Below are 57671 nucleotides of genomic sequence, written 5' to 3' on the forward strand. Positions count from 1 at the left end.
TCACTGTGGTTGCCGAGGACCACCTCCGCCTTGCCGAGCCAACGTTTCATGGCGTGCGCATTCGCGGCGATCTTAGTCTGCAAAGTGATCCCATCCAACGGTGTCAGCAGCTTGCCCGGCGATCCGGACGCCGCTGCCTGGCGGCTCGACAACGGCTTGAACTGAGCCTATCGCAGTGAACCCCCGCGGCAGCTGAATTCCTGCTGGGAAGGTGGCAAGCAATCCGTGGTCCTCTCCCCCGCCCAGAACCCAGGGCATCGGGTCGCGGCCCAGGAGTACTGCAGCCGGTTCCAGCGGCAGCGCCTGGGTCTTCAAGGCCACGGGATCAAAATCCAGGGCAACATTGCTGGCTGCAGCGAGCCTGCTCCCGTCCCGTAGCAGGCCGTCCGAAATATCCATCATGGCGGTTGCACCGGCGCGTGCCGCCAAGGGTCCTGCTGCCAAAGGAGGCTGGGGACGGCATTGGCTCTCCACCAAACCCCGTTGTTCTGTGTCCAGGCTGCCTATGGGAAAATTGCTTTCCAGCAGTGCCCAACCGGCTGCGGCCCTGCCCAAGGTCCCTGCAACAGCCACGACGTCCCCGGGTTTGGCTCCGGACCGCAGCACAGGCGCCACGCCACCGAGGGTTCCGACGACGGCCACCGTCACCGCCAGCTCGCGGCCCCTTCCGAGGTCTCCGCCGGCAACAGAACAATCAGGGGCGCCCAGGCCAATGATTGCGGCAGTGAGGCCATCGGCGAATGACTCGACCCATTCGACGGGAGTGTCCGGCGGCATGGTCAGGCTCACGACAAGGGAGGTGGCGCTGCCGCCCATGGCATTGATGTCGCTCAGGTTTTGCGCCGCAGCCTTCCAGCCGACGTCATATCCGGTGGTCCGGTATCCGTTGTTCCACTCCAACCTGAAGTCCTGGTCCTGGGTCTGGGTGTCTATGGAAATCAGGGCACGGCCATCCGGTGCAGCGATCAGGGCAGCATCATCTCCCGGTCCCAGCAGGATGCCGGGGCTGTGGTTCAGGCGCGGAAAGATCCTGGCAAGGAGCTCGGATTCCGAAAGGTCTTGGACGGTTATTTGTTCTGCGGGCACGGCTCTACGCTATCGCGATCCACTGACACAATAGTGCCGTGCACGTGTTGCCAAGCACGTGGGTGAATGTGACCGGGGTTACGTGGATCTGCCCGGCAGCCCTCGCGGGATAGGCTGGATGGATGCACCGAAAGACCCTCCGCCGGACATCCCTGGCCGTATCCACAGCCGCTGTGGCCGTCCTCGCTTTGTCGGCTTGTTCCCCTGCCGTTGACGTCACGGCCGCCACCGACGCCGCCAATCCTGCCTGCGCCCCGATGATGGTTGCCCTACCCGACCGGATCGGCGACGCCGCACTCCGCAAGACCAACAGCCAGGCCACGGCAGCGTGGGGCGATCCGTCCCAGGTCATCCTCCGGTGCGGTGTAAATGTTCCCGGACCCACCACAGACCGCTGCGTGAGCGTCAATGACATCGATTGGGTCATCAAAGAAGGCGATCCCGTATACACCCTGACCACGTTTGGCCGCGAACCGGCCACCGAGATCCTGATTGATCCGGTCAAATTGGAAGCAGCGAACATCAGCTCCGCAACCGTGCTCACTGAACTCGCGGCCGCGGTGGGCAAGATCAAGGCAACCGGCAAGTGCGTGGGCCAGGAAGACCTGCAGAACCTGCCGGCCGGCAAGTAGTACCGGCCGGACACGGTCAGCAGGCCACGGGTCAGCGCAGGCCGGTCTTACGGGTCAGCGCCAGATGAATCAGTTCGTCGATCAACTCGCCATAGGCCAGACCTGACGCCGCCCACATTTGCGGGTACATGCTCTTGGGCGTGAAACCCGGCATAGTGTTGATCTCATTGATGATCAGCTCCCCGCCAGGGGTATAGAAAAAGTCCACGCGGCTGAGGCCTTCGGCTCCCACAGCATCAAAAGCCACAGCGGCCAGTTCGCGCACGCGGCTGATGGCTTCGTCCGGCATGTCGGCCGGGCAGCTCAGAGCGGCCGCACCGTCTTCGACGTACTTGGCAGCGAAGTCATAGAACTGGTGCTCCCCCGCTGCCACCGCAATTTCACCGGGCATGGACGTTCGGGGCGCGTCGGTGCCCCGCCCCTGGAGGACGGCACATTCAATCTCGCGTCCCACGATCCCGGCCTCGATCACCAGCTTCAGGTCATGCCGGCGGGCTTCTTCGATGGCGGCGTCCAGGCCCTCCAGGGAATCCACTTTCGAGATTCCCATGGACGAACCGGCGCGGGCAGGCTTGACGAATACGGGGAACCCGAGCTTGTCGACGCGCTTCCGGACAGCCTCGGCGTCGGTCAGCCACTGGCGGTCCGTCACTGCAATGTACGGTCCAACGCTCAACCCCGCGGACTCGAACACCACTTTCATGTAGTGCTTGTCCATCCCCACGGCGGAGGCCAGAACTCCGGCGCCAACGTAACGTGTGTCGGAGAGTTCCAGGAGGCCCTGGATGGTTCCGTCCTCGCCCCACGGCCCGTGAAGCAGCGGGAACACTACGTCCACGGAGCCCAGCTCCTGTGGCACGGCATTGGGCTGGGTCACGATCAGCTGGTGCTCACCGCCCACTTCGGCCAACGTCACTGTCTTTCCCGACGGCGCCACCTCAGGAAGCGCTGCGGAACTCAAGGACCACTGACTGGTGTCGCCCGAGGCCAGGACCCACTGTCCTGATTTGGCGATGCCGATGGGAATGACCTCGTACTTGCTCTTATCGATGGCCCCCATGACGCCCGCCGCGGTGACGCAGCTGACGGCATGTTCGCTGGAGCGCCCGCCAAAGAGAACCGCTACGCGGGGGCGGCCGGTCGCAGGGGTGGAGTGATCTGTCACCATCAGTAGTCGCCTTCGGACTTCAGTGCCCGGGCCAGCAAACGTGGTCCCAGGTCATCAACGGACATTCTGCCTTCAAGCACCGCTACCACGGCTGCCGTAATGGGCATTTCAACGTTCAACTTGCCGGCAAGCTCGTGCACGGCAGGGCCGGACTTGATGCCTTCGGCGGTCTGCGTCATCTGTTCTGCGACCTGTTCCAGGCTGAGTCCTTCTCCGAGCAACCGGCCGGCAGTGTGATTGCGCGACAACGCCGATGAACAGGTAGCCACAAGGTCGCCCAAGCCGGCCAGGCCGGCCATAGTGTGGGCTTCACCGCCGAGCGCCAGGGCGAGGCGGGAGGTCTCTGCGAGTCCCCGGGTGATCACCGACGCCTTGGTGTTGTCGCCCATCTGCCGGCCTTCGCAGATGCCCACGGCAAGGGCAATGACGTTCTTGACGATTCCGCCGATCTCAACACCAACAACGTCCGTACTGGTGTACGGCCGGAAGTACGGCGCGGTGCAGGACAACGCGATCGCTGCGGCGGTATCAGCGTCGCTGCAGGCAACCACGGACGCAGTCGGTTGCTCCCTGGCGATTTCCATCGCCAGGTTGGGACCGGAAACCACTGCTACACGGGACGCGGTAAGCCCCAGTTCCTGCGCAATGACCTCGCTCATCCGCGCATCAGTCCCCAACTCCAGGCCCTTCATCAGGGATACCACCACGGCATCGGGGGCCAGCAATGGCTTCCACTCGCCCAGTTGCGGACGCAAGGATTGGGCCGGAACGGCGAGGATCACCAGCGTGGCGTCCTTCAGCACCTCCGCCACGTCCGTGGACGCAGTGATGGTCGCGGGAAGCTCAATGTCTTTCAGGTACTGGGCATTGCGATGCAGCGAATTGATCTGCTCCACCACTTCGGGACGGCGGCCCCAGATCCGGATGCTGCGTTCAGCGCCGGCAGCCTCAGCGGCGTCTGCGAGGATTTTGGCAAACGTGGTGCCCCACGATCCGGCACCCAAAACCGCCACGATGTCCGGTGCGTGGACGTGGCTCTGGAGAATGGTCACTTACCGTCCTCCGGTTCCGGCGCCTCGGAGGATCCGCGCTCAACGAAACGTCCGTGCTTTGACTGTTTGTGAACAGCCGGATCCCAGCGTTCGGCGGGAGCGGGCTCGTTGCGCAGTGTGGCCAGCAGGGCGGTGATGGCGTCCATGATGACCTCGGTTGCCTCAGTCAGCGTGGCGCGGTCCATGGGCCGGTCCGCGAAGGCACTGAGGTCCACCGGTTTCCCGACAAGGACCCGAACCGTTTTGCGCGGGAAAAGGTGGAACCGCTTGGCATAGCGCGGGAAGACATCCTGCGCACCCCAGTGCGCCATGGGCACGACGGGCGCACCGGTCTGCAGGGCAAGCCGGGCGGCCCCTGTATGCCCTTTCATGGGCCAAAGGTCGGGATCGCGGGTCAGGGTGCCTTCGGGATAGATAATGATGGCACCGCCGGCATCCACCACCTCTTTGGCGACCTGCAGCGAGTGGTTCGCTCCCGCCGTCGAGCGTTCAACGGGTATCTGTTTGGTGGCGTTCAGCAAGGCCCCGAGCACGGGCACCTTGAAGAGGCCCTTCTTCGCCAGGAAGTGCGGCGGACGCTGCTGGTTGTAGACCAGGTGCCCGATCACGATGGGGTCGATCTCGGTGCAGTGGTTTGGCGCCGCAATGAAACCGCCGGACGGAAGGTTCTCAACACCTTCCCACTTTTTGGCCATCAGGAGGTTCATCAATGGGCGTGCGATGCCCGCCAGCAGCACGAACGTGGCACGGCTCTTGGCCGATTCCTTCAAGGGATCCCCCGCTACTTGGTGGTGGTGATATCGAAGTCTGCGCCCAGGCCGGCCAACTTCTCGGTAAAGCGCTCGTAACCGCGGTTGATGATGTCGATGCCCGTCACCCTGGAGGTACCAGTGGCTGCCAGCGCCGCGATGAGGTGGCTGAAGCCGCCTCGAAGGTCCGGGATGTCGATGTCGGTACCCCGGAGCGGGGTTGGTCCTGAGATGACGGCGGAGTGAAGGAAGTTCCGCTGTCCGAACCGGCACGGGACACTGCCCAGACACTCGCGATGCACCTGGATGTTCGCGCCCATCCGGGCCAACGCATCGGTGAACCCGAACCGGTTTTCGTAGACGGTCTCGTGGACGATCGACACGCCTTCTGCCTGTGTCAGGGCCACGACCAGGGGCTGCTGCCAGTCCGTCATGAAACCGGGGTGGACGTCCGTTTCCAGGACCAACGGGGACAGCTTTCCGCCCTGGTGGTAGAAGCGGATGCCGTCGTCGCCGATGTCCATACCGCCACCCACTTTGCGGTAGGTGTTCAGGAAGGTCATCATGTCCCGCTGCGACGCGCCTTCAACGAAGATGTCGCCCCTGGTCACCAACGCAGCGGACGCCCAGGACGCGGACTCGTTGCGGTCCGGGAGAGCACGGTGGTTGTACCCGCGGAGATCCTTGACGCCTTCAATCCTGATGGTGCGGTCAGTCTGGACGCTGATGATGGCGCCCATCTTCTGCAGGACAGCAATGAGGTCGATGATCTCGGGCTCAGTTGCGGCACCGATGAGTTCAGTGATGCCTTCAGCTCGCGTTGCGCTCAGCAGCACCTGCTCCGTGGCACCAACCGATGGATACGGAAGGGAGATTTTGGCGCCATGGAGGCCGTGCGGTGCGGAGATGTGGATACCGCCCGGGCGCTTTTCCACTACTGCACCAAACTGGCGAAGCACGTTCAGGTGGTAATCGATGGGCCTGTCGCCAATTTTGCAGCCACCCAGGTCAGGGATGAAGGCCTCGCCAATGGCATGGATCAGGGGCCCGCACAGCAGGATGGGAATACGGGAATCCCCGGCGTGGGCGTCAATGGCGGTACTGGACGCAGTCTTTGCATCCTTGGGGTCAAGGGTGAGGTCACCCGTGACCGGATCCTTCACTACTGTCACGCCGTGCAACTGCAGCAGGCTGGTAACAACCTCTACGTCCTTGATTTCCGGCACGTTCCTCAGCACCGATGGTTCGCTGCCCAGCAACGCCGCCACCATGGCCTTGGGCACCAGGTTCTTGGCACCGCGAACGGTCACTCGTCCTGTTAAGGGGACGCCACCGCGGATTGTCAGAACACTACTCATCTATACCGGTTTCCTCACGACTACTCGCCCCCCAAACTTACAAAGGCTCCAGCTAAGCATAGAAGCTCGCGTTACCGAACCGAAATGGACGCACCCGGCGCCGCGAGCTTCAGCCATCAGTTGAACGTTGACGAAAAAGGACCGGCAGGCACTCCCACAGGGTGCCCACCGGTCCTTAATCTGCAGCTTGCGGCCTCAAACGGCGGCGCTATCCAGCTTGAACCTTCGCAGGAAGCGTCTTGGGCTTGAAGGAAGGACGCGTGGCCTCGTAGGCGGTGATGTCTTCTTCATGCTGAAGTGTCAGGCCGATGTCATCGAGGCCTTCCAGGAGGCGCCAGCGGGTGTAGTCGTCAATGTCGAACGGAGCCACGATGTTGCCGCACTCCACGGTCTTGCTGACAAGGTCAACCTTGACTTCGGTGCCCGGAGCGTTCTCCAGCACTTTCCAGATGAGCTCAATGTCATCCTGCGCGACCTGCGCGGCGAGCAGGCCCTGTTTGCCGGAGTTTCCCCGGAAGATATCGGCAAAGCGGGAAGACAGTACGGCTTTGAAACCGTAATCCTTCAGCGCCCAGACGGCGTGCTCGCGGGATGAACCCGTGCCGAAGTCCGGCCCGGCCACCAGGACCGAACCGGCATTGAACGGGGCTTGGTTGAGGATAAAGGAATCATCCTTGCGCCAGGCGGCGAAGAGTGCGTCTTCGAAGCCTGTCCGCGTGATGCGCTTGAGGTAGACAGCAGGGATGATCTGGTCGGTGTCCACGTTGCTTTGGCGCAGCGGCACGCCGATGCCGGTGTGGGTAGTGAATGCTTCCATGGTGATCCTCCTAGACTGCGGTTCCGGTCAGGCTGCCTGCCGGGACGGACTCCAGGTCCGACGGCGAGCTCAGCGTGCCGCGCACAGCCGTGGCTGCGGCAACGACGGGTGAGACCAAGTGCGTGCGGCCTCCCTTGCCCTGGCGGCCTTCAAAGTTGCGGTTTGACGTCGACGCGCAGCGCTCCCCCGGCTCCAACTGGTCCGGGTTCATGCCCAGGCACATGGAGCAGCCGGCGAAGCGCCATTCAGCCCCGAATTCCTTGAAGACCTTGTCCAGTCCCTCGGCTTCGGCCTCCAGCCGGACACGGGCCGATCCGGGGACCACCAGCATACGGACGTTGGGATCCTTCTCACGGCCGCGGATGATGTCGGCGGCAACGCGGAGGTCCTCAATCCGGGAGTTCGTGCAGGATCCCAGGAAGACCGTGTCCACACGGATGTCCTTCATGGGCGTGCCGGCTTCCAGGCCCATGTACTGGAGCGCCCGCTCGGCTGCGGCCTTGGCGTTCTCATCACCGAAGTCCTCCGGAGAGGGCACTTTCGCCGAGAGGGAAACGCCCTGGCCGGGATTGGTACCCCACGTCACGAACGGCTCCAGGGTGTCCGCGTCCAGGTCCACCTCAACGTCAAAGACGGCGTCGGCGTCGGTGTGGAGCGTGTTCCAATACTCGACCGCGGCGTCCCAGTCAGCACCTTCTGGTGCGTGCGGGCGGCCCTGCATGTAGTCGTAGGTGGTCTGGTCCGGGGCCACCATGCCTGCGCGTGCGCCTGCCTCGATGGACATGTTGCAGATGGTCATGCGGGCGTCCATGGACAGGGCGCGAATGGCCGAGCCGCGGTATTCCAGGACGTATCCCTGCCCGCCGCCTGTGCCGATCTTGGCAATGACCGCGAGGATGATGTCCTTGGCCGTCACGCCGGGACGCAAGGTGCCTTCGACGTTGATGGCCATGGTCTTGAACGGCTTCAGGGACAGCGTCTGCGTTGCCATGACGTGCTCAACCTCGGACGTACCAATACCCATGGCCAACGCGCCGAAGGCCCCGTGGGTTGAGGTGTGGGAATCGCCGCAGACCACTGTCATGCCCGGCTGGGTCAGGCCCAGTTGCGGGCCGACCACGTGCACGATCCCCTGTTCCTTGTCTCCCAGGGAGTGCAGGCGGACCCCGAATTCCTTGCAGTTGGCACGCAGGGTTTCAATCTGGGTGCGGCTGGTGAGGTCGGCTATAGGCTTGTCGATGTCCAGCGTGGGGGTGTTGTGGTCCTCCGTGGCAATGGTGAGGTCAACGCGGCGCAGCTGCCGGCCGGCCAAACGCAGGCCTTCAAAGGCCTGCGGTGAGGTCACTTCATGTACCAGGTGAAGGTCGATGAAGAGAAGATCGGGCTGGGCGTTGGCTCCTTCGCCTTCACCTTTGCGCACTACGTGCGCGTCCCAGACTTTCTCGGCCAGTGTCTTTCCCACGGCCTTGCTCCCTTCACTGCGTTGGCTTGTTGCGTTGTTCTTGATCCACTGAAGCAGCATCGCTGCGAAATAGGCCAGCGAAAGAACTTGCATCTCAGATATTGAGACGGCAATATCATTACATGGACAATTCTAGTGGAGTCGGTGTCATTGATAAAGCGGCCCAGGTACTCGATGCCCTCGAGGCCGGGCCCACGACACTCGCCCAACTTGTAGCGGCTACGGGCCTGGCCCGGCCTACGGTTCACCGCCTCGCGCTGGCGCTGGTCCACCACCGGCTGGTGAGCCGCGACATCCAGGGACGCTTTGTCCTGGGCAGCAGGCTCGTGGAGTTGGCCTCCGCTGCAGGCGAAGACCGGCTGATCGCTTCTGCGGGACCGGTCCTGATCCAGTTGCGCGACGCGACCGGTGAAAGTGCCCAGATTTTCCGCAGGCAGGGCGATTGGCGCGTCTGCGTCGCATCAGCCGAACGCCCCATCGGCCTGCGCGACACCATCCCGGTCGGCACCCAGCTGTCCATGAAGGCCGGCTCCGCCGCCCAGGTCCTGCTGGCGTGGGAGGACCACGACCGCCTTCTTGAAGGGCTGCAAAACGCCCGCTTTACGCCCACCGTGCTGGCAGGAGTACGACGCCGGGGCTGGGGTCAGAGCCTCGGCGAACGCGAGCCCGGGGTCGCGTCGGTCTCTGCCCCCGTTCGTGGACCGTCCGGCCGGGTCATTGCGGCCGTGTCGATTTCGGGTCCCATTGAGCGGCTTACCCGCCAGCCGGGCCGCCTGCATGCCGAAGTAGTCTGCAACGCCGCCCGGGTGCTGACGGAAGCCTTGCGAAAGAACAACGATTAGGCCCGCCATGGACAACTACGCCGTCTTCCTCCGCGGCATCAATGTTGGTGGCATCAACATCAAGATGGCCGACCTCAAGGCTGCACTCCAGGACTACCCGTTCGCCAAGGTCAAAACCCTCTTGGCCAGTGGAAACGTCGTGCTGCAAAGCGAGCTCAAGGCTCATGAGGTCAAGACGCAGTTCGAGCAGTGCCTGCGGAAGACCTTCGGCTACGACGCCTGGGTAGTGGTCCTCACAGCAGCAAGGGTGGCCGACCTCGTGGAGGCCTGCCCCTACCCGGCTGATGACAAAACCACCCACAGCTACATCACCCTGGCCTCCGATACTGCGATGCTTGATGAACTCTTTGAAGCAGGTGCTGCCCTGGACGGCGTGGAGCAGGTACGGCTGGGCCCTGAAGCGTCAGCGTGGCTGGCACCCGCCGGCGGCACCCTGGACAGCCCGTTCAGCAAACTCTCCGCCAAAGCCCGCTACAAAGCCGGCACCACCACCAGGAACCTGCGCACCCTCATCAAAGTCCGGGATGCGGCCGCGGCCCTCTAAGCTGCACTCCTTCACTTGGAGCGGGCCGCCTTCAGCGCGGCGTTGAACGCTTTCAAGCGCGTAATTTCCACCTCAACAGGCTCCACGATCCTCTGTTCGGCAACTGATGCCACCGCGGACTTCAAGCGTTTCGCTGCCCCCGACGCTCTGATGCGCGCAGCCCAGCCTCCAAGAATCCTTCCAGTTATGGCGAGGACGATCCCCAGCCCAACTCCCCCGGCGACCATGAGGGTAGGCCACGGCCACCCTTCCGTTCGGGGAACCTCGGGCACCGGCATTTGGAAGTAACCGAGAGCGGCCAACACCCCCAGCCACCCCAGGCCCCCAACGGCCAGCACAAGCGCCAGCCATTGGAGGGTGTTGAACAACGCCCACCACAGTGGCCGCTGCGTGGCCTTCAGGTCAGTACCGGCGATGGCTTGATCCAAGGCATCGGGCAACTGCTCCCGGCCGTCCCTAGCCACGGCGCGGATTGCTGCCCGCCATGGTCCCGGTGCCCCGGCGGATGCGTCGTCCGCAAAATCCCGGACCGCAGCATCGGTGCGCGCCCGCTCCGGAGCACCGGCGGGCGGCAACGATGTCCGGCTGAGTTCGGGCCTGGTGTCCTCCCGCCGCAGGTTCAGCCTCCGCAAGGGATCCGGACGGAAGCGCAGCAGCCAGCGCGTCACGGGCCATCCGGTCCTGCGGGCCGACTCCCTCTTGAAGGACCGCTGGACTGCGTCCACCACCACCGGCACGTTGGCCGCCGTCGCCAGTTCAGACGCAAGCCGCGCCTTGGCGCCTGCAGTGATGCCGCGGGCTTCACCGTCGCCGGACGCCTCGGCGAGTTCCGCGCCGGCTTTGACGACGTCGGCCGCCAGCCTCCGCGTTGTTGCCTCGCGTTGGACCACGACGTTCCTGATGGCAGCACGGACGGCAGGGACGCCGTCGCCGGTTAAAGCTGAGGCACCCACCACGCGGACTGTCCCCAGCCCGTCACGCTCCAGGATGCCCTCCAGCGATTGCATCACAGCAGAAGCATCCGCTGCGTTGAGCCTGTCCACCTGGTTCAGCACCACCAGGGTGACGGCGCCGTGGGAGGCCATGGGCCGAAGGAAGTCATTATGCACGGCGGCATCAGCGTACTTTTGCGGGTCCAGGACCCAGACGAGGACATCCACCATGCCAACCATGCGCTGGGCGATCTCGCGGTTTTCCACCCTGGTGGAGTCGAAGTCCGGCAGGTCAAGGAGGACCAGGCCCGTGTCTGCGTCGGCCAGCCCCGGGACAGGTGGCAACGTATGCCGTTCCTTGACGTCCAGCCAGTCGAGCAACGGGCCGCTGCCGTCCTCACCCCAAATTCCCGCCAGGGGCGCTGAAGTCGTGGGGCGTCGTGCTGTCGCGGTGGCGAGCCCGCTGCCGGACACTGCGTTGAACAATGAAGACTTACCGCTGCCCGTGGCCCCGAAAAAACCCACCACGGTGTGGCCGGCCGACAATGAACGCCTGGAGGTGGCACGCTCCAGGACGTCGTAGACAGATTGCAGGTTGTCGTCCGGAAGCACGCCTTCAGCGAGTTCACGGGCCGTATTCAGCGCCTCGAGCCGCCGCTGCAGTTGGGATGCCTCGCGCACCTGGCCGTGGCGGCTCATGCGGCCCCCGCCAGGCGGCGGAGGATCTTGGCGTGCTGGGCCAGCTGGTTCCCTGAGCTTGGATGTGCCGCTTCAAGGCGGTCGAGGAAACGCAGCCGTTCATCGTCCAGCAGCCGTTGGCACTGCGTATGCAGGTCATCCCGCGCCTGCTGCGCCAGGCGACGCACGGCGTCCTCGCCGAATACGGCTTCCAACAGCTTCTGGCCGACTACCGCCGTGCCGCCGGCGATGCCAATCTCCAGCCCGCTCAAGCCTGCGGTCATGGAGAACACCACCACCATGAGCGCAGCGCCCAGGCCGTTGACGCCAAAGGACAACCAACGGGCCTGGGTCCGTTTTCCCTGCCCCTGGGTGCGGATCATCTCCATCAGGCCTTCCTGCCAGGTCCGAATGGCAGCGGCAGATTTCGCGTCGAAACCCTCGCTGGTCCCTGAAAGATCATCGGAGCCAAGGAGGTGGCGGCCCGCAGCGTCAGCACGCCAGCGCCGGTCCACGTTTTCTGCTGCAGTGGCGGCCTCGTCCAGGATTACTGCCTGCAGCCCGGTCTCGATGGCGGTCTCCACCTTCACCGCGGGAGCCGGCTCTCCGCGGAAGAAAGCGCCCACACGGTCCCGCATACGCCCGATGTTTTGCTCCAATGCCCGGAAGAATTCTCCAGTGCCCACAAAGTCCTGCCATCGCGCCAGTACCTCTCCGCGGAGCAGTGCACCGTCCTTGGTGGCCGCAAGAATGCGGGAAAGGGCCAGCTCATACTCCTGGACGCAGGTGGTGTGGAGTTCGTGCGCAGCAGCATCCTGGGCTGATGCGGCTGCGGCGATGCCCTCCAAGCGGACGCTGACGGCTTTGACAGCTCCATTAAGAGTCCGCCGTGCGACGTCCGCCCTTCCAGCTGCGTTCGCTGCCAAGGCACCCAGCCATTGGCGCAGAGCTGACACCGATTCCTCCGGCAGCATTCCCAGCCCGTCCAAGGCACTTTCAGGAACGACGAAAAGCTCCGCCCCACTGAGCCCCTGCCGGTCCAGCATGGCTTTAAGGTCAGTCCTGACTTCTTCTTCCGCGGCCGGGGGCACGCGGTCCAACACCACGGCTACGGTGATGTCACGAGAGGCCGCATCCAGGAGCAGCCGCCAGGGGACGGCGTCGGCGTAGCGGATGGCCGTGGTGACGAATACCCAGAGGTCCGCGGCCGCAAGCAACTGTCCAGCGAGCCTGCGGTTGTCATCTGAGATCGAGTCGACGTCCGGCGCGTCCAGGAGGGCTATGCCCTGCGGCACGGCGTCATGGCCCACCAACACCAATGATGTGATCGCGTGGGCGTCCGGCGCGGGACCTGCCTGGTTGGCAGGCCTCGGATTTGTTGACACGGTCCCTCGGATGCGGTCCAAACTGGGAAGTATCCTGTGGCCTTCAAACCATCCGGCGTCGTTGGGGTGGTGCAGGAGGATGGGTTGGCGTGTGGTGGGCCTGATGGCGCCTGCCCTGGTTACCGGATAACCCACCAGCGCGTTGACCAGCGTGGACTTCCCCGCGCCTGTGGAACCACCAACGACGGCCAACAGCGGCGCATCCAGGCTGCGGTAACGGGGAATGATGTAGTCGTCGAGTTGTGCGAGGGAATCGCGGATCCATTGACGGGCTTCCGGGGCCTCCGGCACGGCCAGGGGAAGGGTGGTGGCCGCAAGCTCCGCGCGGGCAGCTTCCAAGGCCTCGACGGCGGCTGCCGCACCTTGAGGTACGGGGGTTCGCCGGATAGCTGCCGGGTCTTCGTTTGCGGTCACAGCATCATCATGCCAGCCCGACCCACGTCCCGGGCGCCCGGCAGGCGTTATGGGCACAACGAAGGCAAAAAGAAATCCCCCGGAACCGTAGTTCCGGGGGATTCAGTGGTGACCCCAGCGGGATTCGAACCCGCGTTACCGCCGTGAGAGGGCGGCGTACTAGGCCGCTATACGATGGGGCCTTGCACTTTTGTCGCCGTTTCCGGCGATCAAGCTGAATGAGTATTTCATACTTTCAGCTCCGTTCCAAATCGCTTCAGCGACTTGGAGGTTCCAAATTTCCGGCGTATTCACGCGGATTTTCAGAGCTGGGATACCAGGACTCGAACCTAGAATGACGGTACCAGAAACCGTAGTGTTGCCAATTACACCATATCCCAAAGTGACTTTCGGACCGGAGTTCATCGCTTCGGTTTCCCTCAGCTTTTCCCTCCGTGCCCCTCAGCACGAGTAATGACTCTACCGGAGTCTTGCCACCTGCACAAATCGGGAAGGCGTTACCTGCATCACATGATTCGCGCCGCTGGATGCGTACCCTCAACGGCGCTTGGGACGGTGGCAAGCAAGCGTGTCAGGGAGTCCACTTGGCGTCCGGTGAATTCCTCCACAACTTCTCCGGTCCTGTTGAGCCACACGCCGATCAACCCTGCCGCCGTGGCGCCATCAGCGTCGAGCAGCCTGTTATCCCCCACGTAGAGCGTCTCGCCCGCCGCCGTGCCCAGGAGGCGCACGCCCTCGAGGTAAATGGCAGGATCCGGTTTGGGCACGCCAACAGTATCTGTGCCCACCAAAACCTTGATCCTGGAAAGACCTGCACCGTCCAACTTGGCGCGCTGGTAATCGTGCACGTTATTGCTCACCGCTCCATAGGGAATGCCCGCGGCGTCGAGTGCATCCAGTACCTCTCCGACGTCGTCGAAGGCCCTCACGTATGCCGTCTGGCGCTGGTGGTACTCCGAGACCCAGGCCTGGGACTCGTCGCCCTCACCAAGTTCCACACCGAAGTGACCCAACGCAGCCCTGCCGCGAAGCAGCCGCTGTTCATTGAACGTCAGCTCGCCGGCCAGGTAACGGTCATAGAAGTGCGTGGTCTCGTGCGTAAAAATGCGGCCGAACTTCACCCACCCGGCCTGGTCCAGGCCGGGCAGGAGATGTTCGCTGACGTCACGCAAGGCTGTGGTCATGGCGTACTCAAGGTCCACCAGGGTGTCATCGATGTCGAAGAGGACACCGCGGATAGTGCCGAAGGAGCTTGCGATTGCCATGACTGAAGCCGTCCTTAGCCGCGGAAAGCGCGAACGCGGGCCAGGGATGAATCCTTACCAAGGATCACCATGGATTCGAACAGCGGCGGAGAGATGCGGCGGCCGGAGATGGCCGTGCGCACAGGCCCGAAGGCGGCCCGGGGCTTGATGCCCAAGTCCTCCACAAGAGCCTGCTTCAGCGCCGTCTGGATGTTCTCAGCCGTCCACTCCTCGATGGGCTCCAGCGCTGCCAGAGCGGCGTCGAGGACCTCGTCCAGGTTGGCAGGGAGTCCCTTCCGGGCGTCATCTGCTACGTCAATGGCGTCGTCGGCCTTGAACAGGAACGCCAGCATCTCAGGAGCCTCACCGAGAAGGGTGATGCGTTCCTGCACCAGCGGGGCGGCCTCGGCAAGAATCTCTTCCTGCCGCGGTGTGAGGATCTCCCCTACCAACCCGGCAGCACGGAGGTAAGGGGCCAAACGCTCTTTGAAGTCTTCCGGCGCCAGCAGACGGACGTGCGTTCCGTTGATGGCCTCGGCCTTCTTGATATCGAAGCGGGCCGGGTTGCCCAGGACATCGTGGATGTCGAAGTTGGCCACGAGCTGTTCCACGGTGAAGATGTCCTCATCTGCGCTCAGCGACCAGCCAAGCAGGGACAGGTAGTTGAGCAGGCCCTCGGGGATGAAGCCACGCTCGCGGTGCAGGAACAAGCTGGACTCGGGGTCACGCTTCGAGAGCTTCTTGTTGCCCTGGCCCATGACGTAGGGCAGGTGGCCGAACTCCGGCATGTACTCGGCAACACCGATGGCGTAGAGCGCACGGTACAGTGCGATCTGGCGCGGGGTGGAGCTCAGCAGGTCCTCGCCGCGCAGGACGTGGGTGATCCCCATCAGCGCGTCATCCACCGGGTTCACCAGGGTGTACAGCGGGGCGCCATTGGCACGGACAACTGCAAAGTCGGGAACGGAACCGGCCCTGAACGTGATCTCGCCGCGGACGAGGTCGTTGAAGGTCAGGTCCTCGTCCGGCATGCGGAGACGCAGGACAGCCTCGCGGCCTTCGGCCTTGAACTGTGCCAGCTGTTCCTCGGTCAAGTGACGGTCAAATCCGTCATAGCCGAGCTTCGGGTCGCGGCCTGCGGCTTTGTGGCGGGCCTCGATCTCATCCGGCGTGGAGTAGGACTCATAGACGTGTCCCCCGGCCTTAAGCTTGGCGATGACGTCCTGGTAGATGTCGCCGCGCTGGGACTGGCGGTACGGCTCGTGCGGGCCGCCGACCTCTACGCCCTCGTCCCAGTTGATCCCGAGCCACTTGAGGGCATCCAGCAACTGGTGGTAGCTCTCCTCGCTGTCACGGGCAGAGTCGGTATCCTCGATGCGGAAGATCAGTTTGCCGCCAGTGTGGCGCGCATACGCCCAGTTGAACAGGGCGGTGCGGATCAGGCCAACGTGCGGCGTTCCCGTCGGCGACGGGCAGAAACGGACGCGGACCGGAGTCTCGGCGTTGACGGCAGGGATGGCGCTGGAGGCAGCGTTCGACGCAGAAGCAGTAGTCATAGTGGTTCCAACTTTACCGCTTGGCGCCGCCCCGGTTTCCCGGCTGGAAGCGCCCGACGGCGGCACTGACCATTCGTGCGAAAGGTCAGTGCCGCCGTCGAACCCTGGCTTTTTGAGGTTTCGCTGGGAGCCTAGCGGCGAACAACCGGGTTGGACAGGCGTCCGATGCCTTCGATCTCCACCTCAAAACGGTCGCCCTCACTGACCAGGCCGACGCCTGCCGGGGTACCGGTCATGATGACGTCGCCCGGAAGGAGCGTGAATGCGTGGGAAACGATCGAGACGAGTTCGCGGACGCCGCGGATCATCTGGCTGGTGCTGCCGTCCTGGCGGAGCTCACCATTCAGCCGTCCCTGGATGGACAGGTCTTCGTGGTCGAGCTCGGTTTCGATCCACGGGCCCAGCGGCGCGGAGGTGTCGAAACCCTTGGCACGGGCCCACTGGAGGTCCGTCTTCTGGACATCGCGGGCGGTGAGGTCGTTGCCGCAGGTGTAGCCGAAAATGACGTCGTCCGCGCGATCCTCCGGGACGTCCTTGCAGATGCGGCCGATGACCACGCACAGCTCGGCTTCGAAGGAGACCTCCTCCGAGAACTCAGGGAGGATGATGGGGTCGTTCGGGCCGATCACCGAGGTGTTGGGCTTCAGGAACAACAAGGGCTGCTGGGGAACTTCGTTGCCGAGTTCCGCTGCGTGCTCGGCGAAGTTCCGGCCGACGCCAATCACCTTGCTGCGGGGAATGATGGGCGCCAGGAGCCGCACGTCCTCGAGCTTGTGCTTCACATGGGTACGTTCGACGCCGTTGAAGAACGGGTCGCCGTTAATGACAGTGATTTCCTCACTGCCGGGCTCGCCTTCAACAACGCCGTAAAGGGGATCAGAATCAACTACAAACCGGGCGATACGCATGGGCTCAAGCCTACAGTCCGGGCTTAGCTCCGGAGGTAATCAAGTTGCGCTGCCACGGAAGTCTCCGCCGCCCACCTGACGGAAGGGTCGACGTCGGGATAGACGGCGTCGGTGACGGCGGATATCGAGGCGTCCGGCCCCAGGTTTTTCAGGGCCGCCCTGATCTGGTCAAGGCGCTGTTCCCGGTGGTCCCGGTACTCCCGGCATTTCTCGTCCAAAGCAGGGAGTACCGGGCCATGGGCAGGCAGGAGGATTGCGGGACCGAGGGCTTCCAACCTGTCCAGGCTTGCGAGATAGTCCCCCAACCGGCCATCCGGGTAGTCCAAAACGGTGGTGCCGCGCCCCAGGAGGGTGTCACCTGTGAGGACGGAGCCGACCGGCCCGTCGCCCGGGAGATGGAAGCAGACCGAGTCGGAAGTGTGGCCCGGCGTTGCAACGACGCGGATTTCAACGCCGCCTGCCGTGAGGACCTCGCCGTCCGTGAGTGGCTCGCCTCCGTGACAATGCTCCGCAGAGGCAGCCCGGACCGGAGCCCCTGTCAGCTGATGGAAGCGGGCCGAGGCCTCAGTGTGGTCCGCATGGCGGTGGGTGATCAGCACCACATCTACGGTGCCCGCCGCTGCGAGTACGGCCAGATGCCGTTCGTCGGCCGGTCCCGGGTCCACCACAGCCACATGGCCGGAGCCCGGCGCGCCAATGATGTACGAGTTGGTGCCGTCCAGACTCATGGGGCCGGGGTTGGGGGCCAACCGGAAGCGGGTTAGGTCGCTGCTGCGCTGCAGGGAAGAGCTGCCGTCGCTTTGAGAATTATCTGCAGCCGCCATTGATTCTGAAGTCACTCTCCCATCTTGGCACCTCCGCCGATCCTCTCTCACATCCCACGCCCTTCCCGCCGATCCTCTCTCACATCCCACGCCCTTCGCGCCGATCCTCTCTCACAGAGTCTCAAGAGTGGATCGATTCGAAGAGACAACACAGCAGCAGGCCTCAACCCGTGAGCGAGCGCCACCCCAAACCCTTGGAACCTGATAGAGCGTCCACCCCAAACCCCAGGAACCTGATAGAGCTTCCACCCCAAACCCCAGGAACCTGATAGAGCTTCCACCCCAAACCCCAGGGAAGTGAGCGGGCGTCCGGGAAGCAGAACGGCGGCCCTTCCGCTTGATAACCAAGTGAAGGGCCGCCGTCGTGCGGTGGCGTTTCGGGACGTCCGGAGGCTACACCAGGCGGGTCAGCCAGCCGTGGGTGTCCTCGACGGTTCCGGTCTGGATGCCCAGAAGCTGCTGGCGGATAGCCATGGTGGTGTCGCCGGCCTTTGCGTCCTCGGAGCCGATGAACTCCGTGGCGTCCTTGAGCACACCGATTGGTGTGATCACGGCTGCCGTACCGCAAGCGAAGACCTCGGTGATCTCGCCGGAGGCCACGCCGTCGCGCCATTCGTCCAGGGTGATCTTGCGTTCGGTGACTTCGCGCCCCATGTCCTTGGCCACCTGGATGACGGACATCCGCGTGACGCCTTCAAGGATGGTGCCGCTGAGGGCAGGAGTGACGAGCGAACCGTCCTTCATGACGAAGAAGACATTCATGCCGCCGAGTTCTTCCACGGCGTCGTCGTTGAAGTGGTCCAGGAACAGTACCTGCTTGCACCCGTTCGCTTCGGCTTCCTGCTGCGCGATCAGGGAGGCTGCGTAGTTGCCGCCGCACTTCGCAGCACCGGTACCGCCACGGCCGGCACGGGCATATTCACGGGAGATCCAGATGGAGACGGGCTTGAGCTCGCCGCCGAAGTAGTTGCCGGCAGGGGAAGCAATGACCCGGAAGGACACTTCGCGGGCAGCCCGGACACCGAGGAACGCCTCCGTCGCGATCATGAACGGACGCAGGTACAGCGCTTCACCGTCGCCGGACGGAACCCATTCCTTGTCGGCCTGCACGAGTTCGCGGATAGCTCCCAGGAAGTACTCCTCGGGCAGCTCCGGGAGGGCGAGGCGACGCGCGGACTTGTTCAAGCGCGCAGCGTTGGCTTCGGGCCGGAAGGTCCAGACGGAACCGTCAGCGTGACGGTAGGCCTTCAGGCCCTCAAAGATTTCCTGGCCGTAGTGCAGGACCGCGGCCGAAGGGTCCAGGGAGATGGGTCCGTAGGGCTCAATCCGGGCATTCTGCCAACCGCCATTGCCATCGGCGTCGACTTTGTAGTCGACGACGGCGGTGTGGTCGGTGAAGTAGTCGCCGAAGCCTGGGTTCGCCAGGACGGCTGCACGCTCCTCAGCAGACTTCGGGGTTTCCGAAAGCTGCTGGCTGAATTCGACGCCATGGACAGTCTGAGTCATGTTTCCTCCACAGTCAGCTACCTGGCAGGGCGAACCGGGTCCCCAAAAAGGGTGTGGTTCAGCGATGGACCAGGGAAGCAGGTAAATAATTCAAGACAAGCTTACGCCTGCGTAATGGGCCTAAAGTGCGGCCGCGATGGCATCGCCGATGGCAGCTGTGCTGCGCGGCGCGCCGGTGCGGCTTTCGACGTCGGCGACGACTGCCGCCTCAATCTTTCGGGCCGCCGTGGTGTAGCCAAGGTGGTCCAGGAGGAGCACTGCGGAGAGGATGGCCGCGGTGGGATCAGCTTTTTGTTGTCCGGCGATATCCGGGGCGGAGCCGTGGACGGGCTCGAACATGGACGGCGAGGTGCGGTCCATGTTGATGTTGCCCGATGCCGCCAGGCCGATGCCGCCGGTCACGGCAGCAGCGAGGTCGGTGAGGATGTCGCCGAAGAGGTTGTCGGTGACGATGACATCGAAGCGGGAAGGGTCGGTCACCATGAAGATGGTGGCAGCATCGATGTGCAGGTAATCGTGGGTGACGTCAGGGAATTCCTGGGCCACTGCTTCGACGGTGCGCTTCCACAAGTGCCCGGCGAAAACCAGCACGTTGTGCTTGTGGACGAGCGTGACGTGTTTGCGCGGACGATCGTTGGCACGACGGAAGGCATCGCGGACAACGCGCTCCACGCCGTGGGCGGTGTTGAGGGAAACCTCGGTGGCTACCTCGTGGGGCGTACCGCCGCGCAGGGTGCCGCCGTTGCCAACGTAAGGGCCCTCGGTCCCCTCGCGCACCACGATGAAGTCGATGGCGCCGGGGTTGGCCAGGGGGCTGCCGACGGTTCCGTACAGTCGCGAGGGCCGCAGGTTCACGTAGTGGTCCAGGCTGAAGCGGAGCTTGAGCAGCATTTCGCGCTCGATGATGCCGGACGGGATGCGGGTATCGCCCGGGGCCGCACCGACTGCCCCGAAGAGGATGGCATCGCGGGTGCGGAGGTCGGCCAGGACCTCGTCCGGGAGGGTCTCGCCGGTCTCAAGCCAGTGCTGGGCACCGAGCTTGTAGTTGGTCAGTTCGAGGGCAACGCCTTCGGCGGCGACAGCCTTTTCGAGGACCTTGACGGCTTCGGCGATGACCTCAGGGCCAATGCCGTCGCCAGGGATGACAGCGAGATTGATGGACGTTGCACTCATAGCTCTATCTAGCCAAGCAATCCACATGCTGGTCAAAATCGTCTCATTCTGCGAACACTGATGTCCGGAAGGAGTCAGACCACGGCATGACGCCTCCGCGTTAACAAGCGCATAGAGTCTAAGCGTGGATAGAAGGCACGCAGTATATGAATGGTTCCGGATCAACCGCTTCATTGTGGACCTCACGGCAACGTGCCTGCTGATCCTCCTCTTTGGCCCGGTGTACCTGATCGCTGACCGTCCATGGCTCTCACTCTTATCCTGCAGCCTCCTGCTCCCCCTGGCTTGGCGGCGCACCCGACCTGCCATGGCTGCCGGCGCGGTGGTCATCGTATGCCTGATCCAATGGGCGGTGGGCGCCGAACCCGTGGCGGGGCAAATCGCCGTTCCCTTGATCATCTACGCGACGGCGGCTTATGGGCCTGCGTGGGCCAGCCGCAGTGTCCTGATTGCAGGCCTCGCCGGCGGCGTCATGCTGACCACCCGGCTGTTCTCGACCACTGTGGAATCGGGAATCATGGGTCTTACCATCGGCACGCTGTACACCGTCCTGATCTGGATGCTGGTGCTGGTGAGCTGGACCCTTGGCGACCTCACACGCGTACGCAGGCTCCAACTTCAGGCCCTGGAAGACCGAACGCGGCGCCTCGAGGTGGAACATGTGCAGGAACGTAAGCTGGCCGCCGCGGACGAGCGCTCCCACATTGCCCGGGAAATGCACGACATCGTGGCGCACTCCTTGTCCGTGATCATCACCCAAGCCGATGGAGCCCGATACGCCGCTGCCGCGAAACCTGAACTCGCTACCGAAGCGCTGGCTACCATTGCCGCCACGGGCAGGGACTCCTTGGGCGAGATGCGCAGGCTGCTGGGTGTCCTTCGCTCCGACGACGACTCCCCTACCCGCCCGCAACCGCGGCTCTCGGACCTGGATGAACTCCTCCTCGGGTTCCGTGCCGCCACCCTCCAGGTGGCTTTTGAACAGAGCGGCGTCCCCCGCCGCGCACTTCCGGCCGGAGCGGAGCTCACGGCGTATCGCATCATCCAGGAAGCCCTCACCAATGTCATGAAGCACGCGGGACCGAAGGCGGCCGCGGGCGTCACCCTGACGTGGCAGGCCCGGGGCCTGCAGCTGGACATCGTCGACGACGGCCGGGGCGCCGCCGCTGATCCGCCGGCACCCGGCGGCGGCAACGGCTTGCTGGGCATGGGTGAGAGGGTCTCCCTCTACGATGGTTCTTTGACCGCAGGCCCTAAGCAGGGCGGCGGTTTCCGTGTGTCCGCTTTCATCCCGTATTCGGAGGCCTAAGCCATGCCAGAACTTCCTGCGCCCATCAGGGTGGCACTCGTCGACGACCAACAGTTGGTCCGTTCGGGTTTTGGCATGCTGATCAATTCGCAGCCGGACCTCGAAGTCGTGGCTGAGGCAGGCAATGGGATCGAGGCTGTCCAGGCCCTGTCCGCTACCGCCGCCGACGTGGTCCTGATGGATGTCCGCATGCCCGGGATGGACGGCATAGAAGCGACCCGACGCATCCTGGAACAGGCGGCGGCACAACCCTCCGGTTCGCAGCGTGCGGAGATCAAGATCGTGGTGCTGACCACCTTCGACTTGGATGAGTATGCACTGGCCGCCATCCAGGCCGGGGCAAGCGGGTTCCTCCTGAAGGACGCTCCACCCGAAGAGCTCCTCGAGGCCATCCGCACCGTGTACCGTGGGGACGCGGTGATAGCTCCCTCCACTACCCGGCGTTTGCTGGACCATGTGGCACCGTTGCTGAGGACACAGACGCCTGAGCAGACCGAGCATGCTGCCGCCGTCGAACGCCTGACAGCCCGCGAGCGCGAAGTGTTCCAACTGATCGCCCAAGGACAGTCGAATCCCGAGATCGCAGCAGGGCTGTTTCTCTCCGAGGCCACGGTGAAAACCCATGTGGGGCACATCCTTGCCAAGTTGGGTGCCCGTGACCGGGTGCAGGTGGTGGTCATCGCCTATGAGACCGGCGTTGTAGCCCCCGGCTCCTAGCACCTCAGACCACGGTATGAGGGCACCCGCCGGACAATGGGCCCATGGCCCGATCCTGACGGGGTGCAGCAAAACATAGCGTGAACCCATGACAACTTTCACGCCTCTCTCCCACCCGTCAGGAACCGATCGACCCACGGGGTCGGATGTGGCCCAGGCCCGACCCGCCGTCGAGGCCCACGAGCTGACCAAGAGCTACGGCCGCGCCGATACCACCGTGACCGCGTTGAACAAGGTGTCGGTGAGTTTTGACGCCGGAAAGTTCACGGCCATCATGGGTCCCTCAGGTTCAGGGAAGTCCACCTTGATGCATTGCCTGGCCGGCCTCGATACAGCGGACTCCGGCCGCATCGTCCTGGGGGGCACCGAGCTGACCGGCCTCAACGACCGTCAGCTCACCGCGCTCCGCCGGGAGAGGATCGGATTCGTTTTTCAGGCGTTCAACCTGGTGCCTACGTTGACGGCCGAGCAGAACATCACGCTTCCGCTCGCTTTGGCGGGGACCACCGCCGACGCCGGGTGGCTGGATACCGTTGTCAGCACCCTTGGTTTGAAGGATCGCCTGAAGCACCGCCCCCATGAGCTTTCCGGCGGCCAGCAGCAGCGCGTAGCAGTAGCCCGCGCCCTGTTGACCCGTCCCGACGTCGTTTTTGGCGATGAGCCTACAGGCAACCTGGACTCCAAAGCCGGCGGCGAAGTGCTGGCGTTACTCCGCCGGAGCAGCCAGGAGATGGGCCAGACCATCATCATGGTCACCCATGATCCCGTGGCCGCCAGTTATGCCGACCGCGTTGTCCTGATGAGCGACGGCGGCTTGGTGGGCGAGATCCACGATCCCACCGCGGACTCCGTCCTGGCAGCCCTCGGCAAGCTGGGAGCCTGAGCATGCTGCGTGTTGCCGTTTCCCAACTGACGACGCACTTCCGGCGGTTTATCGCCATCGGCCTCGCCGTCATGTTGTCCGTGATGTTCCTCTCCGCCACGCTGATGGTGGGTGCGAGCACGAATGCTTCCTTGGGGGCCAGCATCGGTGAGGCGTACCGAAACGCTGACCTTGTTGCCACATCCAAGAACGGTGAAGCATTCACCCCGGCCGCTGTGGAGGCTGCCGTCTCCTCCCCGGCAGTGGAGGAAAGCTACGCGGAGCGTTCCACGTACGTCACGTTCGAGGCCGGCGGCGGAGAGCAGTATGGCCGCCTGCGGAATGCGGCGCCCGCAGCCTTGGAAGGTGCCGTGCTTTCTTCCGGGTCCATGCCTTCGAAGGCCTCTGAGGCTGTGATCGACGTCAAGACAGCCGGGCATCTGGGCCTCAGTGTTGGCAGCACGCTTGAGCTGCACGGGGCGGGACCTGTCAAGAATGCCAAGGTGACCATCACCGGCCTGATCCAAGCCACCAATGATCCTTTCTCATCATCGGCAGCGCAGTTGGTGGCGTCCGAATCGGTCCTGAACGCGGTCCAGGACGCGGGTTCCGGTTTTACCGGAGTGCAGTTCTCGCTCAAGGCCGGCGAGGACGTGGCCGCCGCAAAGGAGTACATCACCCATCGCATGGAAGCTGCGGGAGCTACCGGGCCTGTGCTGGAAACGGCCCAGGAGAAGGTGACCTCCACTGTTGCCATGCTGAGCGCTGGGCAGGACCAGCTGACCATCGTACTGCTCGCGTTCGCCGGCGTGGCCATCCTTGTCTCCACTTTGGTGGTGGCCAACACCTTCTCTGTACTTGTGGCACAACGGACCAGGGAGTTGGCGCTCCTGCGCTGCCTCGGTGCCGGGCGGGCACAAATCCGTGGGTCCGTCATGCTCGAAGCCCTGGTGGTCGGTTTCCTTTCCTCTGTGGTGGGCGTCCTGGCGGCCACGGGCTTGATGACCGGGCTGATTGCCTGGGCCAAGTCCCAGCCTGAGCAGGCCTTCGCGACGCTGGCTGTACCGCCGTCGGCCATTATCGCCGGCCTGGTGGCAGGAACTTTGTTGACCGTGGTCGCGGCGTTGGTTCCCGCCAAGGCGGCTACCGCCGTCGCGCCCCTGGCCGCCTTGCGGCCCAGCGATGACGCATCCGTCCGGAACAAGCGCGGCAAGGTACGCCTTGTGCTGGGCTTGTTGGCCCTGCTGGGCGGAGCAGCAGCGCTGGTGTACGGCAGCGTCAACGTATCGCTGGGCGTTGCGCTGCTGGGCGGAGCCGCCTCCTTCGTGGGTATTCTCCTGTGCTCCACGCTGTTCATCCCCACGGTGGTTGCCCTGGCCGGCAGGCTCGCCGCACCCGCGGGAGTGCCGGGCAAGCTCGCGGCCGTGAACGCCACGCGCAACCCTGCCCGCACCTCTGCGACCGCGGCCGCGCTGCTCATCGGCGTCACGTTGGTATCGCTCATGATGACGGGAGCGGCCACATCCCGGCAGGCATTCAACGACACCCTGGCCGAGAACTACCCTGTGGACCTTTCAGCACAGACTGCCGTGGATGGTTCAGTCGACCACCGGCAGGCCCTGGCGAGGATCAAGGCGCTCGACGGCGTCAGCGCTGCGGTCATGCTGCAGCCGTTAGGAACATTCGGCGATTCCGCTGCACCGGACAGCGGCATGACGATCTACGGCCTTTCCGCCGCAGATGCAGCGTCTGTGCTGCGCGATAACAACCTGAAGCCGGGCCCGGGCCTGGTTTACCTTCCAGAAGACTCTCCAGAGGGTGCTGCGACCATCTCGACGGCGGAGGGCACGGTTTCGCTCGACGCCAAGGTGCTGCGGACCCGCCACGTCCCGGCGTTTGTGGAAAGCTCCAGCATCGCTGCGTCCCCGCTGCCGGAAACGGCATCCATGGTATGGGTGAAGCTGGATGATTCCGTCTCAACGGACCGGGTGCAGGCTCTCCAGAAAGACATCGCGGCAGCATTGGGGGTGCAGGAGCGAACCGTCAGTGGGGCCGCGATCGAGCGGGTGACGTTCAACAGCATCATCGATGTGCTCTTGTTGGTTGTCACCGGTCTGCTTGGTATCGCCGTGGTGATTGCGCTGATCGGCGTGGCGAACACCTTGTCCCTCTCGGTCCTTGAGCGGACCAGGGAGAACTCCCTCCTCAGGGCCCTTGGCCTCACTCGGGGCCAACTGCGCGGAATGCTGGCCATCGAAGCCGTGCTCGTCGCCGGCGTGGCCGCCATCATGGGCGCAGGCATGGGGATCGTCTACGGATGGCTGGGGGCGCAGGCAACACTGGGAGGCGTAGCCAGCGTTGTTCCTGCCGTGCCGTGGATGCAACTGGCCGCAGTCTTCGGGGTGGCCGTGGTGGCCGGACTGCTGGCCTCGGTGATCCCTGCCCGGCGCGCCGCACGCCTCTCCCCCGTCGAGGGTCTAGCCACCGCCTAAGGCAGCAACGCTCTCTCACATCATCACGCCAAACGAGAATCGCTCTCTCACTTCCCGCGGTCATACTGTCGGAAAGTGAGAGAGCGATTGCTCTTCATGGATGGTATGTGAGAGAGGGTCCTAAGCTTCGGCGGGCTCTTCGAAGCGGGGGAAGATCGGGGCTGGAGCCGGCAACTGCGTGCCTGCAACGATCGGCGTGGCGAGCGCGGCGAACTGCCTCGCCTCGCCTTCGGCCTGGCCCAGCACTTCAAGCAGCTTGGCGGACGACGACGGCATGACCGGCTGGGCGAGGATCGCTACGATCCTTACTACCTCCAAAGTGACATACAAAACCGTGTTCATACGCGCGATGTCGGTCTTCCGCAGCACCCAAGGGGCCTGGTCGGCAAAGTAGGCGTTGGTATCGCCCAATACGGTCCAGATGGCTTCCAGCGCGCGGCTGAATTCCTGCTTGTCGAAGGCTGAGCGGGCTGTTTCCAGCAACTCCCCTGCCTGCGTCAGCAAGGCAGTGTCCTCCGACGTGAACTCTCCGGGCACCGGGACCTTGCCTTCACAGTTCTTCGCCACCATGGACAACGAACGCTGGGCAAGGTTTCCGAAGTTGTTGGCGAGGTCCGAGTTCATGCGGCCCACGATCGCTTCGTGGTTGTAGTTGCCGTCCGCACCGAACGGAACTTCGCGGAGGAAGAAGTACCGGCACTGGTCCAAACCGTACTGCGCCACAAAGTCCTGCGGCGCGACGACGTTGCCCAGGGACTTGGACATCTTCACGCCATTGTTGGTGAGGAAGCCGTGGATCATGACGCGCTGTGGCAGCTCAAGCCCGGCGCTCATGAGGAACGCAGGCCAGTAGATCGCGTGGAAACGCGAAATATCCTTGCCGATGACGTGGACGTCGGCAGGCCAGAACTTCTTGAAGGATTCCGACTCGACGTCGGGGTAGCCAACGCCGGTGAGGTAGTTGGTCAGGGCATCAACCCAGACGTACATGACGTGCTTCTCATCGCCGGGAACAGGAACACCCCAGTCAAAGGTGGTGCGGCTGATGGACAGATCCTCGAGACCACGCTTGACGAAGCTGATGACCTCGTTGAAGCGGGACTGCGGAGCGCCGAACTCAGGCTGCGCCTCATAAAGGGCAAGGAGCTTCTCCTGGTAGCTGGAAAGCCGGAAGAAGTAGCTTTCCTCCGCGGTCCAGGTGACCAGCGTGTCCGTCTCCTTGGAGTAACGGAGACCGTCCTCTTTCACCACGGTGTCGTCTTCGACGTAGTATGCCTCGTCACGGACGGAGTACCAGCCCTCGTATTTGGACAGGTAGATGTCGCCGTTGGCTTCCATCTTCTTCCAGATGGCCTGCGAGGCGGCGTAGTGGTCCTGGTCGGTGGTGCGGATGAAGCGGTCATGGGAGATGCCCAGGTCCTGGCTCATCTGCTTGAACGCAGCCGAGTTGCGGTCGGCGAGTTGCTTGGCAGTGATGCCTTCCTTCTCGGCAGACTGCTGCATCTTGAGTCCGTGCTCGTCCGTTCCGGTCATGAAGAACACTTCATGACCGTCAAGGCGCTTGAAGCGCGCCATGGCATCAGTTGCAATGACCTCGTAGGCGTGGCCGATGTGCGGCACGCCGTTGGGGTAGCTGATTGCGGTGGTGATGTAGAACGGGGATTTCTCTGGAGACGTCACTCTAAGAAGTTACCTTTTTTTGGGATGAAATAGCTTAGTTAAGTTCGGTCAGCGTATCGCTGAGCCGCACCAGCTCGTGGTCATGGGAGGCCACCAGGACAGCGATGCCATCGCTCGTGGTGTCCTTCAGGATCCCGATAATGCGGTTGGCTGCTGCCCGGTCCAGGCTGGCCGTGGGTTCATCCACTACCAGCACACGGGTGCCCAGGATCAGCGCGCGGGCGATGGCGACGCGCTGGCGCTCACCGCCGGAGAGCTGTGCGGGACGGTGCCGCATGCGGCGACCCAGGCCCACCAGGTCCAGGAGGTCCTTGGCCATTTCCGTCCGCTGTTCCACTTCGCCATCGGGCACCGCGGGAAGCAGGACGTTCTCCAGGGCGCTCATGCCGTCGATCAGGGCGCCGCCCTGGTCCACATAGCCGATGAGCGCGCGGCGGCGGTCAGCAATTTCGTCATCGCCCATGGTGTCCAGCGGCACGCCCTCCCAAAAGACCTTGCCCGACGTCGGGAGCGTCAGTCCGGCGCTCACGGTCAAGATGCTGGTCTTGCCGGAGCCGCTTCGGCCGGCGATGCAGTGCATCTCACCGGCGTGCAGGGTGAGGTTGAAGTCGTCAACGACGTCCACTTCCTCGGCGCCGCCCTTGTCGCCGCCGTAGTGGATGGTCACGCGGCTCAATTCCAAGGGAGTTGCGTGGTCGGAGGCCTTCACGATCGTGTTGGCGCGGGTCTGCAGCGACTCTTCCGTGGATTCCGGGGTGGCCGCCAGCTCGGGGTTGAGTTTGTCAGTCATTTGACTACTTTCGTTGCAATCGGAATCCAGCAAATTACGGCCAGCAGTCCGGCCAGACCGGCCCACAGGGCCGCGTAGGGAGCCAGCAGCAGTCCCAGCCCCAAGGCGCCAAGGACGCCCAAGGGAAGAGCCACTGTGCCTACAAGTGCGTTCTCGAAGAAGCGGACCTGGCCCAGCATGTCCGGGTTCCAGCCCATGGCCTTCAAGGTACCGAGGTACTCCCGCTTGGCATGGAGTTCAAAGCGCCCGGTCACAAGGGTCAGCAGCAAGCCCACCACGACTCCGAAGACCGCCAGAATGACGCTCGGCAAGGCGATGCTTGCAGCTGCCAGGCCACTCAAAGCACTGGCACCGGCTGCGCGGGGGATGTCAATCAGCAGGGCGATCAGGGCACCCACTGCAGCGCCGAACACGCCTACTGCCACGGCAAGGGAGATGGAGTTGAACCGGTTGGTGGTGAGCTGCCGGTTGGCGAACGTCAACGGGGAATCCACCGTTACCAGGCGATCATCGTGCTGCGGTTCCTGGTCGATCACTACACGGTGACGCAGCTGCTGGGCTGCCAGCAGCGCGGCTCCGCTGTAGATGATGAGCATGGTCACGGAAACAATGACGGTGGCAATATTCCAGCTGAGCAGGCTCAGGATGAGACCGGCCGCAGCAAGGGCCGCAGCTCCCACCGCAAACTCTTCAAGGACCCAGGACCGGATGCGTTTCTGCGTCCAGCCCATCGCCCTGAGAATGCCTGCTTCGCTCCGGCGTTGGCGGATGTAGCTGACCGTCGAGGCGCCTGTCAGGAGAGTTGCGCCCAAGAGCGTCAGGAAGAGCAAGGTGATGTTGGTACCGGTCAGCGAACCGGAGACGGCATCGGCCGCATCCTGGCGGACCCAGGACTGCTGGACGGTGCCCAACGGTGATTCCTTGCCGGCGTCGTCCTTGCTGTAGCCGGAAACAAAGATATTGGCATCTTCGCGCGCGGAACCTGCAACGACTGTGGCTTCAAGGCCGAGCCCGCGAATCTGCGTGGCCAGCTTCTCCACCTCGGGCTGGGCCGTTTTCCAGTTGCCGGCGGCCGAGGCCTTGACCCGGACGGCGTCAATAACGTCGGCGTTGGTGTCGTAGCCACGGGCTGCGGCTAGACCGTAGTAATCGGTGATGGCACCGGCGGACTGGCTGACCAGGCCCGTAGCGCTCAACGAAGGCTTCAGTTCCGTGCCTTCGACATCCTTGCCCTCAGCGTCCTTGGTGAGCGTCATCGGCGTGGGATCGTAGCCGCCCAGAGGCAGCTTGTTGACGTCCCCGGCTGCTGACTGGACGTCGGCGGGGTCAAACGTGCCGTACACCATGGGCAGCGGCGCGGCCGGCTTCTTGCCTGTTTCCAGGTCCTCGCGGTAGGAGCGCTCATCGACTGGTTTGCGCTGCGTCTGGTCCACGGCGGCACCGAAGGAGGACTTCTCAGGCAGGCGGTTGACCGTCACCCAGTCCCCCGGCGTCGCGCTCTTGTCCGAAGCGCCGTTGGAAGCTTCGTCGCCGTCCTTGTACTTGGGGGCTGCTGCAAACGCCGCGCTCCAGGTGGCGGGGTTGTACAGGCCTTGGCTGAAGGAAGCCGTGCTTCCGAGCAGCTTGCTGTGATCTGTTGAACCCGGCCATTCGAGGGCGAACGGCGACTTGGACACGAAGGGGAGGTAATCCTTGTCCAGGCTCCGCGTCACCGTGCCGACCTCATTGACTACCTTGCCACTGGCATCCAGTTCCTCGATCTTCACCGAGTACTGCAGGTCAAGGGAGGTGCCGGAGCGGACAATCAGCGGGATGGCCTGGGAATCGTCAGTCAGCAAACCGTCACGCTTGGCCTGCTGGTACTGGGTCATCAGCGGCGCCCAGTACTTGAGCTTGACGCCCAGAAAGTCAGGACCTTCTTCCAACTGGTCCATGCTGAGGCCTGTGGTGAAAAGGCTTTCGAAGTGGCGTCCGATTGCTCCTGCGTCACGCGCATCGGCCGGCGGAGCCTTCTCAAGGGGTGCCAGGAAGTCGCCTGCGGATCCCAACAGCGCCCTTTCGGCGGCGGGGTCCACCGCGACGACGGACTCGGTCACCTCAGGGGCCAGGGGCAGCGCCACCGAGAGGTTGAAAAGATTGTGCTCGGAGCCAAGTGCGGGAGCCGGGAATTTGATGCCGGTCTCGCCTTCGGGTCCGGCGATCCTGACGTTGGAGCCGCCCGCAGCCTGCTCCTGGATCAAGCGGCCCTTGCCCAAGGTGCCCTCTGCGCTGGTCTTGAAGAGCGTCTGCTGGTTCACACCGTCAGAACTCGTGGCAGAGGCCGTCAGGCGGTACTTCTTGGGGGTATCGGACAACACCGATTCCGCAGCGGGCCATTTGCTGGAATCCATGGCCGAAGGATCCCCCGCGGTCACGGCTCCGGCCAGGCCGGCGTTGTACCCGAGGTAGTCCATGGCATTGAGGCGGGGAGCCTCCAGGTTCTGCGAAACGCGCGAAACCAGGCTGATGGGGGCGGCCACAGCCGTTTGGCCCATGGTGCGGATCTTCTCCAGCTGCTCAAAGCTGATGCCGCCTTGGCCGTTGGCGATTTCCGGCTGGATCAAAGCACCGCCGTCGCCATCTTGGGCCTGGTCCGGCTTGGCCTGGACCAGGATGTCGTAGAGTCCCCGCGAGTTCTCATCCACTGTCCGGTTCAAAGCAGCCTGTGACTGGCTTTGGACGAGGACGGACAAGCACATTGCGACGATCAAAATGGCCGCGGTCAGCAGCAGCACACGGCTTCTGATGAACCTTTGGACGGCGTTCATTGGGCTCCCTGAGACCTTGATTGCGGGCGCGCACACAGAGACCGGAATTCCTCAAAAGACACAAGGGAATACCGGGCTTTAGGTGCAAAAGTTGTGGCCGGCCTGCTGCCGGGTCCGAATCCCGGACCCAGCCATTGTAAGCAGACCGGCCACGCCTGCGTGCCAAAGGTGTGTCGCCGGCACGCGAACTCAGCTGATGGAAATCAGTTGCAGCCCTAGTCCTCCAGATCCACTTCCCGGACCATGTCGGCTCCGATGCCGGCCTTGATGGCCTCCAGGACCTGCTGCGGAACAGAGCTGTCGATGGTCAGGAGCGCAAGAACCTGGCCGCCTTCAGTCTGGCGGGCCACCTGCATTCCGCCGATGTTGATGTTGTTCATGCCCAGAATGTGTCCGATGGTGCCAATGACGCCGGGACGGTCTGCATAGGCCACCACAACCAAGTGCTCGCTGATGGGGATTTCGACGTCGTACCCGTTGACACCCACGAGCTTCTCCACCTGCTTGGGCCCCGTGAGGGTACCGGCTACGGAGATCTGGGAACCATCGCTGAGGGCACCGCGGATGGTCAGGACGTTGCGGTAGTCCTCAGCATCCGGGGTGGTGATGAGGCGGGTGTTGATTCCGCGCTGTTCGGCGATCACAGGAGCATTCACGTAGGAGACCTGCTCGGTCACCACATCGGCGAAAACGCCCTTCAGTGCGGCAAGTTCGAGCACCTTGACGTCCAGGGCGGCAATTTCGCCCGCCACTTCCACATCGATCTGGGTGAGGGAAGCGTGGGTCAGCGCAGTGAAGATCCGGCCCAGCTTTTCGATCAGCGGGATGCCTGGGCGGACATCCGGAGCGATGACGCCGCCGGCGACGTTGACAGCGTCAGGCACCAGCTCGCCGGCAAGTGCCAGGCGAACAGACTTGGCCACCGAGACGCCGGCTTTCTCCTGTGCTTCGTCAGTGGAAGCACCCAGGTGCGGGGTCACAATGACGTTGTCGAACTCGAAGAACGGCAGGTCCGTGCTGGGCTCCTTGACGAAGACGTCCACACCGGCGCCGGCGATCTGGCCTTCCTTCAGGGCAACATGGAGTGCTTCCTCGTCCACCAGGCCGCCACGGGCTACGTTGACCACGTAGGCCGTTTCCTTCATCTTGCGGAAGGCGTCGGCTCCGAGCATGCCCACCGTTTCCGGCGTCTTGGGCATGTGGATGGTGATGAAGTCGGAATTCTCCAAAAGTTCATCCAAGGTGACCAGCTTGACGCCCAGCTGGGCAGCGCGGGCTGAAGTGATATAGGGGTCGTACGCAAGGATCTGGGTATCGAAACCCTGGAGGCGCGCTGCAACCAAAGCACCGATTCGGCCCAGGCCGATGATGCCGATCTTCTTCTCGAAGAGTTCAATTCCCGTGTACTTGGAGCGCTTCCACTCACCGTTCTTCAGCGCAGAGCTGGCCTGCGGAATGTGGCGGGCCAAGCTGAGGATGTGCCCTACCGTGAGCTCGGCGGCGGAGACGATGTTGGACGTCGGGGCGTTGACCACCATGACGCCTGCCTGTGTGGCGGCCTTGATGTCCACGTTGTCCAGCCCAACACCCGCGCGGGCGATGACTTTCAAGTTCTTCGCGGCGGCAATGGCTTCGGCATCCACCTGGGTAGCCGAGCGAACCAAAATGGCGTCAACGTCAACGATTGCGGACAGCAGCTGGGAACGGTCTGCGCCGTCGGTCTGGCGGATTTCGAAGTCCGGGCCCAGAGCCTCGACTGTGGCGGGCGAAAGTTCCTCGGCGAGGAGGACGACGGGTTTGCTGGCTGACACGGGGAGGCACCTTACTTTGGACAACTTTGGGACAGGACTGGACAAGGAGCGGATGCGTGGCCCGGGGCACGGCGCCGGGACCAGCCCAGAATATCGAATACGGGCAGCGATTCCGGTGCCGGAGGGGGATGTTACGGCCGGGCCGGTAGCCGTTGTGAACAAGTTCACAGCCAAGGAGGCTGATGAAAACGGGAGCGAAATGCCGGTGATACGGCAACGCCCGCCCGGCTTTGTCCACCGGGCGGGCGCGTCGTTATGGCGGAGGCCGTCAGGCCGGCGCCGAAGGATCAGCGGGCTGCAGAACCTTCAACGTAGTCAGCGTCCTGCTGCTGCCAGGAGAAGAGGGAGCGCAGTTCGCGGCCGACCTCTTCGATGGGGTGCTGCTCAGCCTTGGCACGCAGTTCCTTGAACTCGGTGCCACCGTTGTCCTGGTCATCGATGAAGCGCTTGGCGAAAGCACCGCTCTGGATGTCGGCGAGGACAGCCTTCATGTTTTCCTTCACCTCGGGGGTGATGACGCGCGGGCCGGAGACGTAGTCGCCGTACTCTGCGGTATCGGAAACGCTCCAGCGCTGCTTGGCGATGCCGCCTTCCCACATGAGGTCGACAATGAGCTTGAGCTCGTGGAGAACCTCGAAGTAGGCGATCTGCGGCTGGTAGCCGGCTTCGGTGAGGGTTTCGAAGCCGTACTGGACCAGCTGCGAGACACCGCCGCAAAGGACGGACTGCTCGCCGAAGAGATCGGTTTCGGTCTCTTCGGTGAAGGTGGTCTTGATAACGCCGGCGCGGGTTCCGCCGATGGCCTTGGCGTAGGACTTCGCCAGGTCCCATGCAGAACCGGAGGCGTCCTGTTCGACGGCGATGATGTCCGGGATACCGCGCCCGGCTTCGAATTCGCGGCGAACCGTGTGGCCCGGAGCCTTCGGGGCGATCAGGATGACGTCAACGCCGGCCGGAGCTTCGATGTAACCAAAACGGATGTTGAAGCCGTGGGCGAAGGCCAGGGCCTTGCCTTCGGTCAGCTTGTCCTTGATGGAGTCGTTGTAGATGGCGCGCTGGTGCTGGTCCGGAGCCAGGATCATGATGACGTCTGCCCATTCGGCGGCGTCGGCAACGTTCTTGACCGTGAAGCCTGCGTCTTCAGCCTTGGCGGCCGACTTGGAGCCGTCCTTCAGCGCGATAACAACCTCGACGCCGGAATCGCGGAGGTTCAGGGCGTGGGCGTGGCCCTGCGAGCCGTAGCCAACGATGGCTACCTTACGGCCCTGGATGATCGACAGGTCTGCGTCGTCGTCGTAGAACATTTCAGTCACTTGCGTAACTCCTCTTGAGTGGTTTCTTAGATAGTGATTGTGGTGCTGCGGTACTGGACGTTCTGCTCACGCGGAGCGGAGCGCCCTGTCACTCATGGAGCGGGATCCCCGTCCAACGGCCAAGGTGCCGGACTGCACGATTTCACGGATGCCGAACGGCTCGAGCACTGAAAGCAGTGCAGCGAGCTTCTCGGGGGTACCGGTTGCCTCGATCACCAACGAGTCTGTGGACACGTCGACGACGGCGGCACGGAACAAGTCTGCAGCTTGGGTAACCTGCAGGCGTGTCGCGGCATCCGCACGTACCTTGACCAGGATGTGGTCGCGTTGTACGGAAGATTCGGAAGTCAGCTCCACAATCTTGATCACGTTGACCAATTTGTTGAGCTGCTTGGTGACCTGCTCAATGAGGTCGCCGTCGGCGTCGACGACAACCGTCATGCGGGACATGCCGGGAACCTCGGTGGGTCCCACAGCCAGGGAATTGATGTTGAATGCACGCCGGGCAAAGAGGCTGGCCACGCGGGTCAGCACGCCGGGCTTGTCTTCTACCAGAACGGACAGTGTGTGGCGGGTCATGCCTAGTCCTCCTCTTCCCATTCCGGGGTCATGTTGCGGGCAACCTGGATCTGGTCATTGCTGACGCCCGAAGGCACCATGGGCCACACCATCGAGTTGGGGCTGACGACGAAGTCGATAACCACTGGACGGTCATTGATCTCGAGTGCCTTCTGGATGGTGGCGTCGATGTCTTCGTCACGCTCACACCGCAGTGCTGCACAACCGTAGGCATCAGCCAGTTTCACGAAGTCCGGGATCCGGACGGTGTCGTGGCCTGTGTTCAGGTCCGTGTTGGAGTAGCGGCCCTCGTAGAACAGCGTCTGCCATTGGCGGACCATGCCCAGCGAGGAGTTGTTGATGATGGCCACCTTGATGGGGATGTTGTTGATGGCGCAGGTAGCCAGTTCCTGATTGGTCATCTGGAAGCAGCCGTCACCGTCGATGGCCCAGACCACGCGGTCCGGCTCACCAACCTTGGCACCCATTGCTGCCGGAACCGAGTATCCCATGGTTCCTGCTCCACCGGAGTTCAGCCAGGCGTGGGGCCGTTCGTACTTGATGAACTGGGCGGCCCACATCTGGTGCTGGCCGACGCCGGCAACATAGATGCCTTCGGGACCGGTGAGCTCGCCGATGCGCTTGATCACGCGCTGGGGTGCGGTGAGCCCGTCTTCCGGCTCGGTCCAGCCCAGCGGGTACGTGTCGCGCAGGTTTCCAAGGAAAGCCCACCATGAATCCAGGTCCGGGGTGCCGCTTAGTTCAAACTGCGTCTTCACGGCTTCGGTGAGTTCGGGGATGATCTCCTTGACCGAGCCAACGATCGGGACGTCCGCGGTGCGGTTCTTGGAGATTTCCGCGGGGTCGATATCAGCGTGGATGACCTTGGCAAACGGGGCGAAGGTCTTCAGCACGCCGGTAACGCGGTCATCGAACCGGGCTCCCAGGGTGATCAGGAGGTCGGCCTGCTGGAGGGCAGTCACGGCGGAGACTGAACCGTGCATGCCGGGCATGCCAACATGCTGGGGATGCGAATCAGGGAAGGCGCCGCGCGCCATCAGTGTGGTGACCACGGGAGCGCCGGTAGCCAGCGCCAGTTCCATGAGCTCAGCCGAGGCGTGGCCCTTGACTACGCCGCCGCCCACGTACAGGACCGGCTTGCTGGCAGCAGCGATCAGCTTGGCAGCTTCGCGGACCTGCTTATTGTGACCCCGCACCACGGGGCGGTATCCCGGCAGATCCACCTTGGGCGGCCAGGAGAAGGTCATCTGGCCCACCTGGGCGTCCTTGGCGATGTCCACCAGGACGGGTCCCGGGCGGCCCGTGGACGCGAGGTGGAATGCCTCTGCCATGACGTGCGGGATGTCATTGGGGTCGGTCACCAGGAACGAGTGCTTGGTGATGGGCATCGTGATACCCACGATGTCCGCTTCCTGGAAGGCATCGGTGCCGATGACTCCGCTGGACACCTGGCCGGTGATGGCCACCATCGGCACGGAGTCCATGTGGGCGTCCATGATGGCGGTAACGAGGTTGGTGGCACCGGGGCCGGAGGTGGCGATGCAAACGCCAACCCGTCCGGTAACCATGGCGTAGCCTTGCGCGGCGTGGCCGGCTCCCTGTTCGTGACGGACCAGGATGTGATTCATGCTGGAGGCCATCAAGGGGTCGTAGGTGGGCAGGATCGCGCCACCGGGCAAACCGAAAATATCGTCCACGCCGAGTTCTTCGAGCGAACGGACAATTGCTTGCGAGCCGGACATCACCGTTGGGGGTACAACGGTGTTCGGCCCAAGTACAGGAGAGAGAGGTGCAGCAGCGTCGACGACGACGGACTCAGCCGTACGGTCGACCTTTTCCGGAGCTTTGTAGGCTCCAGCGGACTTTGCAGCCATCAGCGAGGGGCTGATCGGCGATCCTTTGCTCATCGGACTCTTCCTTAGTGGATCTTCAATAGATGGGTCTTGCTCGGGGAATAAAAAAACCCCTCAGCCTTCCGGCTCTTCGAGGGGTTTGCGCGTGACGGTTCGTTACCAGTCGGGCTAAGCCACGCGCTTGGTAAGGACGACGACGCCGACGGTAACGAATGTGATCATGCGTTCAGTGTTCCCTCAAAGTGAGATACGTGTCAATTGACCACAATCGTATCTCACTATTTGGACAGCCATGTCCGCCTGCCGGACTCCGCCCTTAGGGCGGGCGGAGTCCGGAGCAGGAATTACCCGCAGTACGCCCCCGTGGAGGCACTGTGGACAAGCTTGGCGTATTTGGCCAGCACACCCTTGGTGAACTTGGCCGGCAGGGGCTCCCAGCCCTCCTTGCGGGCCTCGAGCTCGGCCTCGTCCACCAAGAGGTCGAACGAGCGCGCGGCGATGTCCACACGGATGCGGTCCCCGTCCTTCACGAAGGCGATGGGACCGCCGTCGACCGCTTCTGGCGCAACGTGGCCAATGCACAATCCGGTGGTGCCGCCCGAGAAACGGCCATCGGTAAGCAGGAGCACATCCTTGCCCAGCCCTGCGCCCTTGATGGCTCCGGTGATCGCCAGCATCTCGCGCATGCCCGGGCCGCCCTTGGGGCCTTCGTAGCGGATCACCACGACGTCGCCCTTATTGATTTCGCCGTTGTCCAACGCGCTGAGGGCCCCCTGTTCACGCTCGAAGACACGCGCAGTGCCTTCAAAGACGTCCGCATCGAAGCCGGCGCTCTTCACAACGGCGCCTTCGGGCGCCATGGAACCGTGGAGGATGGTGATGCCACCGGTCTTGTGGATTGGATTGTCCAAGGCGCGGAGGATCTTGCCATCAAGGTCCGGCGGGTTGATCGAGGCGAGGTTTTCGGCGAGTGTCTTGCCGGTCACGGTGAGGCAGTCACCGTGCAGCAGTCCGGCGTCGAGCAGTGCCTTCATGATGACGGGCACGCCGCCGATCTTGTCCACGTCAGTCATGACGTAGCGGCCAAAGGGCTTCAGGTCGCCGAGGTGCGGAATCTTGTCACCGATTCGGTTGAAGTCATCGAGCGTCAGCTCAACTTCTGCCTCGCGGGCAATGGCCAGCAAGTGCAGGACGGCATTGGTGGAACCACCGAAAGCCATAGTGACGGCAATGGCGTTTTCGAAGGCCTTCTTGGTCATGATGTCGCGGGCCGTGATTCCCAGGCGCAGCAGGTTGACCACCGCTTCGCCGGACTTGCGGGCGAAGTCATCACGACGGCGGTCTGCCGACGGCGGGGCGGCTGAGCCCGGCAGCGACATTCCCAGGGCTTCGCCGATGCAGGCCATGGTGTTGGCCGTGTACATGCCGCCACAGGCGCCTTCGCCGGGGCAGATGGCTTTTTCGATGCGGGTGAGGTCTTCCATGCTCATCTTGCCTGCGGCGCACGCACCCACGGCTTCGAAGGCGTCAATGAGGGTGACTTCCTTTTCCGAGCCGTCCTCGAGCTTGACCCATCCGGGCATGATGGAGCCGGCGTAAAGGAAGACGGAGGCGAGGTCCAGGCGGGCAGCAGCCATGAGCATCCCGGGAAGGGATTTGTCGCAACCAGCCAGCAGGACCGAACCGTCAATACGCTCGGCCTGCATCACGGTCTCCACAGAGTCGGCAATGACCTCGCGGGAAACGAGCGAGAAGTGCATGCCTTCGTGTCCCATGGAGATGCCGTCCGAAACGGAAATCGTGCCGAACTGCATGGGAAAGCCACCGCCGGCGTGGACGCCTTCTTTGGCGCCTTGTGCAAGGCGGTTGAGGGAGAGGTTGCAGGGCGTGATTTCGTTCCATGAACTGGCGACACCAATTTGCGGCTTGGCGAAGTCGTCGTCTCCCATGCCAACCGCACGGAACATCCCACGGGCGGGTGCAGCGTGGATGCCATCGGTGACCACCCGGCTGCGGGGCTTGATGTCCGGCGTGATGTCTGTCGCAATCTCGGTGTCACTCATGAGCAAAGTCTATGGGTACCTCGCTGCCGCCGCCGCTGTTCCATGCCGGGTTAAGCACGATCGACCAAATATTGCAGGGCAAACAAGGTTTCCCGGCAGGCCGGTACTGCGGTCCCGGGGTTACGTACCCGGAGGGGAGTCCCGAAGCTCCGTGGCGATTTCCGCGGCTTCACTCCTGAGCATGTCAAGGACGATCGCGATGGTTCCCCGGGCGGCTACCTCCTGGCGGGAAAGTGCCACGATGCTCCTGCTGGCCTTCACCTCCGTGAGTGGCCGCAGCACCAGGCCCCGTCTGGCACTGGCCCGGGCCGTGTACCGCGGGAGGAGGCAGATCCCATGGCCCGCACCCACCAGTGCCTCCAGCACCCGCAGGTCCGGATACCGCTGGCCACGGTTGGCCTGTCGGCCCGCATGGAGCTCGATTTGGCGAAGGACAGTGTCAAAGGGAAATCCCTCCGGTACACCGATCCAGGGGTAGTCAACAACATCGCTGGGACTTAACCTCGCCTTGGCTGCCAGCGGGTGGCCCGCAGGCACAGCGACGTCGAGGGCTTCTTCGAGCAGCGGAACCACCGTCAGGCCCTGCCGGGCAAATACTTCCGGGCCGTCCACGCTGTGGGCAAGGACAATGTCGTAGTCGGCCACCAAGGGCGCGAAGTGCGCGGTTCCCGGATCCTCGAAATGCGCGTCGAAAGTCAGCCCCTCTACAGAGGACACCCGATGCAGCATCCCGGGCAGCAGCATTTCTGCCGCGCTGGGGAAGAACGCTGCGGACACGCGGGTCTGCCATCCCTTCCTGTAGGTGTCGATCGTGGACTCAGCCCGCGCCATGGCTGTGGCGATGTCGGCAGCCGCGGCCGCCATGGCGTATCCCGCTTCGGTGAGCTGCACACCCCTGCCGACCTTTTCCACCAGCACAACACCAATTTCCGCCTGCAACGTCTTCAGTTGCTGCGAGACTGCCGACGCCGTGACATTCATCGCCTCAGCCGTGGCACCCACACTTTGACGGTCTGCCAACTCGCGCAGAATCTGCAGTCTTTTCACGTCCATTCAGCCAGACTAGGCGACCCGAAGGAATTCCATTCCCCATGATTTTGCAGCACCCGCGATTTTCCTCAGCAGACTGATCACATTCCATGGAACAGCAGGTCAAAGGCTGGACAGCCCATTAGCAGGCACGTAACGTCAGGAACACCACGAACTGCACCCCTGTGAGCAGAAGGGCATCCACATGGACTGGATAATTTGGGTCATTGTCATTGTGTTGGCCATTGCCATTGTTTGGTGGCTTATGAACCGCAACAAAGCACGTAATTCGTCCTCAACCCAGGCTCCCGCCGCAATGGAGCCAGCCAACACCACAACCCTGCCGGATGCGGCCGCAGCAACAGCCGGGGTGGCGGGCCTGGCCGGCGTCACCAACCTGGGTAAGGCGGCCGCCGAGGGCAGCGGCCCCTCCGGCGACGAATCCCCCCGGGATCCGGCAAGGGAACCAGCAGGGCAACCCGCCCGGGAATCAGTGGACGAGTCCATCGCTGATGAACCAGCTGACCTCAAAGCCCGCAGGGACCAGGAGGCTGACGACGAGTCGTTGGCCGGGGACATAAAGGCTGGGCCAGCCGCACTTACGGGTGACGAATCACTCGTGCAACCCGCCCGGGAACCAGTGGCAGCCCCATCTCCCGACCCCGCGCCGTCTCCCACCCCCGGCCTCACAGTGGAGGAGCCCGTCGTTGCCGCTCCCGTGGTGGAGGAACCGGTGGTTGAGGAACCCGTGGTGGCCCGGCCGACAGTCGACACCGACGCCGCTGTGTACTCGGCTGACACGGGGCACACAGCTGACACGGCAGACACAGCCGATCCTGGCGACGTTGACGACTGGGATGCGGGTGCTTCGGAGCCCGCAGGCAAGGATGCTGCAGACAAGGCCGAGTGGGAATCGACATGGACCGACTCATCAGGGGCTCCAGTCCACCACCACGAGTACACGGACGCGCACTCCCCCACCCTCCCGGGCGCCGAGTCTGCAGCGGCAGAGGACCCCACAACCTCCGGGCACCTTGCCGCCGAGCACCCCTACGGAACCGGCTCCTCCAGCATTGCGGGAGACGCCTATCCCGTCAAAGCCAACGCGGCGGCCATGACGTACCACGACGAAGACACTGCGGACTATGACGACGTTGCCGCTGACGTGTGGTTTGAATCGGCCGCGCATGCAGAGGCCGCGGGGTTCAGGCCACCAAGGCGCAACAGGCACTGACCCGGCAAGCCACCACTTGACCGGTAACTACGGACCTCGGTAACGGACGCTGGCATGGGCACGCACTCACCGGAACGGCGAAGACTGCTGATGTTTGCCGCCGCGTTCGCGACAATCCTGGTGATGACAGGCTGCACGGGCAGCCCGTCATCCCCGGGAACCGCGGTAACGCCGAACCCCACCACCACGGCCCCAGTGCCTTCCAGCCCCGGCAGCAGCGAAAGGCCAGCAGGAGGTCAAGGGACAGCCGGCAGCCGGCAGGCTCCCGAGATTACTGAAAAGCTCGACGTCGGGTTGCAGCTGCCGTGGTCGGTGGTGTTCCTGCCGGATGGAACCGCAGTGGTATCAGAGCGCGACTCCGCCCAGGTCAAAGCCATCAGTGATGGCAGGTCCACCACCGTAGGCGAGGTTGCCGGCGTCGTCCCTGGAGGCGAAGGCGGCCTCCTGGGCCTCGCAGTGTCTCCGACGTTCCAGAACGACCGCTGGCTCTATGCCTATTTCACGTCCGCCAGCGACAACCGCATTGCAAGGATGAAGCTGGGCGAAGACAGCGGGGGGACGTTGTCGCTGGGCGAACCCGACGTAATTTTTTCGGGAATTTCGAAGGCTTCAACCCACAACGGGGGGCGAATCCGCTTTGGCCCCGACGGGTTCCTCTACGTGGGCACGGGAGACTCGCAACGCCGGGATCAGCCGCAGGACACCAATGCCTTGGGTGGCAAGATCCTGCGCATCACCCCCGAGGGACGGCCGGCACCCGGAAATCCCTTCGGCGACAATCCCGTCTTCAGCTACGGACACCGCAACGTCCAGGGTTTGGCATGGGACAGCGAGGGAAGGTTGTGGGCCAGCGAGTTCGGCCCGGACGTGGATGACGAGTTGAACCTGATCACGCCGGGCGGCAATTACGGGTGGCCCACAGTCACCGGCGCACCGGGAAGGAACGGCCTGATCGATGCAAAGGTCGTGTGGCCTTCGACATCTGAAGCTTCTCCGAGCGGCCTGGAGATCGTCGGCGACGTGGCGTACACAGGCGCCCTTCGCGGTCAACGGCTGTGGACGGTACCGCTCGACGGCGAGTCAACCGGAGAACCTGTGGCCTATTTCACAGGACAGCACGGGCGGCTGAGGGATGTCGCCCGCGCCCCGGACGGCACTTTATGGCTGGTCAGCAACAACAGAAACCCCGACTTTGCGCTGATTCTGCGGGTCGCGTCGTAGGGTCAGTGATGGGGCACGGGCCGATTTCACAGTTGGGCGGATGTCGTGTAGAGTTACATGTCGTTGCGGAGATCGCCGGGGAAAGAAAAGCTCCCGGTTTGGTCGAATTCAACAGCTGCACCTCTAGCTCAACTGGCAGAGCAATTGACTCTTAATCAATGGGTTCCGGGTTCGAGTCCCGGGGGGTGCACCAAGGAAGGCCTTGGAGTGAATTTCACTCCAAGGCCTTTTTTCATTTCCGCAGGGCTTTGGAATCATCTCTTCATGGCATGCATCACTCCGGGGTCATGATGGTTTTGAAGTGTCGAAATCTGGTGTAGAGTTATTTGTCGTTGCGGAGCTCAACGAGGAATACGAATTCCCCTGAGAGCACGAAACAACAGCTGCACCTCTAGCTCAACTGGCAGAGCAATTGACTCTTAATCAATGGGTTCCGGGTTCGAGTCCCGGGGGGTGCACCAATAACAAAGGCTCCGGATCGTGAAAACGATCCGGAGCCTTTTATGTTTCCGATCCACGGCGTTCCGGGACGGAACGCCGTGGATCGGGCCCTGGGGTAGGTCAGCTTTGCGCGACGTCGGTGGCTTCGTCGCTGGGTTCCGGCTCAGGAGCCGGTAAACCAGCGAGCCCCCGGACGACAATCCTCAGTTCCTCCCGCAATCGTGCGGTATCAACGGCAACGGGCGCCAAGACGTCCTGCTCAAGCTTCACTGCTTCTGCGAGAGCTGCACTGCCGGCCTCTGTCAGGGTCACCACATGGCTCCTGCGGTCGGAGTCGCTGCGCTGGCGCGCGATGTGCCCGTGCAGCTCCAACCGCGCAAGAGTAGTACCCATTGTCTGGGCCTTGACCCGTGCGACTTCGGCCAACGCCGCCTGCGTAATTGCGCCTTTGGCGGCAAGCACTTGCATGGCAATGACCCCGGCGTGGGTAAGGCCGATGGACTTCAATTTTTCGTTCCACGAGATTTCCACCAGGCGCGCAGCTGTCGAAAGCAATCGGGTGGTGGGCCATCTCTCCATATCTGGCATGCCGACAGTATATGCGCGGACGGGGAGCCAGCGCGGCTCCTCCCCACTAAACTGGGAAATCGCGATCCCCAGCAAGGAGCATATTGTGGCAGAACGACTTATCCCGGGCGACGTTGCCCCCCACTTCACACTTCCCGACGAAACCGGCAAAAGCGTCAGCTTGTCGGACTTCCAAGGGCGCAAAACCATCGTGTACTTCTACCCTGCAGCCTCCACCCCGGGTTGCACCAAGGAAGCATGTGACTTCCGTGACACCCTGGCCTCGCTCCAGGCTGCAGGCTACGACGTCGTTGGCGTCTCCCCCGATCCCGTCAAGGCACTGGCCAAGTTTGCAGCCGAAGAACAGCTGACGTTTCCGCTGCTCTCGGACGAGGACCATGCAGTGGCTGACTCTTACGCAGCCTGGGGCGAGAAGAAGAACTATGGGAAGACCTACATGGGATTGATCCGGTCCACCATTGTGGTGGACCCCGAGGGGAAAGTGTCCCTGGCGCAATACAACGTCCGCGCAACCGGGCATGTTGCCAAGCTTCGCCGGGACCTCAAGCTGGACAAGTAGCGGGTACACTGGAGGCCGATGGCGGGCCGCCCCAGGGCACCGGCCATCAGCCAGCGCGAGTGGTGAAATTGGCAGACACGCAGGATTTAGGTTCCTGTGCCTTCGGGCGTGGGGGTTCAAGTCCCCCCTTGCGCACAGCATGAAACACACAGTGGCCATGGGCCACCCGGAATACCCCCGGTTGCAGAACTCTGCAGCACGGGGGTGTTTTTTCCTCAAGCAGCGGGGATGGCTTCCTGAAAATGTGCTGGGAAGTGCACTCAGGACGTTCAACTAGACTGGAATGCGGTCTGGCCGAAGCCGGCCACAGCACTTCCAACCGGCTTGAGGGGACAAGAGTGGCAAGCAGCAAAATGCGGCGCCTGACCGTACAGTTCGGAGCTGCCGTAGCGGTTTTGGGGCTGGCAGCGTGCACGGGAACACCGGGCCCGGCACCGTCTTCGTCCTCCAGCAGTACCGCTCCGGTGGAGCCCACCGCCACCTTCAACTTCGGCACAGCATCCATGCCGCTGGGACTCGATCCCGCCATGACCGCGGATTCCGAGTCCTACCGTGTCACTCGGCAGGTCCTCGAAGGCCTGGTCGGCGTGGATGGCGCCACCGGTGAGACAACTCCACTTCTGGCTACGGAGTGGAAAGACAGCAACAACGGGCTCAGCTACGATTTCACGCTCCGCTCCGAGGTAACCTTCCACGACGGCACTCCACTGGACGCTGCCGCTGTCTGCGCAAACTTCAATCGCTGGTTCACCTTTCCCGCTGAACTCCGGAAACAAGCACCCGGCATTTCGTTCCAAGGGGTGTTCAAGGCCTATTCCGATGAGCCGGTGTTCTCCATCTTCAAGGACTGCAAAGTGGTCTCGGCCAACGACGTCCAGATCAACCTGACGCGGCCCTTCACCGGTTTCCTGCAGGCGCTGACCCTCCCTGCTTTTGCCATCTCCTCGCCCACCGCCCTTGAAGCGCAAAAAGCGAATGTGCTGAACCAGACCTTGAACGGCCAGGCCGTGTCCGCCTATGCCAGCCACCCCGTAGGCACGGGCCCCTATGAGTTCAGCGCTTGGGATGAGAACAGACTCACGCTCTCCACGTACAAGGGGTACTGGGGCAACAGGGGCCAAATAGCCACCATCAATTTCATCCCCTTCGATCGCGCCGAAACGCGGCAGCAGGCCCTCCTGGACGGGAAGATCGACGCCTACGACCTCGTAACACCCGGAACCTTTGACCAACTGGTCAAGAAGGGTGTCCAGATCATCCAGCGCGACCCGTTCTCCGTGATGTACCTCGGGATCAACCAAGCCGTGGCGCCCTTGGAGAAGCTCGAAGTCCGCCAGGCCATCGAAATGGCAGTAGACAAGGAAACGCTGATCCGGCGGTTCTTCATCGACAACACTGCACAGGCCTCACAGTTCGTGCCGCCCAAGCTCAGTGGGTTCAACAACAACGCCCCGTCCCTCGGGTACAACCCGGAGAAGGCCAAGGAACTTCTGGAAAAGGCGGGCTACAAGGGTGAGGAAATCAAGTTCTATTACCCGCTGAACGCCACCCGCGCCTACATGCCCACTCCCGAGAAGATCTATGCCGAAATCAGCCGCCAACTGGTTGCTGTTGGCTTCAACATCAAGCCAGTGCCGGTGGACTGGGAGGGTGGCTACCTGCAACGGGTCCAGTCGGCGGGAGATCGTGGACTGCACCTTCTGGGCTGGAACGGCTCCTACGCCGACGCCGATAACTTCCTGGGGCCGCTCTTCGGCGAAACCCGGCCAGAGTTCGGCTATGCGGATTCGGAAGTCTTCCACAAGATCGAGCGGGCACGCGCCATGCCTGACGGAGACGACCGCAACGCCCAGTACCAGGCCATCAACGCAGAGATCGCGGCCTCGGTACCGGCAGTGCCGATCGCCTTCCCCATCTCCGCTTTGGCGTTGTCCAACAAGGTGGAAAGCTACCCGGCTTCACCGGTCCTCAACGAAGTTTTCACGAACGTCCGCTTAAAGCCTTGACGTTCGCCCGCAATTTCAGTATTGGGTCTTCGCGGGGATATTCTGTGACAGCCAGTGCCGCCGCTAACGGAGATTGATCGTGACCTTCATTTCCAAGACTCAACATGCCGACGTCGTCCTTATTGGCGGCGGAATCATGAGTGCCACCCTTGGTGCGTTCATCAAGCAACTCGAACCCACCTGGACCATCTCCCTGTTCGAACGACTCGACGAAGCGGGGCTTGAGAGCTCCGGACCGTGGAACAACGCCGGCACCGGGCATGCCGCGCTGTGTGAGCTTAACTACTCCCCCGCAGCCAAAGACGGCTCCGTGGACCCTTCCAAGGCCCTCCACATCAACGAGCAGTTCCAACTGTCACGTCAGTTCTGGTCCCACCTGGTGGACACCAAAGTCATTGGATCCCCCAAGGGCTTCATCAACACCGTCCCGCACATGAGCTTCGTCATTGGCGACGACCACGCGAACTTCCTCAAGACCCGGTACGAGGCACTCAAGCCCAATACGCTGTTCCGCAGCATGGAATACACCGAGGACCAGGACCAGATCGCACAATGGGCTCCCCTGATCGTCAAGGGACGGGACCGCAAGCAGCGCGTGGCCGCTACCCGCGCAGCTGAAGGCACCGACGTCGACTTCGGCGCCCTGACGCGTGAGCTCACAACCTACCTGCAGGACAGTGGTGCCGAGGTCAACTACGGGCACGACGTCACCAACATCAGCCGCGCATCCGGTGGTGGATGGGACCTGTCCATCAAGCACCCCAAGTCCGGCGAGCACGGCCGCATCCACGCGAAGTTTGTCTTCGTGGGAGCCGGCGGCGGTGCCCTCCACCTGCTTCAGGCCTCCGGTATTCCTGAGAGCAAGGGCTACGGCGGTTTCCCCGTTTCCGGCCAGTTTTTCCGCTGCACCGACGACGCCATCACGTCACAGCACAGCGCCAAGGTTTACGGCCAGGCATCCGTGGGCGCGCCGCCCATGTCCGTCCCGCACTTGGATACGCGCTACGTGGACGGCAAGCGCTCCCTCCTGTTCGGCCCGTACGCCGGTTTCTCCACCAACTTCCTGAAGACCTCCAGCTACCTGGATCTTCCGCTGTCCATCCGACCCGGAAACATCATTCCCATGTTGGCTGTGGCCAAGGACAACATGGACCTCACCGCGTACCTCATCAAAGAGGTTGCCAAGCGGCACGAGGCCAAGGTTGAGGCTCTGCGTGAGTACTACCCCGAGGCATCCGGTGGCAACTGGGAACTGATTACCGCTGGCCAGCGTGTACAAATCATCAAGAAGCACCCTCAGAAGGGTGGCGTCCTGCAGTTCGGCACCGAGGTCATTGCCTCCCGCGATGGTTCCATTGGCGCGCTGCTGGGTGCCTCGCCGGGCGCTTCCACGGCGGTACCGATCATGATCGAGCTGCTGCAGAAGTCCTTCCCCAAGAACTTCAAGGGCTGGCAGTCCAGGCTCAAGGACATGATGCCGGGCTATGGCGTCAAGCTCAACGAGAACCCTGAGCTCGCTGCCGAACTGGAAGCAAGCACCGCGCGGTCGCTGCAGCTTGACGTGGCCAACGCCGTCCAAAGCTAGGCCATACCCGGGGCTGCGGCCGGTTCCCGTCAGACGAATCGTTACGTAGACCCTGGGAGTCAATGCAATGTTCCGCCTGGCCAAGCTTTCTCTGGGAAACCGGGCCCTGATCGCGCTGATCACCGTCTTTGCGGCGGTGTTCGGCGTGATCACCATGGGATCCCTGAAGCAGGAACTCATTCCGTCCATCGAGTTCCCGCAGATCACTGTGGTGACCTCCATGCCCGGGGCTTCCCCGGAGGTCGTGGACAAGCAATTGAGCCAGCCCCTGGAAACAGCACTGAACAGTGTTGAGGGACTGGAGTCCACCACGTCGACCTCCCGCAATGGTGTATCGCAGATCACCATGGTATTCACCTACGGGTCCAACCTTGACCGGGCACGGAACCAGATCGACCGGGCCATCTCCAACGCCAAGCGGGTGCTGCCCGCCGACGTCGAGCCCCAGTCCATTGCCGGGAACATCAGCGATTTCCCCATCGTCTACTTGGCCGTATCCTCGGACAAGCCCCTCAGTGAACTCAATGCCGACCTCTTGCGGCTAAGCGTTCCCCGGCTCCAGAAAATCGACGGCGTCCGCGGCGCCGATGTGACGGGCGGGGCCAGCCAGCACATCCTGATCCAGCCCCGTCCGGCAGACCTGGCCAGCAGCGGTGCATCCATCCAGGCCATCAGTAATGCCCTGAAGAACAACGGAACCTTGGTCCCCGTAGGCACCATCGAGGACCAAGGCAAGACGTTGTCCCTCCAGCTGGGCAGTCCCGTGGATTCCCTGGACATCATTAAGGGACTTCCCCTGACAGGGGCAAAGAATGCTGCCACCATCGGGGCAGTGGCCGACGTCAGCATCGAGGACGACGCCGCTACCTCCATCACGCGCACCAATGGCAAGCCGACGCTGGCACTGTCCGTCACCAAAAAGCCCGAGGGCGATACTGTGGCGATCTCGCATGCCGTGCGCGATGCGATCGGACCCATGCAGGACGAGCTGGGCAACAACGCCACCTTCACGCCGGTCTTCGATCAGGCCCCGTTCATCGAGAAGTCCATCAAGGACCTCACCACCGAAGGCTTTCTTGGACTGGGCTTCGCTGTGGCCGTCATCCTGGTATTCCTGATGTCCGTGCGGTCCACCCTGGTGACCGCCGTCTCCATACCGCTGTCCCTTTTGATCACCTTCATAGGCATCTACGCCACCGGCTACTCACTGAACATCCTCACTTTGGGCGCACTGACCATTGCGATCGGACGTGTGGTGGATGACTCCATCGTGGTGATCGAGAACATCAAGCGACACCTCAGCTACGGCGAACACAAGCTCACCGCCATCCTGACTTCCATCCGTGAAGTCGCCGGAGCCATCACGGCCTCCACACTGACCACCGTGGCCGTCTTCCTGCCCATCGCCTTTGTAGGTGACCTCGCTGGAGAGCTGTTCCGGCCGTTCGCCCTCACAGTGACCATCGCGCTGTTGTCGTCATTGTTGGTTTCGCTCACGATCGTTCCGGTGCTGGCCTACTGGTTCCTCGCGTCCCCGGCAAAGGGCGCTGATGCGGCGGCCTCCACCCAGGAGGCGGCAAAGAAGGCCCGGGACGCCGAGCAAAAGAGCAGGCTCCAGCGCGGTTACCTTCCGATCCTCGCGAAAACACAAAAGCACCCGGTCATCACGCTGTCGGCCGCGGCTTTGGTGCTCGTGGCGACCGTTGCCGTTTCACCGCTTCTGGCCACCGACCTGCTGGGCCGCTCCGGCGAGAACAGCATGACCGTACGCCAGGTCCTGCCCGCCGGGACAAGCCTGCAGGCCACCAGCGATGAAGCCGCCAAAATCGAAAACGCCCTGAAGGGCATCAACGGCATCAAGGACGTGCAGGTCACCTCCGGAAATGCGCAGACAGGCTTCGCTGCCCTGACATCAACCGGTTCGTCCAACTCGACGTTCACCATTGTCACCGACGAGAAAGTGAACCAAGCCAAGCTTCAGGATGAGGTTAGATCACAACTTGAAGGTGCCGCGGGGAAGGTTACCGTCGGGTCCCAGCAAGGCGGCTTTGGTACGTCCTCCACAGTGGACATCACCATCCGGGCGGCTAACTCCGCCGACCTCCAGACTGCCAGCGACGCCATGGTAAAGGCCATGGACGGGGTGCCGGGCAGTTCCGAGGTAGCTACCAACCTCGCGTCCAAGCAATCGGTGGTCCAAGTCCGCGTTGACCGCGCGAAAGCCGTTGCAGCCGGCTTGACGGAGGAACAGGTAGGGGCCTTCCTGGCCACCACCGTCAGCCCCATCCCTGCCGGTACCGTCCGGATCGATACCAACGACTACCCGGTACAGATCGGTGAGGGCACACGCTTCACCAGCATCGCTTCAGTCCGGGCACTCCAGCTCCCCACAGCACGCGGCGGGGTGGCGTTGGAGTCCATTGCCGCGGTCGAGCAGGTTGATACTCCTGTCTCCATCACCAGCAGCAACGGGCAACGCACCGCGCGGGTGACCGTGACGCCGTCAGGTTCCAACCTGGGCAGCGTGAGCACCGCCGTTCAGGAGCGCCTGGCATCAGTGGAACTTCCGGCCGGGGTCACCGCCACCATCGGCGGTGCCACAACCCAGCAGGCCGAGTCTTTCCGGCAGTTGGGCCTGGCACTGCTGGCGGCCATCGCGATCGTTTACGTCATCATGGTGGCCGCATTCAAGTCACTCATCCAACCGCTGATCCTGCTGGTGTCGGTTCCTTTCGCCGCCACGGGCGCCGTCGGCTTGCTGTTGGTGACCGGTGTTCCGCTGGGCTTGCCTTCGCTGATCGGCATGCTGATGCTGGTGGGCATCGTGGTGACCAACGCAATCGTCCTGATCGACCTCATCAACCAGTACCGCAAGCCCCACGATGGCAGCCCTGGCATGAACGTGGCAGACGCCATCACGCACGGTGCCCGCCAGCGCCTCCGCCCCATCCTGATGACGGCATTGGCCACGGTGTTCGCACTGACGCCCATGGCCTTGGGACTCACGGGCGGCGGCGGGTTCATTTCACAGCCCCTGGCCATTGTGGTGATCGGCGGGCTGGTCTCCTCCACGGCCTTGACGCTGGTGCTGGTCCCGGTACTTTACAAGCTGGTGGAGGGACGCCGGGAGAAGAAGGACCTGCTGAACGCCCTGCAGGACAAGCCGACGCCGACCGGAAGCGGCTCGTCGGACGAATTCCAGGATTGGACCACGGGCATGATTCCCAGGGTCAAGGGCCGCCGCGCAGCCCACCATCCCGGCGAATAGCAGCCACCGCCAACAGACTCACCTTGCAGGCAGGGCCGGGAACAATTCCCGGCCCTGCCCTGTTACAGGTACCGATACATGCAAATGCATCTAGTTTGAGGTACACTGTTGAAAGAGCCCGGGACCACGGGCAGGGAGAAAGGCACATCATGCAGATCGGCGTATTCAGCGTCAGCGACATCACCACTGACCCCACCACGGGCCACACGCCCACGGAAAACGAACGCATCAAGGCGTCCGTTGCCATCGCCAAAAAGGTCGAAGAAATCGGTATGGATGTCTACGCCCTGGGCGAGCACCACAACCGGCCGTTCTTCTCCTCCTCCCCCACCACCACACTGGCTTACATCGCCGCGCAGACCGAGCGCATCACGCTCTCCACTGCAACCACGCTCATCACCACCAATGATCCGGTGAAGATTGCCGAAGACTTCGCCATGCTTCAGCACCTCTCCGACGGCCGCGTGGACCTGGTCCTCGGCCGTGGCAACACGGCGCCGGTCTACCCCTGGTTCGGCAAGAACATCCAGGACGGCGTCGAACTCGCGATCGAAAACTACAGCCTGCTCCGCAAGCTGTGGGATGAGGACACCGTCAATTGGTCCGGCAAGTTCCGCACGCCGCTGCAGAACTTCACCTCCACTCCTCGACCGCTCGACGGCGTGGCTCCGTTCGTGTGGCACGGTTCCATCCGTACGCCGCAGATCGCAGAGGTTGCTGCGTACTTTGGCGATGGCTTCTTTGCCAACAACATCTTCTGGCCCAAGGAGCACTACCAGCAGCTGATCGGCCTCTACCGCGAGCGTTACGAGCACTATGGACACGGCAAGGCAGACCAGGCGATTGTGGGCCTCGGCGGGCAATTCTTCATGAGGAAGAACTCCCAGGACGCTGTCAAGGAATTCCGCCCGTACTTCGACAATGCGCCGGTCTACGGCCACGGACCGTCGCTGGAGGACTTCACCTCCCAGACGCCATTGACCGTAGGAAGCCCCCAGGAAGTCATTGAAAAGACCCTGACCTTCCGCGAGGCCTTTGGGGACTACCAGCGCCAGCTGTTCCTGATCGACCACGCCGGCCTTCCCCTGAAGACTGTCCTGGAGCAGTTGGACCTCTTCGGCGAGGAAGTCCTTCCCGTCCTGCGCAAGGAATATGCTGCCATGAAGCCGGCACACGTGCCGGATGCTCCGACGCACGCATCCCGCGTTGCCGCAGCATTGGAAGAAAAAGTCAGCGAATCCGCAACTGCCGGTGCCGCGGGGCAGGACGCCTGATGTCCGGTCCAACAGGCGCTGCGTCCTCCGCCGTTCGCCTCGCCGCCGAAACCTGGGAGTCGTTGTTCCGCTCCCAGGTGGCGGTGATGCGGAAGCTTCAGTCAGGACCGGCGTTCAAAACCCTTCCAGTCAAGGAATACGACGTTCTTTTTACGCTCTCCAAGTGCCCGTCGGGGCAGCTCAGGCTCAACGAAATCAACGACAAAGTGCTGTTGAGCCAGTCGAGCCTGAGCCGCTTGGTGGACCGTCTTGAGAAGCGCGGCTTGGTGGAGCGGACGGCAGCCCCCGACGACGGCCGCGGAGTGTTGCTCTCACTCACCGAAGCGGGCAGCGAACTTCAAAAAACGATCGGGCGGGAACACGTGCGGGACATCGCCCACTTGGTGGGACCGGCCCTCACCCCCGAAGAACAGCGCGAACTCCTTCGTCTAACGGAAAAACTCCGTGCGTCCGTGGCGGGACACTAACGAAGGCTGACGGGCTCCCGGAGATCCTCTACCGGGAGCTCGCCATTGACCGAGGCACTGACTTTGAGGGTCTTCAGTGTCAGGCTGCCACCCACAGTGGAGAGGAACGCCGTATCCGAGGAATCCCGGCCTGCCGTGATCCTCAGCATGGATTCACGGGGTGCCAGGCCCGTGGGGTCGATAATGTACCAAGCACCGTCAATGTACGCTTCGGCCACGGCATGGAAATCCATGGGACTCAACCCGGGGGCGTACACAGCTGCGAGCCGGGCAGGTACGTCCTTGGCCCTCAACAACGCAATGGCCAGGTGGGCGAAATCGCGGCACACCCCCTTGCGGTGCAGCAACGTTTCCACGGCACCATCGGTACCCCGGGACGAACCGCTGACGTAGCGGAGTTCCGCGTTGACCCAGTTGCGGACCGCCTGGAGCAGTTCAGCTCCTTGCAGCGAGCCAAACTCGGCGTAGGAGGTGGGCAGCAGCCTGTCAGACTCCGCATACCTGCTGGGCCTGACGTAGCGGATCAACTCCATGGGAGTGGACGTTTCAGGGATGCCAAAGCCGTGAACAGTGGCGCGGTACTCCACCGTCACTTCACTGGGCTCGGTGAACTCAAGGTAATGGAATCGGCCACCGTGGTGGTCGCTGAGTTCGGCGAAGGGAAGCTCGTCACCGGCGGAGGTGATGGACAGGGTTTCCGTCACTGAGTCGTAACCGGAATTCCGGGCCACGGCTATTGCCATGGCTACTTTGGTGCTGGCTGCGGTCTTGAAAACGAGCGTGGCAGCAACGTTGCGTTCCATTGATCTCCGGGATATGTTGCGGCGGGCAGTCCCCAACGGCGCCGTTTGTGTGAAGCAGCCAATCGCGGGACTATTGATTGACCTTCAGAGACAGTAGCATCCGCTGGACATTGGCGAATTCAGAACCGTGGACCGCGTACTTCGCGGCCAGGTCCAGAGTGTCGAAGGATTTGGCCGGCGCCACCTTCTCATCGGCGGCAAACGCATGAAGGGCGGGGACGTCACCAAACGAATAGTCGCCCTTTCCCGCCGGTCCCAACACCCGGTTCCGGAGTTCGCACGACTGCCCATCAGCCCCCGCCACCATGTTGGTGATGCCGTAGGAACCGAAAAACTTGTAGCCCTGGATCACCCGGAAAACGACCCGCGGGTCAATGGTGTCCGGACCATCCGAATGGGGGACGTCCAAGGGGACGCTGCTGATCACCACATACGGCCGCCCCTGGCCGGCCGGGCAATCCGCCGGAGTGGATGGAGGCAGGCCTGTCTGGAGGGTGGCAACATAGGCGCCCCCACCGTCCTTGACTTCCACCTTCACGGCTCCCGCCAAAGAACCCGCATCCGGAGTTACCGACTGGGCAATCCAATCCCTGGGCAGATCGAAGCTGACAGTCTTGGCCGGATCCGAATACGTCTTCCATGACAGCGCTGTTGCTGCCCCACTGGGACTGGGACTGGCGCCGGCCGGATCAGGCGAGGCTGCCGTCCCTCCGGAACCAGGCGTTGCGGAAGGTGGGTTGCCCGCCGTGCCGGGTTCCGCCGTCGAACTGTCTGTTGGCGCGCCTGTACCCGACTCCGGACTGTTGGGCTTCGACGTCGCCGTAGAAGAGACCTGGGGTCCCTTGTTTTCAGCTGAACAAGCGGAAGCTGCGGCGAGCACCGACCCTGCCAGCACCAAGGCAGCGAGCTTCACCGGAACACACTCCAGGTTCATGATGCCCTTCATGACCACAGCCTATCGGCGGCGATACCGCGACACGCACAGGACTAGGCTGAGGGTATGGCTCCCGATCACCAGGACTATTTCGAGGACGACATCCCCACCATGTCAGCGGTTGATATTGCTGACTGGCGCTTGCGGACATTCGCGCTGTACGACAAAGTGCGTCAGCTGGCGGCCACCAACCCGTTCGACGCCCACGTTTTCTGGCGCCAGGAGCGGGACCTGATGTTCGCCACCCATCCAGCATCAGCGCTGACTGCGGAGATGAAGGCTTCATTCTCAGGACTCCGCACAGCCGGCTACGACCCCGCCTTCCGCAAATACGCGGTGCTCTCTCCCCACGGCTCCGGGCAGGAAATGAATGTTGAGACGGGCACCGATGGCGTGGTGCCGTTCGTCCGCATCGGTACTTTCGAGCTGACCGGCCTGGGCTCGTTGGCGGTGTGGCGGCTCCGGAGCTACGGCGGCGGGATCTTTGTCCCGTTCCGCGACGCAACAGCTGGGAAGGACGGTGGAAGCTACGGGGCGGGTCGCTACCTGCTGGACACGGTCAAGGGCTCATTCCACGGGACAAGAAATTCGTCCGGAGAACAGGAGTTCGTCCTCGATTTCAATTTCGCCTACAACCCCTCCTGCGCCTACAACGAAGCTTGGGCGTGCCCCTTGGCCGGGCCGGACAACCGCCTGGCCACGGAAGTTCCCGTGGGCGAACTGTACGTGGGCTAACCAAACGTTCCTCCCGCGCCAGCAGCTGCGAGCGCCGCGACGGCCGCCAGTATGGTCAGCGGTGCCACGATCAGGCCGTACACGGCGTAGCCCTTCCATGTGATCAGCACATTCATCCGCATCAGCCGGTCATGCCACAGCAGGGTGGCCAACGAAGCCCACGGCGTGATCAAGGGACCTGCGTTCACACCCACCAGCAGCGCGGCCACCCGCTCCGGACTTCCCGCCAGGGGCTCAGCCACAAGATATGCCGGAAGGTTGTTGGCCAGGTTGGAGCCCAGGGCGCCCGTCATGGCCAGCCTGAGCAGCTCAATGAACCCGCTTCCCTGGCCTGCCACCTGTCCCAGCAGCACTGAGGCACCGAGGTATTGGGTAGCCTCCACCACCAGGAAGAGGCCACAGGTGAACAGCAACAACGACCACGGAACCAGCGTCACTGTGAGGACTTTGGGTCGTCGGAAGGCAAACACCCCGGCAAGGATCAGGGCTGCCCCTGTGGCCGGAATCCAGATGGCAACACCGGACACCAACGCGGGCAAAAGCAACACCAGGACTGCTGCGCTGACCACCAGCAGGAGTCTGTCCGCTACAGGAGCCGCCGGTGGGACCTGGGCTGGACGTGCAGCATCGAGGGCATAGGTCTTGCGAAGGTCGCGCCGGAATACCACGGCGATGAAGGCTAGGGGAACCAGTATTGCGGCCAACGATGGTGCCCACATCAGCTGGGCAAACCGTATCGGACTGATGTTGCCAAGATGGTGCTGGGCCAACAGGTTGGTCAGGTTGGAAATCGGGAGCAAAAGACTTGCCGTATTCGCCAACCACACCGTTGTCAGGGCGGAGGGCAGGACTGGGAGACCCGTTTGTCGGGCCACCGTGACCACCACAGGCGTCAAGAGCACCGCCGTCGTATCCAGCGACAGGAAAACGGTGCTCAAAATCGCGAACAACGCCAACAGCAGCCAGAGGAGGACACCGCTGCCGCGGCCCCACCGACGCAGCCGCCGCGCGATCCATTGAAAGGTGCCGGCTTCGCTGACGAGCTCTGTCACCACGGTCATTGCGACGACGAATCCCAGGATAGGCGCCACCCGGTCCACCAGGACCGCTACTTCCTGCCATGGCAGGACGCCCGTGGCCACGGTGACACCGCCTGCCACAAGGAGAACCAGTCCGATGATCGCCAGCCGCATGAGTCGGATTCTAAGCCCGGTGGCTGGGTTTGCCGCCCAGGTTCCTCCGGGGAACGGCCCAGGCAACAGCACGTCACCGTACCGTAAGCTATGAAGCCCCCGCTCCGATGACGTGAAGCCTAGCCTTGAGCTATGAACCGATGGCGGAGTTTCATACGGGACCACAGGACCCTTGCTGCGATGGTCGGAGTGCTGATCCTGTCAGTGGTGGTGGTAGCGGCTGCGCTCTTCCAACCGTGGCGGCTGTTCACCAGCAGCAGCGTCAATGAGGCGCTGCCGGTGGTGGGTGTGTCCACGGGTCAACCGTCGGCTGGCGGGACGGCGAGCGCGCCGCCAAGCCAGGCCGTGCCAAGCCAGGCTCCACCCAGCGGCCCGGCAGTGGTTGGCGGCGGCATTTTCCAATCCCAGGAACATCAAACCACCGGCACGGCGCAGCTGTTGATGCTCCCCGACGGCAGCCATCTGCTCCGCCTCGAGAATTTGGCAAGCAGTGACGGGCCTGACGTCAAGGTCTGGCTCAGCAGCCAGGAGGCCGGCGGAGACTGGTTCAAATACCGCTCGGGACGCTATGTGGACCTTGGCCCCATCAAGGCCACGCACGGCAACCAAAACTATGTTGTTCCGGCTGGCACCGACATCACGGGGCTGACGTCCGTGGTGCTTTGGTGCGATCGGTTCAGTGTTGCTTTCGGATCGGCCCCGCTCGCCTGAGGCGTTGCGGGGCCTGCCCTGCGCGCCAAGACTCTGCCACAGGACGTAAAGCGGGCCCCACAACGCGAGGCATCAGGCAGGGAGGACGTAGGATGTCATCATGACCATGCCTGCCCCCCGCCGCATAGCCCGTGTCCGCCCCACCCCCGTTCCGACCGTCGCCGGCCAACCCTTGGCTCGCCAGTACCCCGACGAGCACTTCTTTGTGGCCAACGACGCCCCGGATTTCACTTCGGTGGAAGGCACCAGGTGGACTGTGGTGGAGTCCCCTTTCCCGGCGTCGAGGGCCAATGCCAACAGCCCTGCCAGGAAAGGGTGGGAGCTGGGCGCCGTGGTGAGCCAGGATGCTTTTACTTTCCTCGCGCCTTCAGTGCCTGTGAACGTCTTTGGCATGGCACACAACACCGGGCAGCCGGGACGTGACCTGCCGCCCCAGGCTTTCCACAAGGCGGCATCGAGCGTGATCGGCCCGGGGGAAGCCATCCAGCTGGACTCCGGCGTGGGCTACGTCGACCCGGAAGCGGAACTGACGGTCGTCGTCGGGCGCCCTGCGCGGGGCCTGACGCTGGAAACAGCCCGGTCAGCGATTCTTGGCTACACCATCGGCAACGACGTATCGGCCCGGGACCTGCAAAAGACCGACGAGCTCTGGATCAGTGCCAAGAGCCAGGACACGTTTACGCCGGCGGGGCCTTGGATGGTCACCGATCTTGACGACTCGAACCTGGAGATCGGGATCGTGCACAACGGCAATGAACTCAAGACCGCCAGTTCTGCTGATCTGGGCTGGAAGGTGGACGAGATCCTGGTCTACCTGAGCTCTTTCATGACCCTCCAGCCCGGCGACCTGGTGCTGACAGGGTTCCCCGCAGAGTGCGCCCGCATTCAACCCGGCGACACTGTGGTGTGCCGGATTGAAGGAATCGGCGAGCTCCGGAACCCCGTCAACAGCGCATCCTGGGAGGACCAGCCCGCTTGATGTGTCAGGCTTAAGCCATGGAGACAGCTGCGGACGCC

At 63.1% G+C, this 57671-nt stretch carries 48 protein-coding genes and 5 tRNA genes (2 of these 53 cut by a window edge); 22 read left to right on the forward strand and 31 right to left on the reverse strand.

Annotated elements, in window-relative coordinates:
* Together QEH68_RS12675 and QEH68_RS12680 are read right to left on the reverse strand one after the other, a co-directional pair.
* Positions 1-50, reverse strand: the start of a protein-coding gene (locus QEH68_RS12675) for a DAK2 domain-containing protein (protein WP_280623027.1). It extends 991 nt beyond the left edge of the window; only the first 50 of its 1041 coding nucleotides appear in the window; its start codon is at positions 48-50; its stop codon lies beyond the left edge, outside the window.
* A 22-nt stretch (positions 51-72) separates the two neighbouring features.
* Positions 73-1086, reverse strand: a complete 1014-nt coding sequence (locus tag QEH68_RS12680; RefSeq protein WP_280623028.1) for a thiamine-phosphate kinase — start codon at positions 1084-1086, stop codon at positions 73-75.
* Positions 1087-1208: 122 nt separating this feature from the next.
* Here QEH68_RS12680 and QEH68_RS12685 point away from each other — a divergent pair, with 122 nt between their 5' ends.
* Positions 1209-1718 (forward strand): DUF3515 domain-containing protein, encoded by a 510-nt coding sequence (locus QEH68_RS12685; protein WP_280623029.1) that lies wholly within the window; start codon positions 1209-1211, stop codon positions 1716-1718.
* Positions 1719-1749: 31 nt separating this feature from the next.
* Here QEH68_RS12685 and QEH68_RS12690 read toward each other — a convergent pair whose 3' ends face one another.
* The 6 genes from QEH68_RS12690 to leuC all read right to left on the reverse strand — a co-directional run bounded on the left by QEH68_RS12690 (position 1750) and on the right by leuC (position 8324).
* The gene (locus QEH68_RS12690) at positions 1750-2886 is read right to left on the reverse strand and encodes a D-alanine--D-alanine ligase family protein (RefSeq protein ID WP_280623030.1); all 1137 of its coding nucleotides are present in this window, start codon (positions 2884-2886) and stop codon (positions 1750-1752) included.
* Positions 2886-3938, reverse strand: a complete 1053-nt coding sequence (locus QEH68_RS12695; protein WP_207593819.1) for an NAD(P)H-dependent glycerol-3-phosphate dehydrogenase — start codon at positions 3936-3938, stop codon at positions 2886-2888. The genes QEH68_RS12690 and QEH68_RS12695 overlap by 1 nt, the downstream gene beginning before the upstream one ends.
* Positions 3935-4708 carry a lysophospholipid acyltransferase family protein gene (locus tag QEH68_RS12700; protein WP_207593820.1) on the reverse strand — a complete coding sequence of 258 codons (774 nt, stop codon included), beginning with the start codon at positions 4706-4708 and terminating at the stop codon, positions 3935-3937. The genes QEH68_RS12695 and QEH68_RS12700 overlap by 4 nt, the downstream gene beginning before the upstream one ends.
* Before the next feature lie 11 nt (positions 4709-4719).
* On the reverse strand, positions 4720-6045 hold the full coding sequence (gene murA, locus QEH68_RS12705; RefSeq protein WP_089595453.1) for a UDP-N-acetylglucosamine 1-carboxyvinyltransferase: 1326 nt from the start codon (positions 6043-6045) through the stop codon (positions 4720-4722).
* Positions 6046-6253: 208 nt separating this feature from the next.
* Positions 6254-6862: a 3-isopropylmalate dehydratase small subunit gene (gene leuD, locus QEH68_RS12710; protein WP_089595454.1), complete on the reverse strand. Its 609-nt coding sequence runs from the start codon at positions 6860-6862 to the stop codon at positions 6254-6256.
* 10 nt (positions 6863-6872) lie between these two features.
* On the reverse strand, positions 6873-8324 hold the full coding sequence (leuC, locus tag QEH68_RS12715) for a 3-isopropylmalate dehydratase large subunit (RefSeq protein WP_207597580.1): 1452 nt from the start codon (positions 8322-8324) through the stop codon (positions 6873-6875).
* A gap of 122 nt (positions 8325-8446) precedes the next feature.
* On the opposite strand from leuC, the gene QEH68_RS12720 reads away from it, so the two are divergent.
* Positions 8447-9166: an IclR family transcriptional regulator gene (locus QEH68_RS12720; protein WP_014922101.1), complete on the forward strand. Its 720-nt coding sequence runs from the start codon at positions 8447-8449 to the stop codon at positions 9164-9166.
* A gap of 7 nt (positions 9167-9173) precedes the next feature.
* The gene (locus QEH68_RS12725) at positions 9174-9710 is read left to right on the forward strand and encodes a DUF1697 domain-containing protein (protein WP_280623031.1); all 537 of its coding nucleotides are present in this window, start codon (positions 9174-9176) and stop codon (positions 9708-9710) included.
* A gap of 11 nt (positions 9711-9721) precedes the next feature.
* Here QEH68_RS12725 and QEH68_RS12730 read toward each other — a convergent pair whose 3' ends face one another.
* From QEH68_RS12730 to QEH68_RS12775, 10 genes are all read right to left on the reverse strand, one after another.
* Positions 9722-11341 (reverse strand): GTPase, encoded by a 1620-nt coding sequence (locus QEH68_RS12730; protein ID WP_280623032.1) that lies wholly within the window; start codon positions 11339-11341, stop codon positions 9722-9724.
* Positions 11338-13119: a dynamin family protein gene (locus QEH68_RS12735; protein ID WP_280623033.1), complete on the reverse strand. Its 1782-nt coding sequence runs from the start codon at positions 13117-13119 to the stop codon at positions 11338-11340. Before QEH68_RS12735 ends, QEH68_RS12730 begins: the two co-directional genes overlap by 4 nt.
* 106 nt (positions 13120-13225) lie before the next feature.
* Positions 13226-13301: transfer RNA gene (locus tag QEH68_RS12740), tRNA-Glu, on the reverse strand.
* A 126-nt stretch (positions 13302-13427) separates the two neighbouring features.
* Positions 13428-13499: transfer RNA gene (locus tag QEH68_RS12745), tRNA-Gln, on the reverse strand.
* A 126-nt stretch (positions 13500-13625) separates the two neighbouring features.
* Positions 13626-14384, reverse strand: a complete 759-nt coding sequence (locus QEH68_RS12750) for an HAD family hydrolase (RefSeq protein WP_207593824.1) — start codon at positions 14382-14384, stop codon at positions 13626-13628.
* Between the two features lie 14 nt (positions 14385-14398).
* Positions 14399-15919 carry a glutamate--tRNA ligase gene (gene gltX / locus QEH68_RS12755; protein WP_280623034.1) on the reverse strand — a complete coding sequence of 507 codons (1521 nt, stop codon included), beginning with the start codon at positions 15917-15919 and terminating at the stop codon, positions 14399-14401.
* 131 nt (positions 15920-16050) lie between these two features.
* A complete protein-coding gene (locus tag QEH68_RS12760) occupies positions 16051-16827 on the reverse strand; it encodes a fumarylacetoacetate hydrolase family protein (RefSeq protein WP_207593826.1) in 777 nt (258 codons plus the stop codon).
* A gap of 23 nt (positions 16828-16850) precedes the next feature.
* Positions 16851-17651 carry an MBL fold metallo-hydrolase gene (locus QEH68_RS12765; protein WP_280628010.1) on the reverse strand — a complete coding sequence of 267 codons (801 nt, stop codon included), beginning with the start codon at positions 17649-17651 and terminating at the stop codon, positions 16851-16853.
* 393 nt (positions 17652-18044) lie between these two features.
* A complete protein-coding gene (locus QEH68_RS12770; RefSeq protein ID WP_280623035.1) occupies positions 18045-19157 on the reverse strand; it encodes a branched-chain amino acid aminotransferase in 1113 nt (370 codons plus the stop codon).
* 120 nt (positions 19158-19277) lie between these two features.
* Positions 19278-20330 (reverse strand): 3-isopropylmalate dehydrogenase, encoded by a 1053-nt coding sequence (locus tag QEH68_RS12775; RefSeq protein ID WP_280623036.1) that lies wholly within the window; start codon positions 20328-20330, stop codon positions 19278-19280.
* A 124-nt stretch (positions 20331-20454) separates the two neighbouring features.
* Here QEH68_RS12775 and QEH68_RS12780 point away from each other — a divergent pair, with 124 nt between their 5' ends.
* From QEH68_RS12780 to QEH68_RS12795, 4 genes are all read left to right on the forward strand, one after another.
* The gene (locus QEH68_RS12780; RefSeq protein WP_207593829.1) at positions 20455-21639 is read left to right on the forward strand and encodes a histidine kinase; all 1185 of its coding nucleotides are present in this window, start codon (positions 20455-20457) and stop codon (positions 21637-21639) included.
* A gap of 3 nt (positions 21640-21642) precedes the next feature.
* Positions 21643-22356, forward strand: a complete 714-nt coding sequence (locus tag QEH68_RS12785; protein ID WP_207593830.1) for a response regulator transcription factor — start codon at positions 21643-21645, stop codon at positions 22354-22356.
* A gap of 88 nt (positions 22357-22444) precedes the next feature.
* Complete coding sequence (locus QEH68_RS12790; RefSeq protein ID WP_280623037.1) at positions 22445-23239, forward strand: ABC transporter ATP-binding protein; 795 nt, start codon at positions 22445-22447, stop codon at positions 23237-23239.
* Positions 23240-23241: 2 nt separating this feature from the next.
* Entirely contained in the window at positions 23242-25710 is a 2469-nt protein-coding gene (locus QEH68_RS12795) for an ABC transporter permease (protein WP_280623038.1), read from the forward strand.
* Between the two features lie 120 nt (positions 25711-25830).
* Here the strand turns inward: QEH68_RS12795 and metG are convergent, their stop codons facing one another.
* From metG to QEH68_RS12840, 9 genes are all read right to left on the reverse strand, one after another.
* On the reverse strand, positions 25831-27390 hold the full coding sequence (gene metG, locus QEH68_RS12800; RefSeq protein WP_280623039.1) for a methionine--tRNA ligase: 1560 nt from the start codon (positions 27388-27390) through the stop codon (positions 25831-25833).
* Between the two features lie 34 nt (positions 27391-27424).
* Positions 27425-28180 (reverse strand): ATP-binding cassette domain-containing protein, encoded by a 756-nt coding sequence (locus QEH68_RS12805; protein WP_207593834.1) that lies wholly within the window; start codon positions 28178-28180, stop codon positions 27425-27427.
* Positions 28177-30987: an FtsX-like permease family protein gene (locus QEH68_RS12810; RefSeq protein WP_280623040.1), complete on the reverse strand. Its 2811-nt coding sequence runs from the start codon at positions 30985-30987 to the stop codon at positions 28177-28179. The genes QEH68_RS12805 and QEH68_RS12810 overlap by 4 nt, the downstream gene beginning before the upstream one ends.
* Before the next feature lie 215 nt (positions 30988-31202).
* Positions 31203-32798 carry a phosphoglycerate dehydrogenase gene (gene serA, locus QEH68_RS12815; protein WP_207593836.1) on the reverse strand — a complete coding sequence of 532 codons (1596 nt, stop codon included), beginning with the start codon at positions 32796-32798 and terminating at the stop codon, positions 31203-31205.
* Positions 32799-33085: 287 nt separating this feature from the next.
* The gene (gene ilvC / locus QEH68_RS12820) at positions 33086-34111 is read right to left on the reverse strand and encodes a ketol-acid reductoisomerase (RefSeq protein ID WP_026540216.1); all 1026 of its coding nucleotides are present in this window, start codon (positions 34109-34111) and stop codon (positions 33086-33088) included.
* Between the two features lie 66 nt (positions 34112-34177).
* Positions 34178-34690, reverse strand: a complete 513-nt coding sequence (ilvN, locus tag QEH68_RS12825) for an acetolactate synthase small subunit (RefSeq protein WP_021470923.1) — start codon at positions 34688-34690, stop codon at positions 34178-34180.
* Between the two features lie 2 nt (positions 34691-34692).
* Positions 34693-36597, reverse strand: coding sequence for an acetolactate synthase large subunit (locus QEH68_RS12830; RefSeq protein ID WP_207593837.1), 1905 nt, complete (start codon positions 36595-36597; stop codon positions 34693-34695).
* Positions 36598-36887: 290 nt separating this feature from the next.
* The gene (gene ilvD / locus QEH68_RS12835; protein WP_207593838.1) at positions 36888-38606 is read right to left on the reverse strand and encodes a dihydroxy-acid dehydratase; all 1719 of its coding nucleotides are present in this window, start codon (positions 38604-38606) and stop codon (positions 36888-36890) included.
* A gap of 120 nt (positions 38607-38726) precedes the next feature.
* Positions 38727-39659 (reverse strand): LysR family transcriptional regulator, encoded by a 933-nt coding sequence (locus QEH68_RS12840; RefSeq protein WP_280623041.1) that lies wholly within the window; start codon positions 39657-39659, stop codon positions 38727-38729.
* Between the two features lie 181 nt (positions 39660-39840).
* Here QEH68_RS12840 and QEH68_RS12845 point away from each other — a divergent pair, with 181 nt between their 5' ends.
* From QEH68_RS12845 to QEH68_RS12860, 4 genes are all read left to right on the forward strand, one after another.
* Complete coding sequence (locus tag QEH68_RS12845; protein WP_280623042.1) at positions 39841-40869, forward strand: hypothetical protein; 1029 nt, start codon at positions 39841-39843, stop codon at positions 40867-40869.
* A gap of 54 nt (positions 40870-40923) precedes the next feature.
* Positions 40924-42090 (forward strand): PQQ-dependent sugar dehydrogenase, encoded by a 1167-nt coding sequence (locus QEH68_RS12850; protein WP_280623043.1) that lies wholly within the window; start codon positions 40924-40926, stop codon positions 42088-42090.
* Between the two features lie 117 nt (positions 42091-42207).
* Positions 42208-42283 (forward strand) — tRNA-Lys (locus QEH68_RS12855).
* Between the two features lie 192 nt (positions 42284-42475).
* Positions 42476-42551, forward strand: a tRNA-Lys gene (locus tag QEH68_RS12860).
* 100 nt (positions 42552-42651) lie between these two features.
* Here QEH68_RS12860 and QEH68_RS12865 read toward each other — a convergent pair.
* Positions 42652-43119, reverse strand: coding sequence for a MarR family transcriptional regulator (locus tag QEH68_RS12865; RefSeq protein WP_242703328.1), 468 nt, complete (start codon positions 43117-43119; stop codon positions 42652-42654).
* A gap of 85 nt (positions 43120-43204) precedes the next feature.
* Between QEH68_RS12865 and bcp the strand changes: the two genes are divergently transcribed.
* The 7 genes from bcp to QEH68_RS12900 all read left to right on the forward strand — a co-directional run bounded on the left by bcp (position 43205) and on the right by QEH68_RS12900 (position 52278).
* On the forward strand, positions 43205-43678 hold the full coding sequence (gene bcp / locus QEH68_RS12870) for a thioredoxin-dependent thiol peroxidase (RefSeq protein ID WP_280623044.1): 474 nt from the start codon (positions 43205-43207) through the stop codon (positions 43676-43678).
* A 53-nt stretch (positions 43679-43731) separates the two neighbouring features.
* Positions 43732-43813: transfer RNA gene (locus QEH68_RS12875), tRNA-Leu, on the forward strand.
* Positions 43814-44016: 203 nt separating this feature from the next.
* A complete protein-coding gene (locus tag QEH68_RS12880; protein WP_280623045.1) occupies positions 44017-45684 on the forward strand; it encodes an ABC transporter substrate-binding protein in 1668 nt (555 codons plus the stop codon).
* Between the two features lie 79 nt (positions 45685-45763).
* Complete coding sequence (locus QEH68_RS12885; protein WP_207593842.1) at positions 45764-47269, forward strand: malate:quinone oxidoreductase; 1506 nt, start codon at positions 45764-45766, stop codon at positions 47267-47269.
* A gap of 67 nt (positions 47270-47336) precedes the next feature.
* Positions 47337-50537 carry an efflux RND transporter permease subunit gene (locus QEH68_RS12890; protein WP_280623046.1) on the forward strand — a complete coding sequence of 1067 codons (3201 nt, stop codon included), beginning with the start codon at positions 47337-47339 and terminating at the stop codon, positions 50535-50537.
* 149 nt (positions 50538-50686) lie between these two features.
* Complete coding sequence (locus QEH68_RS12895; RefSeq protein WP_207593844.1) at positions 50687-51811, forward strand: LLM class flavin-dependent oxidoreductase; 1125 nt, start codon at positions 50687-50689, stop codon at positions 51809-51811.
* Entirely contained in the window at positions 51811-52278 is a 468-nt protein-coding gene (locus QEH68_RS12900) for a MarR family winged helix-turn-helix transcriptional regulator (RefSeq protein WP_207593845.1), read from the forward strand. Before QEH68_RS12895 ends, QEH68_RS12900 begins: the two co-directional genes overlap by 1 nt.
* Here QEH68_RS12900 and QEH68_RS12905 read toward each other — a convergent pair.
* Both QEH68_RS12905 and QEH68_RS12910 read right to left on the reverse strand, forming a co-directional pair.
* Positions 52275-53081 carry a transglutaminase family protein gene (locus QEH68_RS12905; RefSeq protein WP_280623047.1) on the reverse strand — a complete coding sequence of 269 codons (807 nt, stop codon included), beginning with the start codon at positions 53079-53081 and terminating at the stop codon, positions 52275-52277. The genes QEH68_RS12900 and QEH68_RS12905 overlap by 4 nt on opposite strands.
* 70 nt (positions 53082-53151) lie before the next feature.
* Positions 53152-54027 carry a hypothetical protein gene (locus QEH68_RS12910; RefSeq protein WP_280623048.1) on the reverse strand — a complete coding sequence of 292 codons (876 nt, stop codon included), beginning with the start codon at positions 54025-54027 and terminating at the stop codon, positions 53152-53154.
* Between the two features lie 54 nt (positions 54028-54081).
* Here QEH68_RS12910 and QEH68_RS12915 point away from each other — a divergent pair, with 54 nt between their 5' ends.
* Positions 54082-54750 carry a DUF1684 domain-containing protein gene (locus QEH68_RS12915; protein ID WP_280623049.1) on the forward strand — a complete coding sequence of 223 codons (669 nt, stop codon included), beginning with the start codon at positions 54082-54084 and terminating at the stop codon, positions 54748-54750.
* Here QEH68_RS12915 and QEH68_RS12920 read toward each other — a convergent pair.
* Positions 54747-55943 (reverse strand): SLC13 family permease, encoded by a 1197-nt coding sequence (locus tag QEH68_RS12920; protein ID WP_280623050.1) that lies wholly within the window; start codon positions 55941-55943, stop codon positions 54747-54749. The two genes, QEH68_RS12915 and QEH68_RS12920, sit on opposite strands and share 4 nt — an antisense overlap.
* A 132-nt stretch (positions 55944-56075) precedes the next feature.
* On the opposite strand from QEH68_RS12920, the gene QEH68_RS12925 reads away from it, so the two are divergent.
* The 3 genes from QEH68_RS12925 to QEH68_RS12935 form a co-directional block, all read left to right on the forward strand.
* Entirely contained in the window at positions 56076-56654 is a 579-nt protein-coding gene (locus QEH68_RS12925; protein ID WP_280623051.1) for a DM13 domain-containing protein, read from the forward strand.
* Between the two features lie 100 nt (positions 56655-56754).
* Positions 56755-57633 carry a fumarylacetoacetate hydrolase family protein gene (locus QEH68_RS12930; RefSeq protein ID WP_280623052.1) on the forward strand — a complete coding sequence of 293 codons (879 nt, stop codon included), beginning with the start codon at positions 56755-56757 and terminating at the stop codon, positions 57631-57633.
* Between the two features lie 17 nt (positions 57634-57650).
* Positions 57651-57671 carry the 5' portion of a GtrA family protein gene (locus QEH68_RS12935; RefSeq protein ID WP_280623053.1) on the forward strand. It continues 465 nt past the right edge of the window, so 21 of the gene's 486 nt are visible here — the first part of the coding sequence; its start codon is at positions 57651-57653; the stop codon falls past the right edge of the window.

It is taken from the genome of Paenarthrobacter sp. OM7 (assembly GCF_029873575.1).
Taxonomy (GTDB): domain Bacteria; phylum Actinomycetota; class Actinomycetes; order Actinomycetales; family Micrococcaceae; genus Arthrobacter.

Coding starts and splice junctions, on each gene's coding strand:
- QEH68_RS12750 (WP_207593824.1), bottom strand. CDS start 14,384: ATGGCAATCGCAAGCTCCTTCGGCACTATCCGCGGTGTCCTCTTCGAC.
- QEH68_RS12765 (WP_280628010.1), bottom strand. CDS start 17,651: ATGGCGGCTGCAGATAATTCTCAAAGCGACGGCAGCTCTTCCCTGCAG.
- QEH68_RS12890 (WP_280623046.1), top strand. CDS start 47,337: ATGTTCCGCCTGGCCAAGCTTTCTCTGGGAAACCGGGCCCTGATCGCG.
- QEH68_RS12730 (WP_280623032.1), bottom strand. CDS start 11,341: ATGAGCCGCCACGGCCAGGTGCGCGAGGCATCCCAACTGCAGCGGCGG.
- QEH68_RS12840 (WP_280623041.1), bottom strand. CDS start 39,659: ATGGACGTGAAAAGACTGCAGATTCTGCGCGAGTTGGCAGACCGTCAA.
- QEH68_RS12920 (WP_280623050.1), bottom strand. CDS start 55,943: ATGCGGCTGGCGATCATCGGACTGGTTCTCCTTGTGGCAGGCGGTGTC.
- ilvD (WP_207593838.1), bottom strand. CDS start 38,606: ATGAGTGACACCGAGATTGCGACAGACATCACGCCGGACATCAAGCCC.
- QEH68_RS12905 (WP_280623047.1), bottom strand. CDS start 53,081: ATGGAACGCAACGTTGCTGCCACGCTCGTTTTCAAGACCGCAGCCAGC.
- QEH68_RS12690 (WP_280623030.1), bottom strand. CDS start 2,886: ATGGTGACAGATCACTCCACCCCTGCGACCGGCCGCCCCCGCGTAGCG.
- QEH68_RS12925 (WP_280623051.1), top strand. CDS start 56,076: ATGAACCGATGGCGGAGTTTCATACGGGACCACAGGACCCTTGCTGCG.
- QEH68_RS12895 (WP_207593844.1), top strand. CDS start 50,687: ATGCAGATCGGCGTATTCAGCGTCAGCGACATCACCACTGACCCCACC.
- QEH68_RS12845 (WP_280623042.1), top strand. CDS start 39,841: ATGGACTGGATAATTTGGGTCATTGTCATTGTGTTGGCCATTGCCATT.
- QEH68_RS12810 (WP_280623040.1), bottom strand. CDS start 30,987: ATGAACGCCGTCCAAAGGTTCATCAGAAGCCGTGTGCTGCTGCTGACC.
- leuD (WP_089595454.1), bottom strand. CDS start 6,862: ATGGAAGCATTCACTACCCACACCGGCATCGGCGTGCCGCTGCGCCAA.
- QEH68_RS12830 (WP_207593837.1), bottom strand. CDS start 36,597: ATGAGCAAAGGATCGCCGATCAGCCCCTCGCTGATGGCTGCAAAGTCC.
- QEH68_RS12790 (WP_280623037.1), top strand. CDS start 22,445: ATGACAACTTTCACGCCTCTCTCCCACCCGTCAGGAACCGATCGACCC.
- QEH68_RS12795 (WP_280623038.1), top strand. CDS start 23,242: ATGCTGCGTGTTGCCGTTTCCCAACTGACGACGCACTTCCGGCGGTTT.
- QEH68_RS12770 (WP_280623035.1), bottom strand. CDS start 19,157: ATGACTCAGACTGTCCATGGCGTCGAATTCAGCCAGCAGCTTTCGGAA.
- QEH68_RS12850 (WP_280623043.1), top strand. CDS start 40,924: ATGGGCACGCACTCACCGGAACGGCGAAGACTGCTGATGTTTGCCGCC.
- QEH68_RS12805 (WP_207593834.1), bottom strand. CDS start 28,180: ATGACTGACAAACTCAACCCCGAGCTGGCGGCCACCCCGGAATCCACG.
- QEH68_RS12720 (WP_014922101.1), top strand. CDS start 8,447: ATGGACAATTCTAGTGGAGTCGGTGTCATTGATAAAGCGGCCCAGGTA.
- QEH68_RS12725 (WP_280623031.1), top strand. CDS start 9,174: ATGGACAACTACGCCGTCTTCCTCCGCGGCATCAATGTTGGTGGCATC.
- ilvN (WP_021470923.1), bottom strand. CDS start 34,690: ATGACCCGCCACACACTGTCCGTTCTGGTAGAAGACAAGCCCGGCGTG.
- QEH68_RS12930 (WP_280623052.1), top strand. CDS start 56,755: ATGACCATGCCTGCCCCCCGCCGCATAGCCCGTGTCCGCCCCACCCCC.
- QEH68_RS12865 (WP_242703328.1), bottom strand. CDS start 43,119: ATGCCAGATATGGAGAGATGGCCCACCACCCGATTGCTTTCGACAGCT.
- gltX (WP_280623034.1), bottom strand. CDS start 15,919: ATGACTACTGCTTCTGCGTCGAACGCTGCCTCCAGCGCCATCCCTGCC.
- QEH68_RS12785 (WP_207593830.1), top strand. CDS start 21,643: ATGCCAGAACTTCCTGCGCCCATCAGGGTGGCACTCGTCGACGACCAA.
- QEH68_RS12910 (WP_280623048.1), bottom strand. CDS start 54,027: ATGAAGGGCATCATGAACCTGGAGTGTGTTCCGGTGAAGCTCGCTGCC.
- QEH68_RS12915 (WP_280623049.1), top strand. CDS start 54,082: ATGGCTCCCGATCACCAGGACTATTTCGAGGACGACATCCCCACCATG.
- QEH68_RS12760 (WP_207593826.1), bottom strand. CDS start 16,827: ATGCGTATCGCCCGGTTTGTAGTTGATTCTGATCCCCTTTACGGCGTT.
- QEH68_RS12685 (WP_280623029.1), top strand. CDS start 1,209: ATGCACCGAAAGACCCTCCGCCGGACATCCCTGGCCGTATCCACAGCC.
- QEH68_RS12900 (WP_207593845.1), top strand. CDS start 51,811: ATGTCCGGTCCAACAGGCGCTGCGTCCTCCGCCGTTCGCCTCGCCGCC.
- murA (WP_089595453.1), bottom strand. CDS start 6,045: ATGAGTAGTGTTCTGACAATCCGCGGTGGCGTCCCCTTAACAGGACGA.
- QEH68_RS12775 (WP_280623036.1), bottom strand. CDS start 20,330: ATGAGTGCAACGTCCATCAATCTCGCTGTCATCCCTGGCGACGGCATT.